Origin of the sequence: Actinopolymorpha pittospori (assembly GCF_014873875.1) — a bacterium.
Taxonomy (GTDB): domain Bacteria; phylum Actinomycetota; class Actinomycetes; order Propionibacteriales; family Actinopolymorphaceae; genus Actinopolymorpha; species Actinopolymorpha pittospori.
On record NZ_JADBEM010000001.1, the window covers coordinates 3,590,474 to 3,647,966 of the forward strand.

Annotated in this window: 49 protein-coding genes and 2 pseudogenes (2 of these 51 cut by a window edge); 35 read left to right on the forward strand and 16 right to left on the reverse strand. The window is 70.8% G+C overall.

Features of this window, described 5'->3' with window-relative positions:
• Together cydB and HEB94_RS17060 are read right to left on the reverse strand one after the other, a co-directional pair.
• Positions 1–744: the 5' portion of a cytochrome d ubiquinol oxidase subunit II gene (gene cydB / locus HEB94_RS17055; protein ID WP_192750812.1), read on the reverse strand. Its footprint begins 270 nt before the window's first position; only the first 744 of its 1,014 coding nucleotides appear in the window; the start codon lies at positions 742–744; the stop codon falls past the left edge of the window.
• Positions 745–827: 83 nt separating this feature from the next.
• On the reverse strand, positions 828–2,222 hold the full coding sequence (locus HEB94_RS17060; protein ID WP_192750813.1) for a cytochrome ubiquinol oxidase subunit I: 1,395 nt from the start codon (positions 2,220–2,222) through the stop codon (positions 828–830).
• Positions 2,223–2,460: 238 nt separating this feature from the next.
• Here HEB94_RS17060 and HEB94_RS17065 point away from each other — a divergent pair, with 238 nt between their 5' ends.
• The 3 genes from HEB94_RS17065 to HEB94_RS17075 all read left to right on the forward strand — a co-directional run bounded on the left by HEB94_RS17065 (position 2,461) and on the right by HEB94_RS17075 (position 6,958).
• Positions 2,461–4,344, forward strand: a complete 1,884-nt coding sequence (locus HEB94_RS17065) for an ATP-binding cassette domain-containing protein (protein WP_192750814.1) — start codon at positions 2,461–2,463, stop codon at positions 4,342–4,344.
• Positions 4,337–6,181 (forward strand): ABC transporter ATP-binding protein, encoded by a 1,845-nt coding sequence (locus HEB94_RS17070; protein WP_192750815.1) that lies wholly within the window; start codon positions 4,337–4,339, stop codon positions 6,179–6,181. Before HEB94_RS17065 ends, HEB94_RS17070 begins: the two co-directional genes overlap by 8 nt.
• A gap of 192 nt (positions 6,182–6,373) precedes the next feature.
• Positions 6,374–6,958: a hypothetical protein gene (locus tag HEB94_RS17075; RefSeq protein ID WP_192750816.1), complete on the forward strand. Its 585-nt coding sequence runs from the start codon at positions 6,374–6,376 to the stop codon at positions 6,956–6,958.
• 59 nt (positions 6,959–7,017) lie between these two features.
• On the opposite strand, the gene HEB94_RS17080 is transcribed toward HEB94_RS17075, so the two are convergent.
• Positions 7,018–8,271: a GNAT family N-acetyltransferase gene (locus tag HEB94_RS17080; RefSeq protein WP_192750817.1), complete on the reverse strand. Its 1,254-nt coding sequence runs from the start codon at positions 8,269–8,271 to the stop codon at positions 7,018–7,020.
• A gap of 66 nt (positions 8,272–8,337) precedes the next feature.
• On the reverse strand, positions 8,338–9,063 hold the full coding sequence (locus HEB94_RS17085; protein ID WP_192750818.1) for an SDR family NAD(P)-dependent oxidoreductase: 726 nt from the start codon (positions 9,061–9,063) through the stop codon (positions 8,338–8,340).
• A gap of 173 nt (positions 9,064–9,236) precedes the next feature.
• On the opposite strand from HEB94_RS17085, the gene HEB94_RS17090 reads away from it, so the two are divergent.
• The 7 genes and pseudogenes from HEB94_RS17090 to HEB94_RS50675 all read left to right on the forward strand — a co-directional run bounded on the left by HEB94_RS17090 (position 9,237) and on the right by HEB94_RS50675 (position 14,729).
• A complete protein-coding gene (locus tag HEB94_RS17090) occupies positions 9,237–9,803 on the forward strand; it encodes a MarR family transcriptional regulator (RefSeq protein ID WP_192750819.1) in 567 nt (188 codons plus the stop codon).
• Between the two features lie 128 nt (positions 9,804–9,931).
• Positions 9,932–10,723 carry a phytanoyl-CoA dioxygenase family protein gene (locus HEB94_RS17095; RefSeq protein ID WP_192750820.1) on the forward strand — a complete coding sequence of 264 codons (792 nt, stop codon included), beginning with the start codon at positions 9,932–9,934 and terminating at the stop codon, positions 10,721–10,723.
• Between the two features lie 307 nt (positions 10,724–11,030).
• Positions 11,031–12,293: an NlpC/P60 family protein gene (locus HEB94_RS53550; RefSeq protein ID WP_192750821.1), complete on the forward strand. Its 1,263-nt coding sequence runs from the start codon at positions 11,031–11,033 to the stop codon at positions 12,291–12,293.
• 22 nt (positions 12,294–12,315) lie between these two features.
• Complete coding sequence (locus tag HEB94_RS17105) at positions 12,316–13,131, forward strand: SAM hydrolase/SAM-dependent halogenase family protein (protein WP_192750822.1); 816 nt, start codon at positions 12,316–12,318, stop codon at positions 13,129–13,131.
• Positions 13,132–13,563: 432 nt separating this feature from the next.
• Positions 13,564–13,707: pseudogene (locus HEB94_RS54595) on the forward strand (DUF222 domain-containing protein); the annotation flags it as partial.
• A 76-nt stretch (positions 13,708–13,783) separates the two neighbouring features.
• Positions 13,784–14,275, forward strand: coding sequence for a DUF222 domain-containing protein (locus HEB94_RS52470; protein ID WP_337917740.1), 492 nt, complete (start codon positions 13,784–13,786; stop codon positions 14,273–14,275).
• 46 nt (positions 14,276–14,321) lie between these two features.
• Positions 14,322–14,729 (forward strand): HNH endonuclease signature motif containing protein, encoded by a 408-nt coding sequence (locus HEB94_RS50675; RefSeq protein ID WP_273375785.1) that lies wholly within the window; start codon positions 14,322–14,324, stop codon positions 14,727–14,729.
• 210 nt (positions 14,730–14,939) lie between these two features.
• On the opposite strand, the gene HEB94_RS17125 is transcribed toward HEB94_RS50675, so the two are convergent.
• Positions 14,940–15,431, reverse strand: coding sequence for an inorganic diphosphatase (locus HEB94_RS17125; RefSeq protein WP_192750824.1), 492 nt, complete (start codon positions 15,429–15,431; stop codon positions 14,940–14,942).
• 63 nt (positions 15,432–15,494) lie between these two features.
• Here HEB94_RS17125 and HEB94_RS17130 point away from each other — a divergent pair, with 63 nt between their 5' ends.
• The 7 genes from HEB94_RS17130 to folE all read left to right on the forward strand — a co-directional run bounded on the left by HEB94_RS17130 (position 15,495) and on the right by folE (position 24,590).
• On the forward strand, positions 15,495–15,686 hold the full coding sequence (locus HEB94_RS17130; RefSeq protein WP_192750825.1) for a hypothetical protein: 192 nt from the start codon (positions 15,495–15,497) through the stop codon (positions 15,684–15,686).
• A gap of 419 nt (positions 15,687–16,105) precedes the next feature.
• Positions 16,106–18,136 (forward strand): D-alanyl-D-alanine carboxypeptidase/D-alanyl-D-alanine endopeptidase, encoded by a 2,031-nt coding sequence (dacB, locus tag HEB94_RS17135; protein ID WP_192750826.1) that lies wholly within the window; start codon positions 16,106–16,108, stop codon positions 18,134–18,136.
• Positions 18,137–18,364: 228 nt separating this feature from the next.
• Positions 18,365–19,585: a zinc-dependent metalloprotease gene (locus HEB94_RS17140; protein WP_238361549.1), complete on the forward strand. Its 1,221-nt coding sequence runs from the start codon at positions 18,365–18,367 to the stop codon at positions 19,583–19,585.
• A 7-nt stretch (positions 19,586–19,592) separates the two neighbouring features.
• Positions 19,593–20,753 (forward strand): tRNA lysidine(34) synthetase TilS, encoded by a 1,161-nt coding sequence (gene tilS, locus HEB94_RS17145; protein ID WP_192750827.1) that lies wholly within the window; start codon positions 19,593–19,595, stop codon positions 20,751–20,753.
• Positions 20,754–20,927: 174 nt separating this feature from the next.
• Positions 20,928–21,488, forward strand: coding sequence for a hypoxanthine phosphoribosyltransferase (hpt, locus tag HEB94_RS17150; protein WP_192750828.1), 561 nt, complete (start codon positions 20,928–20,930; stop codon positions 21,486–21,488).
• 466 nt (positions 21,489–21,954) lie between these two features.
• Positions 21,955–23,985: an ATP-dependent zinc metalloprotease FtsH gene (gene ftsH / locus HEB94_RS17155; RefSeq protein WP_192750829.1), complete on the forward strand. Its 2,031-nt coding sequence runs from the start codon at positions 21,955–21,957 to the stop codon at positions 23,983–23,985.
• 5 nt (positions 23,986–23,990) lie between these two features.
• Entirely contained in the window at positions 23,991–24,590 is a 600-nt protein-coding gene (gene folE, locus HEB94_RS17160; RefSeq protein ID WP_202897227.1) for a GTP cyclohydrolase I FolE, read from the forward strand.
• 150 nt (positions 24,591–24,740) lie between these two features.
• Here the strand turns inward: folE and HEB94_RS17165 are convergent, their stop codons facing one another.
• Together HEB94_RS17165 and HEB94_RS54600 are read right to left on the reverse strand one after the other, a co-directional pair.
• Positions 24,741–25,004, reverse strand: a complete 264-nt coding sequence (locus HEB94_RS17165; protein ID WP_192750831.1) for a DUF2795 domain-containing protein — start codon at positions 25,002–25,004, stop codon at positions 24,741–24,743.
• Positions 25,005–25,077: 73 nt separating this feature from the next.
• A pseudogene (locus HEB94_RS54600) lies at positions 25,078–26,665 on the reverse strand (alpha/beta hydrolase).
• Here HEB94_RS54600 and folP point away from each other — a divergent pair.
• The 5 genes from folP (at position 26,588) to HEB94_RS17195 (ending at position 30,226) form a co-directional block, all read left to right on the forward strand.
• Positions 26,588–27,406 (forward strand): dihydropteroate synthase, encoded by an 819-nt coding sequence (gene folP / locus HEB94_RS17175; protein WP_192756500.1) that lies wholly within the window; start codon positions 26,588–26,590, stop codon positions 27,404–27,406. The pseudogene HEB94_RS54600 and the gene folP overlap by 78 nt on opposite strands.
• 116 nt (positions 27,407–27,522) lie before the next feature.
• Entirely contained in the window at positions 27,523–27,885 is a 363-nt protein-coding gene (folB, locus tag HEB94_RS17180; protein WP_337917742.1) for a dihydroneopterin aldolase, read from the forward strand.
• Positions 27,882–28,448, forward strand: a complete 567-nt coding sequence (folK, locus tag HEB94_RS17185; protein WP_192750833.1) for a 2-amino-4-hydroxy-6-hydroxymethyldihydropteridine diphosphokinase — start codon at positions 27,882–27,884, stop codon at positions 28,446–28,448. The genes folB and folK overlap by 4 nt, the downstream gene beginning before the upstream one ends.
• 5 nt (positions 28,449–28,453) lie before the next feature.
• On the forward strand, positions 28,454–28,942 hold the full coding sequence (locus tag HEB94_RS17190) for a DUF3180 family protein (protein WP_192750834.1): 489 nt from the start codon (positions 28,454–28,456) through the stop codon (positions 28,940–28,942).
• A gap of 174 nt (positions 28,943–29,116) precedes the next feature.
• Complete coding sequence (locus HEB94_RS17195) at positions 29,117–30,226, forward strand: phage holin family protein (protein ID WP_192750835.1); 1,110 nt, start codon at positions 29,117–29,119, stop codon at positions 30,224–30,226.
• A 100-nt stretch (positions 30,227–30,326) separates the two neighbouring features.
• Here HEB94_RS17195 and HEB94_RS17200 read toward each other — a convergent pair whose 3' ends face one another.
• Together HEB94_RS17200 and HEB94_RS17205 are read right to left on the reverse strand one after the other, a co-directional pair.
• Positions 30,327–32,075 (reverse strand): amidohydrolase, encoded by a 1,749-nt coding sequence (locus HEB94_RS17200; protein ID WP_192750836.1) that lies wholly within the window; start codon positions 32,073–32,075, stop codon positions 30,327–30,329.
• 237 nt (positions 32,076–32,312) lie between these two features.
• Positions 32,313–33,521: an NADH-quinone oxidoreductase subunit D gene (locus tag HEB94_RS17205; RefSeq protein ID WP_337917743.1), complete on the reverse strand. Its 1,209-nt coding sequence runs from the start codon at positions 33,519–33,521 to the stop codon at positions 32,313–32,315.
• A gap of 38 nt (positions 33,522–33,559) precedes the next feature.
• On the opposite strand from HEB94_RS17205, the gene HEB94_RS17210 reads away from it, so the two are divergent.
• Together HEB94_RS17210 and HEB94_RS17215 are read left to right on the forward strand one after the other, a co-directional pair.
• A complete protein-coding gene (locus HEB94_RS17210) occupies positions 33,560–34,054 on the forward strand; it encodes a PH domain-containing protein (RefSeq protein ID WP_238361551.1) in 495 nt (164 codons plus the stop codon).
• Positions 34,055–34,059: 5 nt separating this feature from the next.
• Positions 34,060–35,721, forward strand: coding sequence for a PH domain-containing protein (locus HEB94_RS17215; protein WP_192750838.1), 1,662 nt, complete (start codon positions 34,060–34,062; stop codon positions 35,719–35,721).
• On the opposite strand, the gene HEB94_RS17220 is transcribed toward HEB94_RS17215, so the two are convergent.
• Positions 35,652–36,680, reverse strand: a complete 1,029-nt coding sequence (locus HEB94_RS17220; protein ID WP_192750839.1) for an SAM-dependent methyltransferase — start codon at positions 36,678–36,680, stop codon at positions 35,652–35,654. The two genes, HEB94_RS17215 and HEB94_RS17220, sit on opposite strands and share 70 nt — an antisense overlap.
• Before the next feature lie 193 nt (positions 36,681–36,873).
• Between HEB94_RS17220 and HEB94_RS54605 the strand changes: the two genes are divergently transcribed.
• The 5 genes from HEB94_RS54605 to HEB94_RS17245 all read left to right on the forward strand — a co-directional run bounded on the left by HEB94_RS54605 (position 36,874) and on the right by HEB94_RS17245 (position 43,121).
• Entirely contained in the window at positions 36,874–37,527 is a 654-nt protein-coding gene (locus HEB94_RS54605) for a Clp protease N-terminal domain-containing protein (RefSeq protein WP_420481532.1), read from the forward strand.
• A gap of 148 nt (positions 37,528–37,675) precedes the next feature.
• Positions 37,676–38,896, forward strand: a complete 1,221-nt coding sequence (locus tag HEB94_RS53560) for a DUF7134 domain-containing protein (protein WP_202896393.1) — start codon at positions 37,676–37,678, stop codon at positions 38,894–38,896.
• A complete protein-coding gene (locus HEB94_RS17235) occupies positions 38,897–39,568 on the forward strand; it encodes a response regulator transcription factor (RefSeq protein ID WP_337917744.1) in 672 nt (223 codons plus the stop codon).
• Between the two features lie 277 nt (positions 39,569–39,845).
• A complete protein-coding gene (locus tag HEB94_RS17240) occupies positions 39,846–40,598 on the forward strand; it encodes an ABC transporter ATP-binding protein (protein ID WP_192750841.1) in 753 nt (250 codons plus the stop codon).
• Positions 40,599–40,601: 3 nt separating this feature from the next.
• Entirely contained in the window at positions 40,602–43,121 is a 2,520-nt protein-coding gene (locus HEB94_RS17245) for an ABC transporter permease (protein ID WP_192750842.1), read from the forward strand.
• 77 nt (positions 43,122–43,198) lie between these two features.
• On the opposite strand, the gene HEB94_RS17250 is transcribed toward HEB94_RS17245, so the two are convergent.
• Both HEB94_RS17250 and HEB94_RS17255 read right to left on the reverse strand, forming a co-directional pair.
• Positions 43,199–43,807: a DUF1707 and DUF4190 domain-containing protein gene (locus HEB94_RS17250; RefSeq protein ID WP_192750843.1), complete on the reverse strand. Its 609-nt coding sequence runs from the start codon at positions 43,805–43,807 to the stop codon at positions 43,199–43,201.
• Positions 43,808–44,033: 226 nt separating this feature from the next.
• On the reverse strand, positions 44,034–44,531 hold the full coding sequence (locus HEB94_RS17255; protein ID WP_192750844.1) for a DUF1707 and DUF4190 domain-containing protein: 498 nt from the start codon (positions 44,529–44,531) through the stop codon (positions 44,034–44,036).
• A 262-nt stretch (positions 44,532–44,793) separates the two neighbouring features.
• On the opposite strand from HEB94_RS17255, the gene HEB94_RS17260 reads away from it, so the two are divergent.
• The gene (locus tag HEB94_RS17260) at positions 44,794–45,576 is read left to right on the forward strand and encodes a type III pantothenate kinase (RefSeq protein ID WP_192750845.1); all 783 of its coding nucleotides are present in this window, start codon (positions 44,794–44,796) and stop codon (positions 45,574–45,576) included.
• Between the two features lie 21 nt (positions 45,577–45,597).
• Here HEB94_RS17260 and HEB94_RS17265 read toward each other — a convergent pair whose 3' ends face one another.
• Positions 45,598–45,921 (reverse strand): STAS domain-containing protein, encoded by a 324-nt coding sequence (locus tag HEB94_RS17265; protein ID WP_192750846.1) that lies wholly within the window; start codon positions 45,919–45,921, stop codon positions 45,598–45,600.
• Positions 45,922–46,012: 91 nt separating this feature from the next.
• Positions 46,013–46,765 carry a glycerophosphodiester phosphodiesterase family protein gene (locus HEB94_RS17270; RefSeq protein ID WP_192750847.1) on the reverse strand — a complete coding sequence of 251 codons (753 nt, stop codon included), beginning with the start codon at positions 46,763–46,765 and terminating at the stop codon, positions 46,013–46,015.
• Positions 46,766–46,988: 223 nt separating this feature from the next.
• Here HEB94_RS17270 and lysS point away from each other — a divergent pair, with 223 nt between their 5' ends.
• From lysS to HEB94_RS17285, 3 genes are all read left to right on the forward strand, one after another.
• A complete protein-coding gene (gene lysS, locus HEB94_RS17275; RefSeq protein WP_192750848.1) occupies positions 46,989–48,500 on the forward strand; it encodes a lysine--tRNA ligase in 1,512 nt (503 codons plus the stop codon).
• Positions 48,501–48,692: 192 nt separating this feature from the next.
• A complete protein-coding gene (locus tag HEB94_RS17280; RefSeq protein ID WP_192750849.1) occupies positions 48,693–49,031 on the forward strand; it encodes an Lsr2 dimerization domain-containing protein in 339 nt (112 codons plus the stop codon).
• A gap of 502 nt (positions 49,032–49,533) precedes the next feature.
• Entirely contained in the window at positions 49,534–52,038 is a 2,505-nt protein-coding gene (locus tag HEB94_RS17285; protein WP_192750850.1) for an ATP-dependent Clp protease ATP-binding subunit, read from the forward strand.
• A gap of 217 nt (positions 52,039–52,255) precedes the next feature.
• On the opposite strand, the gene HEB94_RS17290 is transcribed toward HEB94_RS17285, so the two are convergent.
• Together HEB94_RS17290 and HEB94_RS17295 are read right to left on the reverse strand one after the other, a co-directional pair.
• Entirely contained in the window at positions 52,256–54,805 is a 2,550-nt protein-coding gene (locus HEB94_RS17290) for a polysaccharide lyase 8 family protein (protein ID WP_192750851.1), read from the reverse strand.
• Positions 54,802–55,704 carry an A/G-specific adenine glycosylase gene (locus tag HEB94_RS17295; RefSeq protein ID WP_192750852.1) on the reverse strand — a complete coding sequence of 301 codons (903 nt, stop codon included), beginning with the start codon at positions 55,702–55,704 and terminating at the stop codon, positions 54,802–54,804. The genes HEB94_RS17290 and HEB94_RS17295 overlap by 4 nt, the downstream gene beginning before the upstream one ends.
• Before the next feature lie 94 nt (positions 55,705–55,798).
• Between HEB94_RS17295 and HEB94_RS17300 the strand changes: the two genes are divergently transcribed.
• Both HEB94_RS17300 and HEB94_RS17305 read left to right on the forward strand, forming a co-directional pair.
• Entirely contained in the window at positions 55,799–56,635 is an 837-nt protein-coding gene (locus HEB94_RS17300; protein ID WP_192750853.1) for a hypothetical protein, read from the forward strand.
• 218 nt (positions 56,636–56,853) lie between these two features.
• Positions 56,854–57,493, forward strand: partial view of a Gfo/Idh/MocA family protein gene (locus HEB94_RS17305; protein WP_192750854.1) — the 5' portion only. Its footprint extends 518 nt past the window's final position; only the first 640 of its 1,158 coding nucleotides appear in the window; it begins with the start codon at positions 56,854–56,856; the stop codon falls past the right edge of the window.

Genomic DNA, 57,493 nt, shown 5'->3' on the forward strand with positions numbered 1-57,493 from the left:
CCATCCTTCCCGTCCGGCCCGGCCGGCGAGCAGTCCCGCGCCGAGGGTCACGACCGACGCGATCGCCGTCACCACCGCGGACCCGTCGAAGGTGGGGCTCAGCGCGGCGAACAGGAACCAGACCAGGAGCGCCGCCGTGACCACGCCGACGATGCCCGCCACCCGACGCGCGCGGTCACGGACCGCCCCGGTGGTCCGCAGCGCGAGGAACACCGCGCCGTGGGTGACCGACAGTGCCAGGACGGTCAGGCCACCCAGCAGAGCGAAGGGGCTGAGGACGTCCACCGGTACGCCGAGGTACTCCCCGTGCTGGTCGATCGGCAGGCCGCGCAGCAGCGCCGCGAAGGTGAGGCCCCACAGCAGCGGTGGCACCAGCGACCCCAGGACGATGGCGCGGTCGCAGGCGACCTGCCAGGTGGCGTCGGAGCGTCGGTCCCGGAACGCCACCGCGACCACCCGCACGACCAGCGTGAGGAGGATGAGCAGGACGGGAACGTAGAACGCCGAGAAGAGGGCGGCGTACCACGGCGGGAACGCCGCGAACGTCGCCGCGACCGCGACGAGCAGCCACACCTCGTTGGCATCGAAGCGGGGACCGACGGTCCGGAGAAGCACCCTGCGGTCGAGCGGGTCGCGACCGAGCACCGGCAGGAGCGCGCCGACTCCGAAGTCGAAGCCCTCGAGCACGAAGTAGCCGGTCCACAACGCGCCGATGAGGGCGAACCACACGGTCTGGAGCTCCATCGCTTCGTGCCTGGCCCCTCAGTCGATCTCGGTCCCGTCTCGGTGGCTCTCGTTCGGTCCAGCCGTGGTGAGCTCGGCCGGGCTCAGTAGACGAGCCCCGCTTCGGGTTCGTCCTCGCCCTCGTCCTGCGGACCCTCCGGAGCCAGGCCGGCTCGGGCGTACCTCACCAACAGGCCGACCGTCACGATGGACAACGCGGCGTACAGCAGGGTGAAGAGGGTCAGCGACAGCGCCACGGTGCTGGTGCCGATGGTCGGCGAGACGCCGGCGGAGGTGGGCATCAGCCCGAAGACGATCCAGGGTTGCCGGCCGACCTCGGTGAAGATCCAGCCGGCGGAGTTCCCGAGCGCGGGCAGGGCCGGCAGGACGATCGCGGCCCAGATCAGCGGACGGGGCGCGGGTCGGTCGACGCGCATCCACCACAGGGCCCACGCCGCGGCCAGGACGGCGAGCCCGCCGAGGCCGATCATCAGCCGGAACGCCCAGTAGGTGACCGGGACCGCCGGCACGTAGGAGCCCGGGCCGTACCGCTGCTCGTACTCGCGCTGCAGGTCGTCGATGCCCCGCACCTCTCCGCCGAGGTCGCCGGTGGCGAACAGCGACAGCACGCCGGGAATCCGGTAGGAGGCGATCTCGTTGGCGTCGGTGAGCGTGCCGAAGGTGACGAGTGAGAAGCCCGCGGGCCGCGCGGTCCAGTAGAGCGCTTCGGCCGCGGCCGTCTTCATCGGCTGGGTGTCGGTCATGGTCTGGGTCGAGACGGCGCCGGTGACGGCCAGCGCGACCCCGCCGACGACGGTCGTCACCGCGCCGACCTTCAGCGCCGACCTGAACGCCGCACGGTCGCGGTCAGGGTGTCGGCACAACTGCCAGAGCGCCACCGCCGCGACCAGCGATCCGGCCGCCAGGAAGCAGGCGGAGGCCACGTGCGGGAAGTTCGCCAGCAACACCTTGTTGGTCAGGACGGCGCCGAGGTCGGTGAGCTCGGCGCGGCCGGTCTCGTCGTCGAAGTGGTACCCGACCGGCCACTGCATCCAGGCGTTCGCGGCCAGGACGAAGTACGCCGAGAACGCGCTGGCCAGGGCCACCACCCACATGCAGCCGAGGTGGAGGTACTTCGGCAGGCGTTCCCAGCCGAAGACCCACAGGCCGAGGAACGTCGACTGCAGGAAGAACGCCAGCAGGCCCTCGAGGGCGAGCGGCACACCGAAGACCTCACCGACGAGCCGGGAGTAGGCGCTCCAGTTCATGCCGAACTGGAACTCCAGCACGATGCCCGTCGCCACGCCCATCGCGAAGGCGACCAGGAACAGCGTGCCGAAGAACTTCGTGAGACCGAGCCAACGGTCGTGGCGGGTCGCCAGCCACGCGGTCTGGAAGCCGGCGACGAGGAACGGCAGCCCGATGGTGAGGGGCACGAAGAGGAAGTGGAAGACGGTCGTGATGCCGAACTGCCACCGCGCGAGGTCCAATGCGACCAAGACCGATCCTTCGCGGCATGGCCGGGGCGCCCGCCGTTCGAACGGCCACCGGGGCAACTACAGATAGTTCTCAATCAGGTACGGAGGGTACCACCGCTGGCAGGCGTCGCCGGGGGCCAGGACACGCGCGGACGGCCCGCACCTCGGAAAAATCCCGTGCGCCGCGACCGGAGTCGTGACTAGCGTCGCCAGCGCCCTGCTCGTCGACGGAGGCAACCCGGTCCCAGGGAGGCACCGCGTGTCGTTTCGATCCTCCCTTCGCCTCCTGCTCCGCACCATCGTCGGCACGGCGCCCGGCCGGGCCTGCGTCCTGCTCGCGCTCGCGGTCTGCGCCGGCCTGCTCGCCCCGGCCGTGCTGGCCGTGACCGGTCTCGCGGTGACTCGCGCGCCCGCGGCCGTCGACGCGGGCCTGACCTCGCCGGCCGGACGTGACCTGCTGTCCGCGCTGGCGCTCATCGGCGTCCTCTTCGCGGTGGGGCAGGCGCTCGCCCCCGTCCGCGACGCCGTCGGGGTCTCGATCGGCTCCACCATCGTCCAGCGGCTACGCGAACGCCTCCTCGGCGCCACCCTGGGCCCGCCCGGCATCGCGCACCTCGAGGACCCGGCAGTGGCCGACGAGATCCAGCGGGGGAGCGGGATCGAGTGGGACGTCGGCCCGATGACCCGGGTGGTCGAGGAACTCGGCAAGACGGTCACCCAGCTCACCGCCGCGATCGGAAGTGCCGTCCTGCTCGCCGGGCTGGAGTGGTGGGCGCCGCTCGTGCTCCTGGTCGCAGTGGCGCTCAGCCACCTGTGGACGGACGACGAGGAGCACCGCATGGTCCAAGCGCAGGAGAAGTACGCCGTCCTCGACCGACGCGCCGACTACCACCGAGACCTCGCCCTGGATCCGCCGGCGGCGAAGGAGGTGCGGCTGTTCGGGTTGGCGGGCTACCTCGCCGGCCGCACGAGGGGGTGGCGACTGGACTACCTCGCCGAGGTCTGGCGGGCGCGCGCCGCGCGACGGGGGCCGGTGCCGCGCACGCTCGCGGCCGTCGTGGTGACGTACGGCCTCGTCCTCGGGACCCTCGCCGCCAGGGTCCTCGCCGCTGACGTGGGCGTGGGCCAACTGGCCGTCTACGTACCCGCCATCGCCACCCTCACGGGGCTCGGCGCGGGGTTCGTCGACCTGTGGTGGGTACGCCAGGGCGCGGCGGCGGTGCCGCACATCCTGGAGCTCGAGCGGGTCACCCTGACCCCGCGGACGCGGCTGTCGGGCACCGGGTCGGCGGCGGGAAAGCCCGAGCGGGAGCTGCGGCTCTCCGGGGTGCGCTTCGGCTATCCGGGTGCCGCGCAACCGGTCCTTGACGGGCTCGACCTCACCATCCCGGCCGGCACGTCGCTCGCGATCGTGGGCGTCAACGGTGCCGGTAAGACCACTCTGCTCAAGCTGCTCGCCCGGCTCTACGACCCCGACGAGGGCGCCATCCTGGTCGACGGCGTGGACCTGCGCGACCTCGACCCGGCGTCCTGGCGGCGGCAGCTGGCGGTGGTCTTCCAGGACTTCGTCCGCTACGAGCTGAGCGCGCGGGACAACATCGCCTTCGGGCGACCCCCGGACGACGCCGACGACGAGGCGGAGGCGCTGCGGACGGCGGCGCGGCGGGCGGGTGCGCTCGACCTGATCGAGGAACTGCCATCGGGATGGGAGACGGTGCTCGCCCGGCAGTACGCGGGCGGCGCCGAACTGTCCGGCGGCCAGTGGCAGCGGATCGCCCTGGCCCGCGCGCTGCGCGCGGCGCAGGGCGGCGCCCGGCTGCTGGTGCTGGACGAGCCGACGGCCAACCTGGACATCCGCGCCGAGGCCGACCTGTTCGAGCGGTTCCTGGAGCTCACCGCCGGGACGACCACGCTGCTGGTGACACACCGGCTGTCGAGCGTCCGGCACGCCGACCGGATCTGTGTGCTCGGCGACGGCCGCGTGAGCGAGCAGGGCACGCACGAGGAGTTGCTCGCCGCTGGCGGCACCTACGCGCGGATGTTCCGCCTGCAGGCCGACCGGTTCGCCGGTGCGGCCGAAACTTCTGGCGCGGCCGATCTCTCCGGTGCCGCCGATCTCTCGGGCACGGTGGCCGATGTCTAGCCCGACGTCGGCCGGGACGCCTGACACCGGCAGGGGGAGCGCCTTGCCGGGACTCGCGCGCACGCTGGTCTACACCGTGCGGGCGGCGTTTCGGACCGACGCCCGGCTCGCGCTGGTGACGCTCACCCTCGCACCCGCGGCCTGGCTGGACGGGACCCTCGCCGCGTTGTTCCTCAAGTTCCTCACCGACGCGGCACTGGCCCACGACGGGGTGGCGGTCGTCGTCGCGGTGAGCACACTCGTTGTGACCCTGGCCGGGGGATGGGTGACCGCGAGCTTTGGCCGTCGACTCCAGCACACCCTGCAGGAGAAGGCCGGGGTCGCCCTCGAGGACGAGCTGATCCAGGTCTCGGCCGGTACGCCGACCCTGCAGCACCTCGAACGCTCCGACTACCTCGACCGGCTGGACCCGCTCCGCAAGGAAGCCTGGATCGTGCACTGGACGCTGGAGTCGCTGGCGCAGACCCTCGGTGCGCTCGCCCAGACGGTGTTGACGATCGCGCTCCTCGCCAGCGTGCAGCCCGTGCTCGCGCTGCTCCCGGTGTTCGGCATCCCCGCCCTGTTGGTCGGTCGGGCCGCCGCGCTCCGCGAGCGCGACGCGCAGGAGGCCACCGGCGAGCTTCGGCGTCGTCAACACCACCTTGTCACGCTCGCGACGAACGCGTCGCCGGGCAAGGAGGTTCGGGTCTTCGGTATCGGCGACCGGTTGCTCCGGCTGAGCCGGGAGACGTGGCGGGTCGAGCATGCCCGGCGTACCCGAGTGGCATGGGTCGGTGCCGGCTGGCAGGTGGTCGCCTCGGCGTTCTTCGCGGTCGGTTTCGTGGGCGCGCTCGTCGTGGTCGGCAACGCCGTGGCCGCCGGCCTGGCCGGCGTCGGCGACCTGGCGCTCGCGCTCGTGCTGGCCGCGACGATGAGCGGCAACGTCGGCATGGTCGTCAGCATGTTCCAGTGGCTCGCCGGGTGTCTCGCCGTCGGCTCACGCTTCCTGTGGCTGGTCGACCATGCCCGCGACGAACACCGTACGGTGGGCGCCTCCCCGGCCACGGCCGCGCGGGTCCCGGACCGGTTGCGCGACGCTATCGAGTTGGCGGAGGTCACCTTCACCTACCCGGGCACGTCGCGTGTCGTCCTCGACAAGGTCTCCTTGCGGCTGCCGGCCGGCAGGGTGGTCGCACTCGTCGGCGCCAACGGCGCCGGCAAGACGACGCTGGTCAAACTGCTGTGCGGGATGTACGCGCCGACGTCGGGAAGCATCCGGGTCGACGGCACGGATCTCACCGAGTTCGACCTCACCCAGTGGCGGGCGCGCTGCACCGGCGCGTTCCAGGACCACGCGCGCTTCGAGGTCACGCTGCGCGAGGCGGTCGCGATCGGCGACCTCGACGGCGGGCCGGGGGAGCGGGCGGTGGCGGACGCGCTCGAGGCCGCCGGGGCCGGCACCCTAGTCGACGTACTCCCCAACGGCCTGTCCACCCAGCTCGGACCCACCTGGCCCGGCGGCACCGACCTGTCCGGGGGCCAGTGGCAGAAGGTCGCCCTCGCCCGCGGCCTGATGCGGCCGGAGCCGCTGCTCACCGTGCTGGACGAACCGACCGCGAGTCTGGACGCGCCGACGGAGGAAGCGTTGTTCGCGGGGTACGCCGCGCAGTCCGGTACGCGAGGAGCGCACGCGGTTACCCTGCTGGTGTCGCATCGCTTCTCGACCGTGCGCACGGCCGACCACATCGTCGTCCTCGCGGGGACGGGCGTAGCCGAACAGGGCAGCCACGAGGAGTTGGTCGCGCGGGGTGGCACGTACGCGCAGTTGTACGAACTCCAGGCGCGAGGCTACCGCTGAGGAAGGCCGCCGAACACCAGACGAACCACAGGCGAGCCCAGCGGCGAGCCCGGGCGAACCCGGCCGTGCCCCCGACGACAAAGATCCCTGGCAGCAAGCGGCCGGGTGCGACGGCGGCCCTTCCGGGCGGGGGCGGCCCGTCACGAGCGTGCGGGCTCGTCATGATCGTGGATCCCCCCGGAGGTACGACTCATGCGCGTCTCGAAAATCGCGGCGATCCTCGCGAGTTCGCTCCTCGTCGTCGGTGTCGCCGCCGGGCCGGCGCTGGCCGTCGGCACCGCGACCCGACCCCCGTCCAGCCACACCGCCTCGAGCCCTCAGACCACCTCGTCCACCGACCGTGGCGCACCCCTCGTGGCGCCGCTCGTCACGAAGATCAGCCACGCCGAGGCCACCAGCCGGCTCCGCGTGGCCGGGGTCACCTGGTCCTCCAGTGGCGGCTGCAGCAACCGCAACAACCCCACCTGTACGTCGTTCGAGCAGGTCAACCTCGCCAGCATCCGAGGCGTCATCACGCTCCGGAACGCCAGCGGCTGCGCCGTCAACGTCACCGGCCGCACGGAGACCGGCCACGCGAGCGGCACCTACAGCCACTGGAACGGCTACAAGCTCGACATCAGCCAGGGCGGTTGCGTGAGCGGCTACATCACCAGCGCGTTCTCCTTCATCGGCGACCGAAGTGACGGAGCCGCGATGTACGAATCAGCCTCCGGCAACATCTACGCCAGGGAGGGCAACCACTGGGACATCACCTACTACAACTGCGGCGGCTGCTGAGTCCCGCGCCCGAGCCGAAGCGGCCCCCGGCGCGTGTGCCGGGGGCCGCCTCGGTGGAGTCAGAACGCCGCGTGGAGGTAGGGCATGGCCGGCGGAAACAACGTCCGCAACGCCGCGGCGGTGTCGGCGTCCACCGTGCCGTAGCCCTGCAGGGACAGCTCCGCCGGGTCGAGTACGCCATAGACGAGCGCGGCGAGTCCATGCGGGGTCAGCGTGGCGGTCGGTGTCCCGCCGGGCTGGACCTCGAGCGCACCACCCACGCCGGTCAGCGTCCACGTTCCGGCGACGAACGGGTCGTCGACCACCTCGACGCTTGCCCGCGCCGGCCCCGCACCGATGCCGGCGAGCCCTTCCACGGAAAGGATCCGGCCCATCGGCGCGCTGTGCAGGGGGCCTGAGACCTTGGTCTCGTCGGCGTAGTCGAGGTCGACATACCACAGGTCAGGCCGCTCGTCCGGTGGCAGTTCGAAGGTGAACGAGGCGTACTGGTCGTGGTGACGGGCGAGCCACTGCAGCAGCAGGCTCCGGCCGACCGCGTTCCGGGCGAGCAGGTGCCGGCCCTGGAGCTCGGCGCCGAAGCCGTTCGTCCGGTAGAGGAGCGTACCGACGATCTCGTCCTCGTGCCGGGCGAAGACGGCCCAGTGCTTGTCCTCCTTCGCCAGGCCCTGCGTGCTCTGCTTGGAGAAGATCGAGAAGCCGTGCCGCTCGGCCAGGATCGCCTCGGTCGCAGCGTAGTAGTCGTCGAAGACCTCGCCGATGCGGTGGAACGTCACCTCGCCGGGCACGTCGGCCCGCAGCATCCGCTCCAGGCCGCGGGCGTGCAGCCGGATGGCGCGGGCCTTCGGGAACCCGACGTACCCGAACCGCTCGTAGAACGACTGGCGGAACGGGTAGAGCGTGCTCACGACGTGTCCCGAGTCGCGCATCTCGCCGTGCAGCTGGGTGAGCACCGCCCGGATGTGGCCGCGACGCCGGGCCATCGGGTGGGTCGCGACACCACTCACACCGAGCATCGGCAGGGTCTTCCCGCGGACGTTCTGACGCAGCGAGATGCCCACCGCGGTCGCCTCGGGCTCCTCGCCGGTGAACGCGACCAGGGTCACGCGGTCGTCCGCGGGGGCGAGGTCGGCCCGCCATCGTTCCACCTGGTCGGTGGGCGGCGGGGTGCTCCCGAACGCGTAGGCGTGCATGGGGTATGTCGAGGTGAGGAGCTCCTCACCGCTGACCCGGCGGATGGTTCGCGGCGCGTCGCCGGCCGCTTCCGCGTGGTGCCCCGCCGGCCGGTCAGTAGTCGTGTCAGGGGTCGCGTTCACAGCTCGCGACCCTAGTGGGAACGCGCCCCTGGCCATCGGCCGACCCGGACGGGGCTGTCGGCTCGCTCAGCGGGTCGTCCGGGCCCCGCCGTTCAGGTGCAGGATCTGTCCGGTGATGTGCCGGGCACCTGCCGAGGCGAGGAAGAAGACGGTCTCGGCGACGTCGGACGGCTGCCCGACGCGGCCGTTCTTCGTCGAGCCGATCAGGTGGGCCCGGCGTTCAGGCGTCAGCTGGTCCCGGAAGAACTCCGTGTCGGCGATGTAACCGGGCGCGACCACGTTGGCGGTGATGCCACGGGCACCGAGGTCGGTCGCGGCCGAGATGTTCCAGGTGGCGAGCGCCGCCTTGGCCGCGCCGTACGCTCCGGCGCCGAACTCCGCCGCGATGGAGCCGATCGAGATCACCGACCCGTGGTCGACCAGTCGGTCGGCGAGCGCCTGGGTGGTGAGGACCGTGGTCAGGACGTTGGCGGTGAAGTTGGCCTGCCACTGCTGGGACAGCGACTCCAGCGAGTCGGGCTCGGCGCGGTCGAAGTCGGTGTTGCCGCCGGCGTTGTTGACCAGGACGTCGACCCTCTCGGGAAGCTGTTCGAGGAGTCGGCGGAGCTGGTCCGGATCGGCTCCGTCGCACTCGAGGGCCCGGATCCGGTCGCCACTCGCCGCGACGGTCTCCTTCAGCGGCGCCGGCCGGCGTCCGGTGACGACGACGGCGTCCCCCGCTTCGGCGAAGCGGAGCGCGACAGCGCGGCCGATGCCGGTGCCGCCGCCGGTGACCACGATGGTGCGGGACATGGGACTCCTTCGAGGGCCTAGATTTAGGTCTAAACGATGTGGCGGGGCAACGATATAACGATTGCCGGGAACGCGGAGAGAGGGAGGTCGTGGTGAGCGCAGGGTCGGCTCGGGGAAAGGCCGGAGCGGAAGGACCGCCCGACCGGCGGGAAGAGCCGCGGAGCGGTCCACCGGTGCGGCCGTCCGAGGGGCTGACCGGAGGCGCCGACGCGCTCGGGTCCGATCTGGCCGCGGAGATCGCCGCGGCCTGGGAGCGGGAGCGCCCGGGTACGCCCGTGACCTCCATCGGCGTCGTGTCCAGGATCTGGGCGCTCGCGAAGGCGTTCGGTGAGAACCGTCGCCGGGTGCTCGCCTCCGCCGGCGTCGACGCCGCGACCCTCGACCTGCTGAGCACCCTGCGCCGGGGTGGTCCGCCGTACTCCCTGACCACCCGCGACATCACCGACCGCACGCTGGTCACCGCGGGCGCGGTCTCCCAACGCGTCGCCCGGGCCGAGCGGCAGGGGCTGGTCCGGCGCCGACCGGCCGGCGACGGCTCGCGCGCGGTGTGGGTCGAGCTGACGACCGAAGGCCACGCCGCGGTGGAACGAACGGTCGACATCGTGCTGGGGCAGGAGGTCGAGTTGTTGACCGCGCTCGATCCGGACCAGCAGGAGCTGCTCGCCGAACTCCTCCGCGTCCTGCTGCACGACGTCCGCACGCGGTTCGGTGAGATCCCACCCACCCACGTGGGGACGTAGGCGTGCCCCGCCCCTGCGCCGCCTCGGTGTCCGTGGCCGAGTGCGGCCCGCTCACCCCGCGGTGGGTTCGTGTGGGCGGGCCGCCGTGCCAGGATCGTTCGGAACGCACCCACGAGGGGACGGCAGCGATGGCGACCAGTGGCGTACTCGAATGGCAGAGCGACGTCGACCGAGCCGGCCGGGTCGCGCCCGAGTTGGTCGAGCGCTACCGCAGCGACGGCTTCGTCCGGGTGCGCGGAGTCCTCGACGACGAGGAGGTCGCACGCTTCCGCACGGCGGCGGCGGGGTTCCTCGAGGCGCACCGGTCCGAGAGCTTCGCGAAGGACAAGGTGTTCACCCAGCTCGTCAACGTCTGGCGGCAGGACGCGACGGTAGGGGAACTCACCCTGCATCCGCGCCTGGCCGCGGTCGCCGAGCAGCTCGCCGGAATTCGGCTGCGGATCTGGCACGACCACATGCTGGTCAAGGAGCCGCACAACGAGGTCGCGACGGAGTTCCACCAGGACCGGCCGTACTGGCCACACACCGAGGACCGGCACTCTCTCTCGGCCTGGGTCGCGCTGGTCGACGTGCCGCCTGAGCGTGGCTGCATGTCGTTCCTGCCGGGTACGCAGACCCTCACCGGGTTCCGGCCGCAGGACCTCCACAACGAGGAGGATCTGTTCACCCTCGACCCGGAGTTGCGCTGGCTGCCGCGGGTGACCGTTCCGCTGCGCGCGGGCGACTGCACGTTCCACTCGAGCTACACGGGCCACATGGCGCTCGCCAACCGCACCGACCAGGCACGGATCGCGCACGTCGCGATCTACATGGACGCCGAGACGGCGTACTCCGGGACCTCCCATCCGGTGACCGACCCGCTCGGTCTGGCGCCCGGCGACCGGCTCGACGGCCCGATGTTTCCCCGGCCGGCGCGCTGAGCGAGATTGGTCTTCCTTCACTCATTGGTCTTCCTTCACGCCGGCAGGCGTGCTCAGGCGTTTCCGGCCTGACATTACCGCCCGTAATTCGGCCGTATTGGTCACCAGATCGGCGAATTCGACGACGCGATTTCGGCGGCACTGAGCCGAGTGACCGAAGTTCATACGAACAACGGCGTTTCGCACCCTCTCGGATGTAGGTACGTTCCGACCGGCAGGAGTCATTTGTTCCTTGGCGGTGGTTTCGGCCCTCGCCGCAGGGAGGCGATCAGCCGTGTCACGAACGCCATCAGGACAAGCAGTCCCCGTGGTGCGAGGGACGCTCGCACTCCTGCTCGGCGCGTCGCTCGCGGTGACAGCGTCCACGCCGGTCCTCGCCGAGCCGGCTCCCGCCCCCGGAACGGTCCCGAGCAAACGGCAGGTCGACGCCGCCCGCGAACGGGCGCGGGACGCGGCCGCGAGCGTCGGCCTGGTGCAGGCGAAACTGGCCGGGGCGGACGAGCGGCTACGCAAACTCGAGGTTGACGCGCAGGCAGCCGTCGAGGTCTACAACACCGCGGTCTACCGACGTACCCGCGCGGAGCAGGCGGCCGGCGAGGCGGCGGCCCGTGCGGAGGCAGCGCGTCGGGAGGCCGAACAGAAGCGACAGGCGGTGGCAGCACTCGCGGCCGCCGACTACCGACTCGACAGCCGGCTCAACGAGATCTCCGCCTACCTCGGGGCCGACGGTCCCCGCACGCTGCTGGATCAGGCGTCGACCGCCATGATGGTCTCCACCTCCGCCGTCGACGCCTACCAGTCCCTGCTGGCGAGCAGGTCCGTGGCACGGGCGCTGGACGCCGAGGCGGCGCAGTACGTCGAGACAGAACGCCGCCGCGCCGACGACGCGGCGAAGGCCAAGCAGCAGGCCGCCACGGCGATGGACGGGCAGTCGAAGGCGGTCATCGCCATCCGGGCGGAGAAGTCCGCCCTGATCACCCGGCTGGCGCAGCTCCAGCGGATCTCCACCCGGTTGGCCGCGAAACGCCAGGCAGGACTGGAGGCGCAGGCTCGCGCCCGCGCCGAGGCCGCGCGCCAGCGGGCCGAACGCGAACGCCAGGACGCCGAGCGGCGCGACCGCGACCGTCAGGGCGATGGTTCCGGCGGAGACGGCGGCGGAGGTGGCGGCTCACCGCGCAACGACGGCGACGGCACCTCCACCCAACAGGGCCGGGAGGTCGTCTCCTATGCGATGGCTCAGTTGGGTGAGCCGTACGTCTTCGGCGCCGACGGACCCGGCTCGTGGGACTGTTCTGGACTCACCATGAAGGCCTGGGCGCGTGCGGGCGTGTCGATGCCGCACTTCGCCCGCGGACAGTACTGGCAGTCCACGCCGATCAGGACGGGCGACCTGCAGCCGGGCGACCTGCTCTTCTGGGCCAACAATCCGCGCGACTCGAACACGATCTACCACGTCGCGCTCTACCTCGGCGACGGCAAGATGGTGCACGCGCCGAGGCCCGGACGGAGCGTCGAGGTGAAGTCGATGTGGTACATGGGAGCACCGACCCACCTCGCTCGGCCACGGTAGAGGGCGGGACAATTCCGGGAACATGCCGGAACTCATCGCCTTCCTCACCGACTACGGCACCCGCGACGGTTTCCCCGCCGTGTGCCACGGTGTCGCCGCCACCCTGGCGCCGTCCGCCCGGATCCTCGACGTCAGCCACGAGGTCCCACCGCACGACGTACGACATGGCGCCGCCGTTCTCGCCCGGGTCGCGGAGCACCTCCCGCCGGCCGTCTACGTCGGCGTCGTCGATCCTGGCGTCGGAACCTCCCGCCGCGGTGTGGCGCTCCGGGCCGGACCGAGCGTCCTCGTCGGCCCCGACAACGGTCTGCTGCTGCCCGCGGCCGACGTCCTCGGAGGTGTGACCGAGGCGCATCAACTGACGAACACCGGGTTGTGGCGCGCGTCGGTCGACCGGACGTTCCATGGCAGGGACGTGTTCATGCCCGTCGCCGCCCACCTCGCGCGCGGTGGACAGCTCGCGGACGTCGGAGACCGCGTCCCGCTGGAGGATCTGGTGCGACTTCCGGCGCCGACCCGCACGCTGCAGGCGGACGGCATGGCGTGCGAGGTCACCTACGTCGACCGGTTCGGCAACGTCCAGTTGGCAGGTGGGCCGAAGGAGCTCGGTCAGCTGCCCGACTGGGCCGTGCAAGGAGAGGTTGACGTCGAGTCCGAACGAGCATGCGGGCGCGCACTGGTCGGCGCGACGTTCGGAGACGTTCCGGTGGGCGGGTTGGTCGTCTACCTGGACTCCGACGACAGGTTGGCGGTAGCGGTCAACACCGGTGATGCCGCGGGTCGGCTGCGGGTGCGTACGGGTGACGTCGTGACGCTCCGCCGCCCACGCGTGGTCTGAGAATCGTCGGCCGTCGTCGCGGCCGCTCAACCTCACCAGAATTCGTTCGCCCGTAACGGCGTCGGTGGGGCTGGAGTGCCCTTGTTTTACAGGGGTTGTTGTCGGTGGTCGGGTCCAGGGTTTGGTCATGGACATCGACACCGGTGCTGGCGGCGGGGGTGCGGGTTTCGCGCATCCGTTGCTGGCTTGGCTTGCCGGTGTCGGTGCGGGTATTGACGCGGCTATCGAGTGCCCAACCCTGTCGTTGCCGCTGGATCAATACGAAGGGGCGTTGCGGCAGATCGCTGTCTCCGAGGCGAGGCTCGCGTCGCTGCGGTTGTCTCTGACGCGGCAGGCGGAGTTGAGCGAGGTCAGGAAGCTGACCGGTGCCGCCAACACGGCGGGCTGGGTGCAGCAGGTGACCCGGATGGGCGGCGTGAGGCGTCGGTGTCAGTGCGGCTCGCGAAAGCGTTGGACCAGACGATCCGCGCTACGGGCGAAGCCCTCTCCGACGGTGAGATTTCGCTGGGGCAGGCGCAGGTGATCGAACGTGCCATCCGACGGTTGCCCAACGACGTCGCTGCGGAGGTGAAGGCGGAGGCGGAAGCTTTTCTGCTGGACAGTGCGCAGGCGCTTGATGTCGATGACTTGGACAAGGCTGGGAAGCATCTGTATGAGGATCGCCCCGGAGGACGCCGAGCGTCGGATCGGGAAGCAGTTGGAGGAGCAGGAACGCCGGGCCCGGGAGAACCGGACGTTGAGCTTCGGGCCGGTGCGCGACGGGATGGGCACCATGTTCGTACGCCTCGACGTGCCCACCCTCGCGGTTCTGCAGGCACTCCTCGACCCGCTCGCCCGGCCGCGTCCCAGCGGTCCTGACGGGCCGGACCTGCGCAGCAGCGAACGACGGCAGGCAGACGCCTTCGCCGAACTCGTCGCCCTGGCCCAGGCCGCAGCCAGCGCACCCACCCGCGGCGGCGCACGACCACGCCTCACCGTGACGATCAGCTGTGACGACCTCGTGGTGAAGCTCGGGTACGGCACCCTCAACTCCGTGCTCACCGACTCCGGCCCTGCGCATCTGAAGGTGAGAACCCAGGCCGGAACTAACTGGAGGAAGAGGCGCCAGAGACGGTGGCGGGTCCAGGAGCGACGCGACCGGTGAACGAAGCAGCGGAGACCTGGTCTGTTACCGGATCACGGGGCCTCCGTTGTCAGCGACGCTGGTGCGGCAGTTGGCGTGTGATGCGGAGATCATCCCCGTGGTGCTGGGTGGTGACGGGGTGGTTCTCGACCTCGGACGGGGCACCAGGCTGTTCACGTCCTCCCAACGACACGCGTTGGCAGAGCGTGACGGCTATTTCTGCCACTTCCCCGAGTGCAGACGGCCGGAGAAGTGGACCGAAGCGCATCACATCAAGCACTGGGTGGACGGAGGAGCGACCGACCTCGACAACGGCGTCCTGCTCTGCCAGCACCACCACACCACAATCCACACGAAGGGCTGGACCGTGCGGATGGGACCCGATGGGCACCCCGAATACGTCCCGCCGCCCTGGGTCGACCCGTACCAGGCCATCATCCGACCCAACGACCGGACGCTGGTACGCCGACCCTGAGCCGGCCGGGCCGCCGACCGCCGCCGGGCGAGCCGGCCCCCACGCTGCCGGGCGAACCGGCGCCTACCCTGCCGGGCGAGCCGGCGCCAACACGCCCCGGACATGCCGACGGGCCGCACACCACGTAGGGGTGCGGCCCGCCCGTCCTCGAGCCCGTGGCGCTCAGCTCAGGCGGCGCGACACAAACGCGCGGCCCGGGCGTTCGCGTCGTCAGTGGTCGGGGTTCTCCTTCAGCCGCTGCTGGGAGGCGAGGATCTCGGCCTCGGCGCCCGCGCGGTCGACCCAGGTCGCGCCCTCGACGGACTTGCCGGGCTCGAGCTCCTTGTAGACCTCGAAGAAGTGCTGGATCTCCAGCCGGTCGAACTCCGGGACGTCGTGGATGTCCTGCAGGTGCGCGAGCCGGGGGTCGTTCGCGGGGACGCAGAGGACCTTGTCGTCGCGCCCCTTCTCGTCCCGCATCCGGAACATCGCGATCGGTCGGGCCAGGATCAGACAGCCCGGGAACGTCGGCTCCTGCAGGAGGACGAGGGCGTCGAGCGGGTCTCCGTCCTGGCCCAGGGTCTCCTCGATGAAGCCGTAGTCCGCGGGGTACTGCGTCGCCGTGAACAGCGTGCGGTCGAGCCGGATCCTTCCGGTTCGGTGATCCATCTCGTACTTGTTGCGCTGCCCCTTGGGGATCTCGATCGTCACGTCGACGTTCACAACGGCTGCCTTTCGTTCGTGCCTGCCCAGTAGTCTCCCGCACAGGACTTCTGATCTCCCGGGGTGCTGCTCGGAGTGCGCGAGCATGCCGTCCCACCCGGGGTGCTCGGGGACCGCCGGTCGGAGACTGCCGGACACCGCGAACGCCGGCACTCGCGATCACCGTCGACAGCGCCGTACGACGGCTGCGGTCCGACGAAGGCGCACAACAAGGCGGTGGAGGCGGACAACGTCACGGTGTGTACGCCGTGGTGACGGTAAGGGACGACCGGTGATCGGAGGACGACCTGGCGTCGTCCTCGCAGGGTTGACACGTAGGGTCCCGGCACCGGGGTAAAGGAGCCTGACGGGGCGGACGGTTCAGGGCTGTGGCAGGGACGAGGACGTCGTACGAGGCGTTGTCGTGCACAGACCCTGACCGCCGTACTCCGCTGCCGTATCGAAGGGGAGGTCGAGAGGGCGTGGCGGGACGACGGCAAGACGGGGGCAGCCCAGGCGACGAGCGCCCGGGAAGGCCCAGCTACTCCGGGGACGCACCGGCGCCCCACGAAGGCGAGTATCGCGGGACACGCCGTCGCGACCTGCGCCCGGACGAACGGCCGGGTGAGGGCCGATCAGCGGATGCCCGGCCGGTCGAGCCGCGCGTGGACTGGCGCCGCGAGCCGCCCCGCCCGGTGAGCGACTCGGACGAGTTCCGACCCCGGACGGGTTCGCGGCGGGAGATGCCACGCGAGACCTGGCGGGACGACGTGCCCCGCGAGACCTGGCCGTCGGACCTCCCTCGTGAGGACCGACCGCCGGGCGCACGCCGGCGGGATCAGCAGCCGGGGACGCGTCGCGGCGAGCGGAGGGCGGCGGACCTGCCCGGCGAGGGCTGGCGGCTCGACATGCCGTTGCCCGACGACGGCCCGGACGACCCGTGGCCCGGCGGCGACGGAAGGCACGCACTCCTCCGCGGTCAGTACGGCGGTCCCGGTCCCTCAGGTGGCCCCGGTCAGCCTGGCGGCCCCGGTCAGCCTGGCGGCCCCGGTCAGCCCGGCGGCCCCGGTCAGCCCGGCGATCCCGGTAACAGCGGCGGTGACAGCGGCGGAGCGGGCGGCGGCCGATCAGGCCCCGCGAACCCGCCTCCTGGACCACCCGGTTCGTCGGACGGTCCGCCCTGGCGGCGGCCGCCGTCGGACCCGCGGCCCGGTCCCGAACCGGAACCCCGACCAGAGCCGCGCCGCGGCGCGCAGCCGGACCCGGACCGGCGAGGTCCGTGGACCCGCGCCCGGGCCGGCGTGGTGGTGCTGGTCGCCTGTGCCCTGATCGCGGTCGGTGTCGCGGGCGTGGTCACCGGGGCGATTCCGTTGGGGTTCACGGACTCGGGCACGGACAAGCCCGTCGCCGGTGCCCCCGAAGGTGAGGCGCCGACTCCGACGCCTACTCCGACCCCGACACGGCCTGCCGCGCCCGCGGTCCTCGCGGCGGCGTCGGCTCCGGCCCTGCCGACCAGCGCCGGGCTGGCCGCCGCCATCAAGTCGGAACTCGCCTCGCCCGAACTCCGGACGCAGCACTCCTCGGTGGCGGTCCGGGACGTCGCCTCAGGTCGTCTTCTCTACGGCTCGGACGCGGCCACCGGCTACATTCCGGCGTCCACGACCAAGCTGCTCACCAGCGCCGCCGCCCTGGCGGTCCTCGGACCCGGCCACCGGTTCACGACGAAGGTGGTCCAGGGAAACACCGCGGGTCAGATCGTGCTCGTCGGCGACGGAGACCCCTCCCTGGCCACGGCGTCCGCGGTGAGCCGGATCGCCAACCCGTCGCGCAACTTCGCACACCAGGCCACGGTCGACAACCTGGCCGCGAAGACCGCGGCCAAGCTGAAGGCCGCGGGGACGACGCAGGTGCGGGTCCTCGTCGACGACACCCTCTTCAACGAGCAGATCAGTCCCAGATGGGAGTCGCAGTACGTCCCCACCGGGGTGGTGGCACCGGTCTCGGCGCTCTGGGTCGACGAGGCGAGGACGTCCTGGCCGGCCAACGTCCCCCGGGCCAAGGACCCCGCGCTGACCGCGGGTGAGGCATTCGTCGACGCCCTGCGGGACAACGGCATCACGGTCGCCGCCGACCCGGTGCACGGCAAGGCGCCCGCGAAGGCGACCACCGTCGCCGCCGTCCAGTCCCCGCCGCTGGAGGACCTCGTCGGCCACGTCCTGCTCGTCAGCGACAACGACGGTGCGGAGATTCTGGCCCGGCACGTGGCCGTGGCGGAGGGCAAGCCCGCGACGTTCGCCGGCGGGGCGGCCGCGATGAAGGAGGTGCTGGCCCGGCTCGGGGTGAAGGGCCTGGACAAGGTGGCGCTGTACGACGGGAGCGGGCTGTCCCGTCACAACCGGATCAGCCCCGACGTTCTCACCCAGGTGCTCGCCATCGCCTCCCGGCCGGACCACCCGGAACTGCGGCCGGTGCTGACCGGACTCCCGATCGCGGGGTTCACCGGCAGCCTGCAGACCCGGTTCTTCGGCGAGGCCGACAGCGGGGTGGGCTTCGTACGGGCCAAGACCGGCACCCTGTCCGGCGTCTCCAGCCTCGCGGGCCTGGCGGCCACCAAAGACGGCGCGGTGCTCGCATTCGCCGTCATGACCGACAAAGCGAGCAAGTACGACGCACGCCCACGGATCGAGGAGGTCGCCGCGATTCTGTCCGGCTGCGGCTGTCGGTAGTCGCGGCCCGAACCGGGCGATGGCAGAACGTGGTCGCCGGCTCCGACCGGCTCTGAGCTGGCACGGATCGCCCCGGCTCCTGGCCGATGATCGACACGGAGGGCGGTCGGCGACGGGATCGCGGACCGTCACCGGTCGCTGTCGGTGACCTCGTTCGGGCCGGTCCGACCGCCCAGACTCTTTCGCATCGGTCGTAGTACTGCGGGTGTGAGCGCGTACGGTGGGGGAATGAGTCAAACCGAGGCTGCTCCCGACGGCACGGACTCGATGGTCGACTGGGACCTCGCCCTCACGACCGCCCGCCGTCTCGTTCGTCCCGGGCCCGACGTCAGCGTCGAGGAGGCTCGCCAGGTCGTCTCCGACCTTCGCGAGTTCGCCCAGAAGGCCGAAGGACACGTACGGGCCTACACCGGCCTGCGGGCGACCGGCGCTCGCGCTCCGGTCGTGGTGGTCGACCGCAACGGCTGGGCCCAGGCAAACGTCGACGCCTTCCGCCAGATCCTCGAACCCCTCTCCGACAAGCTCCGGAGCCGGCGAGGCGGCCCCGACACCTCACCGATGGGAGCGCTGGGCTCCCGGGTGACCGGTGTCGAGACCGGTGCACTGCTCGCCTTCCTGTCCAGCAAGGTGCTCGGACAGTTCGACCCCTTCTGGTCTGACGACGACGCGGGCGCGACCGTCCCCGAGCCGCGCCACAGTGTCGACGAGCCGGTTGACTCCACCCACGACGGCGGGGCCCATCCCGTCCGTCCGGACGGGCGCAGCTCCGAACTCGTGCCGGGCATGGCCCCGGCCGGCCGGTTGCTGCTCGTCGCCCCCAACGTCGCCCACATCGAACGCGAACTCGGCGTCAACCCGCAGGACTTCCGGCTCTGGGTGTGCCTGCACGAGGAGACCCACCGGGTCCAGTTCACCGCCGTGCCGTGGCTCCGCGACCACCTCCGGGGTCAGATCAAGGCCTTCCTGGAGCAGACGGACCTGGACCCGAGTGCGGTGTTCTCCCAGCTCCGGCAGGGCTTGGAGCAGGTCGGCCGGATCGCCCGCGGCGGCGACCAGGGCGTCTCCTTCATCGACCTGGTCCAGACACCGGCCCAGCGGGAGATCCTCGACCGGGTCACCGCCGTGATGTCGTTGCTCGAGGGGCACGCCGACGTCGTAATGGACGGCGTCGGCCCGGAGGTCATCCCAACGGTCGCCACCATCCGCGAGCGGTTCCAGGATCGCCGGGGCAGTGGCAACTGGATCGACCAGTTCCTGAAGCGGTTGCTCGGCCTGGACGCGAAGCTGCGTCAGTACCGCGACGGCGCCGCGTTCGTCCGGGCGGTCGTCGACCAGGTGGGCCAGGAGGGCTTCAACCAGGTCTGGACCACGCCGGAGCACCTGCCGACCAAGGCGGAGATCACCGACCCCGACGCATGGGTACGCCGGGTGCACGGTTCGCCGAGCTGAGGACGCCATGGGACCGCATCCCGCGGTGGCAGCGGTCCGCGTGGCAGTACGCCGGAGCGTCGCTGATCTCGCTCCGGGTTCCTGGATCCTGGTCGCGTGCTCCGGGGGAGCCGACTCCACTGCCCTGGCCGCTGCGACGGCGTTCGAGGCACCCCGTGCCGGGTTCCAGGCCGGCGCGGTGACGGTCGACCACGGCCTGCAGCCCGGATCCGACGAGCGGGCCAGGGCCGTGGCCGACGTCCTGCGCGGCCTCGGTCTCCGTCCGGTGGAGGCGGTCCGGGTCGACGTCACCGGTGGGGGTGGGCCCGAGGCCGCGGCTCGCCGGGCCCGCTACGCCGCGCTGGACGAGGCCGCCGACCGACTGGGAGCGTGCGCCGTCCTGCTCGGCCACACGAGGGACGACCAGGCGGAGACGGTGCTGCTCGGGCTCGCGCGGGGTTCGGGTGCGCGCTCACTCGCGGGGATGCCGCCGCGTTCGGTCCGTGGCGGGCGCTACCGACGTCCGCTGCTCGCGCTGACCCGCTCGACCACCGAGGCCGCGTGCGAGGCCGAAGGCCTGCGTCCGTGGGCCGACCCGCACAACTCTGATCCGTCGTACGCCCGATCGCGGGTTCGCCAACAGGTGCTGCCCCTGCTCGAGCGCGAGCTCGGACCGGGTGTCGCGGCGGCTCTCGCTCGTACCGCCGACCTGTTGCGGGACGACGCTGATGCGTTGGACGCCTGGGCTGACCGGGCCTACGCCGAGTGCGTGCTGGGCCAGGTGCTCGAGGGGCGGGACGACGAGGGGCGGGACGACGAGGGGCGGGACGACGAGGGGCGGGACGACGAGGGCCGGGACAACGAGGGCCGGGAGGCACCGGGCCACGCGGGCCAGGAGGCCGGAGCCGGACATGGTCCGACCGGGCGTGCGGCCACCGACGGAGACGGTGCGTCGCCGGCACTCGGGCTTGCCGTGGACCGGCTCGAGGCGTTGCCGGCCGGCGTACGCCGGAGGGTCCTGCGCCGCGCCGCCCTGGCCGCCGGCTGCCCGGGAACCGACCTGTTCGCGGTCCACGTCGCTGCACTGGAGTCCTTGGTCACGCAGTGGCACGGACAGGCCTGGGTCGACCTGCCGGGAAGTGTGCGGGTCACCCGTCGTGACGGCCAACTTCGGCTGCGTCGTGTCTGAGGTGTCGAAGGCGCCGGCCCCTGGGGCGCGGACCAGGGACCAAGGTTCGTGTGGCACTCTGGCGTCGGGTCGCAGGTCTCCGACCGCCGATCCGCGGATGCCGACACGCGCGGCTCCGGCGACGTCCCGCGTCGTACCCCTCCTGATGCCCGGTTGAGAGTGCGGAGCTGATCGGTGGACCCCGAGCACGTCAGTAAGGACCTGAAGGCCGTCCTCCTCAGTGAGGAGGAGATCCAGGCGAAGGTGCATGAGCTGGCCGCGACCGTCGAACGTGACTACGCCGGACGCGACCTGTTGCTCGTCGGCGTGCTCAAGGGCGCGGTCATGGTGATGGCCGACTTCGCCCGCGCGCTCACCCGGCACGCCGAGATGGACTGGGTGGCCTACTCCTCCTACGGATCGGGCACACAGTCGTCCGGAGTTGTCCGGATCCTGAAGGACCTCGACACCGACATCACCGGTCGGCACGTTCTCATCGTCGAGGACATCATCGACACCGGCCTGACCCTTTCCTGGTTGGTCGCCAACCTGCGGTCGCGTGGCCCGGCGTCGGTGGAGATCTGTACTCTGCTCCGCAAGCCGGAGGCGGTGAAGATGGCCGTGTCGGTGAAGTATGTCGGGTTCGACATCCCAGACGAGTTCGTCGTCGGTTACGGGCTCGACCACGCCGAGGCCTACCGCAACCTCCGTTGTGTCGGCACCCTGGCTCCCCACGTCTATTCCGAGGTGGAATAGAGACAGGTGCGATTCGCAGCAGTGGTCGGGTGGCCCCCGGCGGTCAGGCGCGAAGCTCTGCGTCGCTGGTGTCGACCGAAGTCGGATGTGTCATAGCTAACGCGGCACTTCGGACCCAGGCGCACCGTTGTCGCTTTGGTGGCCCTTCCGATCAGCTGTTTTGTCCCACCCGGACGGCCACTGACGGCATCGATTACAGGGTTTTTGGGGGAGGTGCGGTGGTGTTGCCGCCCCCGGCCGGGAACACTCGGCCTGACCTGCAACGTTGCGGTGTTGAGAAAGGTTAGCCAGAGTACGCCGCTGGTGTGTCGGCCCGAGGGCCGGTGTACGGTCGTACTCTCCTCACCTCGTGGGGCGGGAGCGGTGCGATCACCGTTCGCGGGACTGTTGTTCTGGTGCGCTGCAGCGCCGACCCGGCGATGCGGGGTTGATGAGCAGGAGGGACGGGGCCGCAAGCCCCGGGAGTATGGACGTCAAGCGATTCTTCCGCGGGCCGATCTTCTGGATCGCCGTACTCATTATCGCGATCCTGCTTGTCGGCGACCTCGCGACACGGTCGGGTGGCTTCAAGCCGGAGGACACCTACAAGGTCGTCGACCAGATCCGGGACAACAAGGTCGCCTCGGCTGTGATCGTCGGTGGGACCGACCAGGAGATCCGGATCACCACCAAGGACGGACAGAAGTACAGCGCCGCCTGGGTGAACGGTCAGGACCTCGAGCTCCAGCGGCTGCTGCAGCAGAAGTCCGACGGCAACCAACTGCCCGACGGCTACAACGTGGAGATCGCGCAGCCGAGCCTCTTCGGGTCGCTGATCTCGACTCTGTTGCCGTTCATCCTCATCGCCCTACTGTTCCTCTTCCTTATGAACCAGTTCCAGGGCGGCGGTAGCCGCGTGATGAACTTCGGCAAGTCCAAGGCCAAGCTCATCAGTAAGGACACCCCGAAGTCGACGTTCGCCGACGTCGCCGGATGCGACGAGGCGATCGAGGAACTCGGCGAGATCAAGGAGTTCCTGCAGGAGCCGGCGAAGTTCCAGGCCGTCGGCGCCAAGATCCCGAAGGGTGTCCTGCTCTACGGCCCGCCCGGTACCGGCAAGACCCTGCTCGCGAGGGCGGTGGCCGGTGAGGCCGGTGTGCCCTTCTACTCCATCTCCGGTTCGGACTTCGTCGAGATGTTCGTCGGTGTGGGTGCGTCCCGGGTCCGTGACCTGTTCGAGCAGGCCAAGGCCAACGCCCCGGCGATCGTGTTCATCGACGAGATCGACGCGGTGGGTCGCCACCGCGGTGCCGGTCTCGGTGGTGGTCACGACGAGCGTGAGCAGACCCTGAACCAGCTGCTGGTCGAGATGGACGGCTTCGACGTCCGCGGCGGTGTCATCCTGATCGCCGCGACCAACCGTCCCGACATCCTCGACCCCGCCCTGCTGCGCCCCGGCCGCTTCGACCGCCAGATCAGCGTCGAGGCCCCCGACCTGATCGGCCGGCACAAGATCCTCCAGGTGCACGCCCGGGGCAAGCCGGTCGAGCCGGAGGTCGACCTGCTCGCCGTCGCCCGCCGTACCCCCGGGTTCAGCGGTGCCGACCTGGCCAACGTCCTCAACGAGGCGGCGCTGCTCACCGCGCGACAGAACAAGAAGCTGGTCGACGACGACGCTCTCGACGAGGCGATCGACCGGGTCATCGCCGGTCCGCAGAAGCGCACCCGCCTGATGAGCGACAAGGAAAAGAAGATCACGGCCTACCACGAGGGCGGGCACGCTCTGGTGGCGGCGGCGCTGCCGGGCACCGACCCCGTTCACAAGGTCACGATCCTGCCTCGCGGACGCGCCCTCGGTTACACGATGGTGCTCCCCGACGAGGACAAGTACTCCACCACGCGCTCGGAGATGCTCGACAAGCTCGCCTACATGATGGGTGGCCGCGCCGCCGAGGAACTCGTGTTCCACGACCCGACGACCGGCGCCGCCAACGACATCGAGAAGGCGAGTGGCCTCGCCCGGGCGATGGTCACGCAGTACGGCATGACCGAGCGCCTCGGTGCGATCCGCTTCGGCGAGAACAACGGCGAGCCGTTCCTCGGCCGCGACCTCGGACACCAGCGCAACTACTCCGAAGAGGTCGCCGCGCTGGTCGACGAGGAGGTCCGCCGGCTGGTCGACAACGCCCACCAGGAGGCGTTCGACATCCTGGTCGAGAACCGGGACGTTCTCGACAACCTCGTCCTCGAACTCTTCGAGCACGAGACCCTCGACAAGGAGGGCGTCGAGCGCGTCTTCACCCACATCCGGCGGCGCCCGATTCGGCCGGCCTGGACGGGTTCGCCGACGCGCCGGCCGTCCGACATCCCGCCGGTGGACGCGCCGAAGGTGCTCTCGCCCAACGGCAGCCAGCCCGAGGGCGGCCTGGTGATCGCCCCGGCACCCGAGGGGGAGCCGGACGTCCAGGAAGGGCGCTCCCAGGGAGGCACCACGGAGGGTGGGCCGCAGCCGTCGTGAGTACCTTGGCCGAGTCGCACGACGCAACTGATCTGCCGCCGTTCGACCATGGTCGAGCTGAGCGCGCGATCCGTGAACTCCTGTACGCCGTTGGCGAGGACCCGGACCGGGAGGGTCTGAAGGACACCCCGGCTCGGGTGGCTCGCGCCTACGCCGAGATGTTCGCCGGGCTGCGGATGACGCCGGAGTCGGTGCTCACCACGACCTTCGACCTCGGTCACGACGAGATGGTGCTGGTCAAGGACATCGAGGTCTGGTCGGTCTGCGAACACCACCTCGTACCGTTCACGGGCAGCGCGCACATCGGCTACATCCCCAACGACGAAGGACAGATCACCGGGCTTTCGAAGCTCGCCCGACTGGTCGACGTCTTCGCCAAGCGCCCCCAGGTGCAGGAGCGCCTCACCAGCCAGATCGCGGACTCGATGGTGGAGATCCTCAAGCCGCGCGGCGTGATCGTCGTGATCGAGTGCGAGCACCTCTGCATGACCATGCGAGGTGTCCGCAAGCCGGGTGCGAAGACCGTGACGTCCGCGGTGCGGGGTCAGCTTCGCGACTCCCCGACTACCCGCGCCGAGGCCATGTCCCTCATCATCGGCGGGTAGTAGCGACGCACCCGCACCACGTCGCCCCCAGCATTCGTGCTGGGGGCTTTGTTGTCGCCATACCTGGGACAGCGCTTCCCCGGTGGACACAGCGTCTCGGCGGCGCCCCGAGGTGGGACGCCGCCGAAACGTCGTACGGGAGGATTCCGGTCAGAGACCGACCGGGACGTGTGGCATGTGCACCCAGAGCTGACGCTGGTGAATGTAGTGCCGGTCCGGCAGCTGCTCCAGCAGGGAGACGAGCTCGAGTCGAGCCCCCTGTGCTTGCGCGGCCTTCACGAGTTCCCCACGGGAGGCGGGGCCGACGGCGAAGGCGTCGTCGAGGACTTCGAGGATTTCGACTCTGGTGACGGGCTCAGGCGACGCGACAACGACCGCAGGGGCAACGGCGATGTCGGCGATGGCGGGGCTCATGACGCTCCTTTCGAAGAACCGGCGGACTGTCCGCCGGCCTGTCCGAGCTGTGTGACCCATCCCTCACCCACGGTCAACGTACCAAACCTCCGGACGCTACGGGCAGATCCAGCGAAATCAGTGCAATGCGTCGAGCAACATGGGGAGTGAACGGTGGAGTTCGCGTTGCCAGTAAGGCCAGCTGTGTGTTCCGGGGCCGTAGAAGTGGATCTCCAGGTGCCGGGCGCCGGCGGCGCGCAACCGGTCCGCGAGAAGCCGATTCTCCGACTCCAGCAGGGTTTCCAGCTCGCTCGTGCTTCCCGCCGGGTTGGTCCAGCGGCCCGGTCTGTCCGTTGCCGCTGGAGAGGTAGAGGGGCGTGTGGCGCAGCGCGCGGGCCAGGTCGACGGGGTTGTGCGCGGCCCAGATGGAGGCCTGGCCGGTCGGATCGCCCCACAGGGCAAGCGGGTCAGGCACGTATCCCTGGACCAGCCCGAGCACGAAGTCGGTCGCGCCCGGTGTGTGGAGGGTGGCGACCACACCGCTGTACGACGCGGCGGCCCGGAAGAGGCCCGGATGCCTTCCGGCGTAGGACAAAGCGCCGAATCCGCCCATCGACAGACCGGCGACCACGCGGCGCGCCGGCGCCGTAGTCGCGTTCGAGGATCCGGCGGACCTCGGTGAGGTGAAACTCCTCCCAGGCAGGCGATCCACCCGTCCCGGCGTTCCACCAGTCGCTGTAGAAGCCGACGTCGCCCGCCTCCGGCATGACCACGAGGACGTCCCGGAGTTCGGTGATCGAGGCGACGTCGGTGAGGCTCGTCCAACTGGTGTAGTCGCCACAACATCCGTGCAGCAGGAAGAGGACCGGCCAGTGCTGGCCGGGACGTCGCTGCTCCCAGCCGTCGGGGGTCAGGAGCCGGACCTTCGCGGGCCCGCCCAGTGCCGGCGAGGCGATCGTGAGATCCAACTGGCGTGGGGCGATCCACTCCTCCTCGATCACCCGGGCGCCCCCGCTCACCGGGCGGTGCGCGTCGAGAGCGACCGCCGGGCCGGATATCGGCCCGGTCCCGGTCGCCGCGCCCGTCGTCGCCCGCGCCGGTTGGGCACCGGCTGACAGCAGCGCGAGGACGAGGAGGAAGGTGGACAGAACTACGGCGATGAAAGGCTTGTCGGTGCGAGGCTCTACGATCGCCGGGCGGGCGAGACCGGGCGGAGTCGCGGGTCTGGTGGCGACGGTGATGGCGCGAGAGAAGGCCATGGCTGAACTCCCGATCGACGGCGTGGCTGGTGTCGCGCTGAAGGTCGTGGTGCGGCGAGGGCGCGTCAAGGCCCGGCACCGACGTTGGCCACCACGCGACCACCGGGTGGGTGACGGTCCGGCGAACGCCGGCGAGACGACAGGCGGCCGAGAAAACGCCGCACGGACAACAGCGGCTGGACGACCGCCAGCCAGACCAACGGAAGCGGGCCAACTGGTGGCCGACACGAACGACGGATGGACGGACGGGGGACGGATGGACGCGAAGCGAGGGGGGCCCTGCGGGTGAGCGGCGTGCCCACGAAGTACGTCGCGGGCCTGCCCCAACCCGGCCGCGCGCTGGTGATGGGCGTGCTCAACGTCACCCCCGACTCCTTCTCCGACGGCGGCCAGTGGCTCGAACCCGACCGGGCGATCTCCCATGGACTCGAGCTCCTCGCCGAAGGCGCCGACCTCCTCGACGTCGGCGGGGAGTCCACCCGCCCGGGGGCGGCGCGCCCTTCGGAGGAAGAGGAACTCCGGCGCGTCCTGCCGGTCGTCCGCGCCCTGGCCGGTGCCGGCGCCCTGGTCTCCGTCGACACGATGCGCTCGCGGGTCGCCCGGGAGGCGCTCGACGCTGGAGCGGTCATGGTCAACGACGTGTCCGGCGGGCTTGCCGATCCGGCGATGCTGCCGTTCGTCGGCGCGGCCGAGGTGCCCTACATCTGCATGCACTGGCGCGGCCATTCCCAGCAGATGCAGGGACGCGCGGTCTACGACGACGTGGTGGCCGCCGTGGTCGCCGAGCTCGGCCAGCGGATCGAGGCCGCCCACGCCGCCGGGATCAGCCCGGACCGGTTGGTGATCGATCCGGGGCTCGGGTTCGCGAAGACCGGTGAGCACAACTGGGATCTGCTCAGCGCTCTCGACCAGCTGACCGAGCTCGGCCAGCCGGTCCTGGTCGCCGCGTCCCGCAAGAGCTTCCTCGGCAGGCTGCTCGCCGACCCCGACACCGGGGAGCAACGGCGCACGGTCGACCGGGACGACGCCAGTGCCGCGGTCGCCGTGCTGGCCGCCAGCGCGGGCGCCTGGTGCGTCCGGGCGCACGCCGTCCGGCCAACCCTGGACGGTGTCAAGGTCGCGGCGGCATGGGGGGCGGCGGCAGATGCGCGGGCCCGAGGGTGATTTCCCTCACCGGAGCAGGCGGAGGGGTCGAAACAAACCGGGACCTCGGGTTGTCGTTATGGCAGGGACCGCCGGTACTGTCAGGCGAGGGATATTTCGACCGGGAGGAGGACATAGTGTCTGATCTGATCGCCCTTCGGGGGCTCCGGGTATTCGGTCACCACGGTGTCCACCCGGAAGAGCGTGCCAACGGGCAGACCTTCGTGGTCGACGTCGTCCTCGGTGTCGACACCAGGGAGGCCGCGCGTTCGGACGACCTTTCGCAGACGGTTGACTACTCGCTGCTCGCGGCGCAGGTCACCGACGCGGTAAGCAAAGAACCAGCTGATCTCATCGAGACGGTGGCCGAGCGTGTCGCCGACCTGTGCCTCGATCATCCTCGCGTCGAACAGGTCGAGGTCACTCTTCACAAGCCCGAGGCGCCGGTCGGGCTTCCGCTCGATGACGTCGCCGTGACCATTCACCGGAGCCGTACGTGAACGAGACACCCAACCCGCACATCATCGACGCTGACACGTTGACCGGCGGTCTCCGACCGATCCGGCGGGTCGTGGTGGCGCTCGGTAGCAACCTTGGTGACCGGATGGCCAACCTGCAGGGCGCTCTGAACGCGGTGGCGGACACTCCTGACGTGGAGATCGTTGGTGTCTCGCCGGTCTATGAGAGCGCGCCCGTCGGTGCGCCGGAAGGCTCTCCCGACTTCCTGAACGCGGTCGTCGTGGTCGACTCGACGCTGCACGCGCGCACCCTGCTCGAGCGCGCGCTCGCGATCGAGGACGCGTTCGGCCGGGTCCGGACCGAGCCGGGCGGTCCCCGCACCCTTGACGTCGACCTGGTTGTCGTCGGTGACAAGGTGATCGACGAGGAGGACTTCGTGCTTCCGCACCCGCGCGCGCACGAGCGTGTCTTCGTGGTCGTGCCCTGGGCATCGGTCGACGCCGACGGCGAGATCCCCGGCCTGGGTCGGGTCGGCGACCTGGCCCACAGTCTCGACACCACCACGATCACACGCGTGGACGGTCTCGAACTCAGGCTCGAGTGAGCCCGGTGCGCACGACCCGACCCGGCGTCCTCGTCGTTCTCCTCGTCCTCGGCGGGGCCCTCGGCTGGAGCGGTGTGGCAGTGCTCCAGGCGATGGGACGCTCGGTGGGGCGAGCGCCCTGGTCGGCCGCGGGCGGGTTGGCGTTCTTCGCCGCGCTGCTGCTGCTCGGCGCGTGGTACATGTACGACCGGATCCACCGCAAGCACCGTCCGGTCGACGGGCTGACCGCCGTACGCCTGCTCGCCCTGGCCAAGGCCAGCGCGCTCGTCGGAGCCCTGGTGGCGGGTGTCTACGTCGGCCTCACGATCCGCTACCTCCCAGACGCCGGCATCCCCGACATCCGCGAGCGGGTCATCCGGGCGGCGGTGACGGTGCTGGCCGCGGTCGCCGTCACCGTGGGCGCGCTGTTGTTGGAGCGTGCCTGCAAGGTGCCGCGCGGACCCGACGACGAGCACGAGAACGACGCCTCCCGCGACAACGGCGAGCGGCGCTGAGACCAGCCGCGCGCACCCCACGTGTGCCATTGAACGCGGAACGTGACCACCGTCTCGCGGTGATGCGTACCTTCAGTGGCCACTTCGTGTCGATCACGCGACCGAACGTGTGCGACACTCTGGAAAGTTGGGGATGTCTGGCGCAATTGCGGAAACCCACCGTAGCCTCTGCGCATGACACGTAGCGGGGACCACCGAATCCGTCATCTGGCCCGATGGGTGGCGACACCCGTCCTGCTTCTGGCCACGGCACTGGTGGTGTTCGCCGTCTATCACGCGACCGTGAGCGTCCTGACCGGTGCGGCCATCGCCGCCCTCGTCGCGGGCATCATCGCGGTCGTTGTCTTCGACATCGAGCTCATCCGGAGCCGCCGCGCCCATGGCGCCGACCGGGTGGCGCAGGCGCGTTCGTACGCGGCGATGTACGCCGCCCACGTCCGCGTGATGGCGGAGGGCTTCGCCCTCGCCCAGAACCGCGCCCGGCAGGCCGAGGAGGAGCAGGCCAGGGAGCGCGCGGCCGAGCCCGTCAGCGAGGCCGCGGTCGTAGCGGTCCCGGCGCTGGTCGCGGCAGGGGTGCCGGCAGCGCGCGACGGCGAGAGCCAGCGCGATGCCAACTCCCACCAGGTCGAGTGGGACTCCCTGAGCTCGGCGGCCGAGCAGCTCTCGCTCGACGAGCCTGGCGACGGGGCCGAGACCACCGTCGAGGCGACGGAGGAGAAGGTCGACCAGAAGGCCGCGGAGGTGGCCTCCGACCAGACGTCTGAGGACGCGAAGGCCGCAGAGACCGAGCAGCGCCCCGAGGAGGGGCGGCACGCGGCGGTGGTCGCCGAGGACAGCGAGAAGCAGCCGGTCGCGGCGCACGCCGAAGCCGCTGAGGAGAAGGTCACCGACGCGAAGCCGGCAGAGGTGGAGTCGTCCGACGTCACGATCGACGCGGAGGCCACCACCGAGTCCGCCGCCGACGCCGAGTCCGACACCGAGTCCGACACCGCGAAGGTGTCCGCCGAGGTCGCGGAGCCCGCCGAGGTCGTGGCGGAGCGGGCCGACGCTGAGCAGCGTGAGACGGCGGAGACGGCCGTACCGCTGCTGGCTGCGCGGGCGACCACCGAGGCCGGCAAGGAGACGCCGGAGCTCTGGGACAGCCTGCGCGACGCGCCCACGGTCGTGAACATGATGGCCTGGGAGGTACGCGCCCGACTGGCCGCCGACGAGGAGCGCGACGCCGAGCAGGCCTCGGAGTCCAAGCAGGGCAAGGGCGACGAGGAGGCCTCGGCCACCGCGTAAGGGGTGGCCTCTCCGCCAGCCCCTCCGGGGGTGGCGCGTGGAACCTGGAGACCGACGGCCGGACCGGCAGCAACGCCGGTCCGGCCCTTTCGCGTCCCGGTCAGGTCTGCGGGGCGAGCTCGGGCCCGAGCGAGGAGAACTTCTCCTGCGAGACCATCCGCCTGGGTGGCCAGGTGATGTTGGCCGGTGGCCAACTCTGCCGGGTCTGCCGCAGGAACCACGTCGGCGGCTCGTACATCGGCGGCTCGAAGTTCTTCGGCAGCGAGGTCTGCCACTGGACGCCCTTGGTGCGTTCGGCGAACTCCTCCTTGAGTTCGGCGAGCCGCTCGGGCTGGGTGAGGAGGTCCAGCGCGGTCGCGGCCAGGTAGCGGGACGCCATCAGCAGCGCGCTGTGACCCATCGGCGCCGACGCACTCGCGGCCACCGCCCAGTTGTGGGACTTGCAACCGATCGGGGAGACGGCGGTGCCGAGGCTCACCGTCGGCACCTGCCAGCTGATGTCGGCCACGTCGGTGGAGCCACCGCCGAGGAACATCCGCTCAGGGGCACGCAGGTCGGAGATCGTGGTCGCCTGGCCCACCTCGGGCAGGCCGAGCGAGCGCTGGATCTGCTTGGCGAGCTTCTGGTCGTCGTCGGTGAAGACGGGCGGACCGATCTGGACCATGTTCTCGTGCAGCAGTTCGGCGGCCGACCGCGACGGGAGCCGGTTCCAGCAGGCCGCGGTGATCCGGTACCGCATCGTGGTCTGGCTGGCCGTGGCGGCGGCCTGTGCGCAGGCGACCACCTTGTCGAAGAGCGCCTTGACGCGGGCTGGACTGCCCTCGCGGACGTAATAGGAGATCTCCGCGATCTCGGGGGTCACGTTGGGGGCGTCGCCGCCGTTATTGATGACGTAGTGCAGCCGGCCGGACGGCGCGATGTTCTCCTCGCGAAGGAACTCGGTCATGGTGGCGAGCATGATGACGCCGTCGAGGGCGCTCTTGTTGCCGAGCGGGGTGCCGCCGTGCCCGGAGACGCCGAGGAAGGTGAACGTCACGGCGGTCAGCGCGGAGTTGGTTCCCCAGCTCGTGGAGTTGCCCATGCCGGGGTGCCAGTCGATCATCGCGTCCAGCCCGTCGTAGACGCCCTGCGCGACGGCGTAGGCCTTGCCGATGAGCTGTTCCTCCGCCGTCGAGCCGTAGAACTTCACCGTTCCGTCCAGCCCACCCTGGCGCAGGGCGGTCGAGACGGCGACGGCGGCGCCAGCGGCCGCGGAGCCGAGCGCACAGTGGCCGCACCCGTGTCCGGGGCCGTAGCTCGGCGCGAACGGGTCGTTGACGTACTCCAGCGGGTCGTGGACGCCGACGCCGCGCTTCTGGGAGAGGCCGGGGAGGGCGTCGTACTCACCGCTGAACCCGATCACCGGTTTGCCGTTGCCGTGGCTCGCGGTTGCCACGAAGGCGGTCGGGAAGCCCGCGGCGCCCCACTCGACGTGGAATCCGTTCCGGCGTAGGAACTCCGCCTCGGCGATGGAGGAGTGCCACTCCCGCAGGGAGAGTTCGGCGTGTTCCCAGATCTCGTCGTTCAGGGCGGTGATCTGCCGCTCGTGGCCGTCGATCCAGTCCAGCGCGGTGTCCTTGGCCGCCGAGTCCTTCGCCAGGCCGGTGCGCGGCTGGTAGCCCTCGGGTACGGCGGCGTGCGGCGTGGTCGCGGCCGCGTGGGCGGGATCGGCGGCGAGCCCCGGCACCGTCGCACCGCCGGCACCGGCCGCGCCGAGCAGCGCCATCACCTGCCGGCGGCTGAGGTCCGGGGCGTTCCCGGCGAGCAGGTCGGCATGGTCGTGATCGTGGGTGTGGTCGAGGTCGCACATGCGGCGGCACCTCCGGCGGGAGCGGGACAAACGGCCCGCAGGCGCGGGCCGCGTGACCCGACGCTAGGCACGAGCACGCGAGAGGGTCAACGGATTGTCATCGGCCGGGTTCGGACAGTGAGGCGACGGTAATGTCGCCGTGACACCGGGCGGTCGGACTGCACAGCGACGTCACGACGAGGCGACGCCGAGATCTCCCGACCCGCTACTCGTCGAGGTCGCTCCCTGCAGAGGTCGCTACTTGTCGATGTCGCCGACGACGAAGAACAGCGATCCGAGGATCGCCACCAGATCGGCGACCACGCAGCCGGGCACGAGTTCGGGGAGCACCGCGATGTTGTTGAACGACGCCGACCGCAGCTTCAGCCGCCACGGCGTCTTCTCGCCGCGAGAGACGAGGTAGTAGCCGTTGAGGCCGAGCGGGCTCTCCGTCCAGGCGTAGGTCTGGCCCTCCGGCGCCTTCAGGATCTTCGGCAACCGGACGTTGATCGGGCCGGCTGGCAGCGACCGGAGGCGCTCCAGGCAGGCTTCGGCCAGGTCGAGGGAGACGTGGACCTGCTCCCGGAGTACGTCGAAGCGGGCGAAACTGTCGCCCTCGGTCCGGGTCACCACCCGGCCGGGACCGCCCGGACCGAAGAGTTCGCCGTAGCCGAGGTATGGCTCGTCCCGGCGCAAGTCGAGGTTGACGCCGCTGGCGCGCGCGATCGGGCCGGAGATGCCGTACGCGTGTACGAGTTCGGGGGAGAGGACACCGACCCCGCGGGTCCGGGCCCGGAAGATCTCGTTGCCGAAGATGAGGTCCTCGAGTTCGGGCAGCCGGCGGCGGACGGCGTCGATGGCCGCGCTGACCCGGTCGAGCCATCCCGCCGGGAGGTCCTCCTTCAACCCGCCCACCCGGTTGAACATGTAGTGCATGCGGCCGCCGGAGACCTCCTCCATCACCTGCTGCAGCGTCTCGCGCTCGCGGAAGGCGTAGAAGATCGGCGTGATCGCGCCGACCTCGAGGGGATAGCTGCCGAGGAACATCAGGTGGTTGAGGACGCGGTTGAGTTCGGCGAGGAGCGTCCGCGCCCACACCGCTCGGACCGGTACCTCGATCCCGGTCATCCGCTCGACCGCGAGGACGACGCCGAGTTCGTTGGCGAACGCCGACAGCCAGTCGTGCCGGTTGGCGAGCATGATGATCTGGCGGTAGTCGCGGACCTCGAACAGCTTCTCCGCGCCTCGGTGCATGTAACCGACGACCGGCTCACAGGTGATGATCCGCTCGCCGTCCAGGGTGATCCGCAGCCGCAGGACGCCGTGCGTGGCGGGATGCTGCGGGCCGATGTTGAGGATCATGTCCTCGGTGGCGAGTTCCCCGCCGCCGCCGCGCTCGTAGGATCCCGGACTCCCGGCCAGGCCCGCGGCGCCGGCGCCGAGGCTCACGATCCGTTCCGTCGTCACATTGACCATGCTTGCACGGACTGGTGCGGATAACCTCCATGGCTATGGACAGGCTGTTCGCGCCACCTGCTGAGCGTTGGCAAGCGGTGTCCCCCCGACTGTGCTCGCTGCGGCGCGCACTCCTCACCTTCTGGCTCGGTCTGCTCGGCCTGGGTGGTGCGATCGTGGCCGGTGTCGTCGGCATGTGGTGGCTCGGCGCGGTGATCATCGTGGTCGCGGCGGCGGTCTACGCGTTCGGCTGGTGGCTGATCGGCCGCAACTGGCGTTCGTGGGGCTACGCCGAGCGCGGCGACGACCTGCTCGTGACCCACGGCGTGCTGTTCCGCACGCTGGTCGTCGTGCCCTACGGCCGGATGCAGTTCGTGGACGTGACCGCCGGTCCGGCCGAGCGGAAGTTCGGGATCGCGAAGGTTCAGCTGCACACGGCCACCCCGGCGACCGACGCCGAGATCCCCGGCCTGACCCCTGACGAGGCCGAGAGTCTGCGGGACCGGCTGGCAGCGCTCGGCGAGGCCAGGGCCGCGGGGCTGTGACCGGGATGGCGGAGCCTCCGTCGGCCGCGGCGTTCGGTCCCGACCCCGCGGCCGATGCCGGTCGGCCGATGGAGGCCGCGAACGCCGTCAGCCCGACGCACGCCGTCGAAGGTAGCGGGATGGACGGCCCTGAGGACCCGGACGGCGTTACGGGCAGGGATCGCGCCGCGGGCGATGGCGTCGCCGGCGTGAACGGTGTCGATGACGCCGACGGCACCGAGCTGCGCCGGCTGCATCCGGCGACCCCGGTCCTCAACGGCTGGAAGTACTTCGCCCTCGCGGTCGCGGTGGTCGGCCAGGACGCCGTACGCGATCTGGACTTTCGTCTCTTCGGCCTGCAGGTGCTGGCCGCGGTGATCCTCGGCGTCGTGTTCGGCTCCTTCTCCTGGTGGTTCACGAAGTACCGCATCGAGGGGGAGGAGCTGCGGATCGAGAGCGGCTTCCTCTTCCGCCGTTCGCGCCGGATCCGGATCGACCGGCTGCAGGCCGTCGACATCGTCCGGCCGGTGCTGGCGCGCTTCCTCGGGGTGGCCGAGCTGCGGCTGGAGGTCGCCGGCGGTGGCAGGACCGAGGCGCCGCTCGCCTACCTCAACGAACCAGGCGCGCAGCGACTGCGGGCGGAGTTGCTGGCCCGCGCCGCCGGGCTCGCCGCGGACACGCCGGAAGCTCCCGAACGCCGGCTGGTCGCCGTCCCTCCTGGTGTGCTCCTCGCGTCGACCGTGGTGAGTGCGCCGTTCCTCACCGCCGTACTCGGCTTCGCGGTCGTGGGAGTGGCCGCGATCATCGCGCGGGAGATCGTCGGCCTGGCGTTCCTGCTCCCCTGGGCGGTGGGTGGCCTCAGCGTGGTCTGGCGGCAGTTCATCGGCGAGTTCGGTTTCACCGTCAGCGAGTCGCCCGACGGTCTCCGGATCCGTAAAGGTCTCCTTGACACCTGGTCGCAGACCGTGCCGCCCGGCCGGGTGCAGGGCGTCGAGATCGAACAGCAGTTCCTCTGGCGGCCCAAGGGCTGGGTGAAGCTCTCCGTCGACGTCGCGGGATACGGCGCCAAGGGTGCGGAGGGCCAGACCTCCTCGACGCTGTTGCCGGTCGCGCCCTGGCCGGTGGCCCGGGCCCTGCTCGAACGCGTGCTCCCCGGCGTCGACGTCGACGGCGTGGTCCGGGTACCGGCACCGCGCCAGGCCCGCTGGCTTCGCCCGATCGGCTGGCGCTTCCTCCGGCACGGCGTCGACGAGCAGGTGTTCGTGACCGACGCCGGCTGGCTGACCCGGCGTACCTCCGTCGTCCCCCACGTCAAGATGCAGAGCATCCGGGTCACGCAGGGGCCACTGCAACGCCGGCTCGACCTCGCCACGGTGCATGTCGACACCCCGGTCGGCCCGGTGAACGCCGTCGCCATGCACCGCGACCCCGCTGTCGCGCGGGAACTGTCGGAGTCGCAGCCGGAGCGCTCCCGGCAGGCCCGTCTGGTGGCCGCCCCGGAGCGCTGGATGCAGGTACGCGCGCGCGAACGGTCCGACGTGCCAGCTCAGCTAGGTCAGCCGGCGGATCAGCCAGATCGGCCCGCGGACCAGCCGGATCCGCCGGCGGATCGGCCGGCTCAGCCCGGCGGGACCGCCGGCGGCGTCGACGGTGCGCACGCGGGGGAGCCGGGCCTACCCAACACCTGACGTACGTCGACCCCCCTGCCCTGCGCGAGCCACCAGAAGTCGCCGAGCCCACCACGGGCGACGAGTTCGGAGGTCTCGCCGGCCTGGGACAACGCGCTGAGGTAGGCCGCCGGATCCGAACTGGCCAGCGTCAGTGGGGGCCGGGCGGGGTTCAGGCCGAGTTCCATCAGCGCCTCGCGCTGGGTGGTGAGCAGGCTCGAGTCGGCGCCGGCGGTCGCGCCCGCCCGGTCCACCGCGTCGATCGCGACGTGGGCCGTGATGTCGCAGGACCGGTCGGGCAGCGGCGCGACGAGCCGGCCCGAGCGGTAGCCGGTCAGGGTGCCCAGCGCCGGCCGCTCGGCGCTCAGGTGGCCGTAGTCGATGGCGAGGGCGATGCCGTGCCGCAACCGGCGTACGACGGCCGCCCAGGCCCGGTCACGGGGCAGGCCGATCTCGGCGCGGCTACCAGGCGGGGACCCGCGCAGCGGCCACCAGCGGTCCAGCCAGTCCGCGTCGGAGCCGCTCACCCGCTCGCCGAGGCGCTCCTGGCCGGTCGTCACGTCGACCTCGACCAGCCGTGGAACCCGGTCGGCGTCGACCTCGGCAACGTCGAGCGGTACGTCGTCCAGCCACTCGTTCGCGATCACCAGGGCGGTGATCTCCTCCGGCAGCGTGTGGGTCCAGCCCACGGACGCGGGGAGGTCCGGTGGCCGGTCGGCCACCTCGACCCCGACCAGGGCGAGTGAGGGATCGAGATCGTGCAGCGCGTGGAGGAGTTCGCCGCGACCGGCGCCCACGTCGACGATGGTGTCGAGCCGCGCGGCCCGGGCGAGCCGCTGGAGCGCACCGGAGAACGCGCGGGAGACGTGCACGGAGGTACGGAAGTGTGCCGAGGGTGCCTGGGTCCGGAAGAAGCCCTCGACGCCGTACAGCGCGTCCTCCGTGGCCACCCGCCAGGTACGCCAGTTCCGGTCCCCCATGCGGGTGACCCTATGTGGCCGGGCCGGCGGGCAGCCCGGCAATGGTGCGATCCGCTTGCACTCGCGCACCGGTCACCCGCACCCTGGACGCCTGGGGGCCGGCTGTCTGCTCGGCACCAGGTCTCGACAAACCCCGCGCACCGGACACTCGTCCAGGCTCGAGCGGGTCAGGCCGACGACGGTCCAGGAGGCGGTGGCGTTGTTCGAACGGTTCACGGACGGGGCCCGGCGAGTGGTGGTGCTCGCCCAGGAGGAGGCCCGACAGCTCGGCCACAACTACATCGGCACCGAGCACCTGCTGCTCGGCCTGATGCACGAGGGGAGTGGCGAGGCCGCCCGGGCGCTGGCCGGCGCGGGTCTCACCCTCGACGGCGTACGCGAGCAGGTTCTGGCGTTGGCTCCCGTCCCCGAGAGGCCCAAGCCATCCGGCCACATCCCCTTCACCCCGCCGGCCAAGACGGTGATGGAGCTCGCGCTCCGGGAGGCGCTCCGGCTCCGGCACCGCTACCTCGGCACCGAGCATCTGCTGCTCGGTCTCCTGCAGGAGGGCGACGGCGTCGCCGTCGTGGCGTTGCGTGAGCTTGGCGTCGATCCCGTCGAGCTTCGGCGCGCGGTCCTCGCCGAGCTGGGGGAGCGACCTGGACAGACCCCTCCAGCAGGGGAACATCCGGGCGAACATACCCCGGCCGAATCTCGCACCCAGGTGCTGGCCGAGATGCGGGCGACGTTCGACGACAACGAGCGGTTGCGCGGCGAGGTGGCCCGGCTGCGCGCGCTGCTCCTGCGGCACGACATCGATCCGGACGAGGACGCGGAGCAGGGCCAGAGCGGTTCCGGGCCCGCCTGAGCCCTGTCCGAGGCTTGCCTGAGCCTGCCTGACTGCTCGAGCGGCGGGTCCGGCGGCGCTCGCTGCTCCGCCCAGGGTCGCGCCCGGACGGTCGCGGTCCTACCTACGGTGGACGTCGGCTACCGGGGCGGCACGTACTCTCGGCTTCGTGCTCGGCTCGATCTACGACTGGCCGCGCCGTCGGCCGTACGTCGTGGACGGCATCCTGACGGCGTTCCTCGGCCTGTCCACCGTCCCCACCGGGTTCGCCACCGACGGCGTGGTCGGCGGCCTGCTCAGTGTGGGGATGATCGCGCCGCTGTTCTGGCGTCGGAGCAGACCTGCCCGCACCTACGCCGTGGTCGCGCTGTCGTGTTTCGCCGAGGTGCTCTTCCTCGAGAAGCCGATGACGGCGAACGTCGGGTACCTCTTCATCCTCTACTCGGTCAGCGCCTACGCCCGCCAGAACTCCGTGCGCTACACCGCGCTCGGTGTGGGGGTGATCGGCTCCTTCCTCGGCCCGCTGGACTGGGGCATTCTCCAGACCTCGGACGACGCGGCGGACGTGCTGCTGCCCGGCACCGCACTCGCCATCCTGGTGGCGTTCATCTGGACGTTCGGTGACCTGATGCGCACCCGCCGGGCCTACGTCGGTCAGCTCGAGGAGCGGGCCCGTCGGCTCGAGTTCGAGCGTGATCAGCAGGCCCGGCTGGCGAGGTCGGCCGAGCGCGCCCGGATCGCCCGCGAGCTGCACGACGTCATCGCCCACTCGCTCTCGGTGGTGGTCGCCCAGGCCGACGGGGGCCTGTACGCGGGGGAGAAGAACGCCGACGCGGCCCGAACCGCGCTCGCCACCATCGGCCAGACCAGCCGGCAGGCGCTCTCGGAGATGCGCCGCCTGCTCGGCGTCCTGCGCACGGAGGGCGAACCCGACCCCGGTCCACCCGAGGGTGCGGCTCCCGACCGCGCGCCGCAGCCGAGCCTGGCCCAGCTCCCGGACCTGATCGCCCAGGTACGCGCGAGCGGGCTGCCCATCGACGTGCGGGTCACCGGCGACGAGCGGCCGCTCGCGGGCGGCACCGAACTCGCGGCGTACCGCATCGTCCAGGAGGCGTTGACGAACACGCTCAAGCACGGTGGGCCACAGGCCGCCGCGGCGGTGCGGCTGGACTACGCCCGGGACACGCTGAACATCCACGTCCTCGACAATGGGCGCGGGCTGTCCGCGCACAGCGACGGCCAGGGACACGGGATCCACGGCATGCAGGAACGCATCGCTGTCTACGGTGGTGTCCTGCGGGCCGGTCCCCGCAACGGCGGCGGGTTCGAAGTGGTGGCGCAGCTGCCGCTCAGCGCCGAGGAGCGCCGACGTGGCGCGAAGAGGGAGTGAGTGCGGGTGAAGATCCGGGTCTTCCTGGTCGACGACCAGGTCCTCGTCCGAGCGGGTTTCACGATGGTGGTCGACTCCCAGCCCGACATGGAGGTCGTGGGCGAGGCCGGCAACGGTGGGGAGGCCCTCGAGAAGCTCGCCGCGGTCAAGACCGACGTCGTCCTCATGGACGTCCGGATGCCACGGCTGGACGGCGTTGAGGCGACCCGTCAGCTGCGCGCCCGCGGTGGGGACTCACCGCGCGTCATCGTCCTCACGACCTTCGACCTCGACGAGTACGCCTTCTCCGCGCTCAAGGCAGGAGCATCCGGCTTCCTGCTCAAGGACGCACCCCCGACCGACCTGCTCTCCGCCATCCGCGCGGTTCACTCCGGCGATGCCGTGGTCGCGCCCAGCACCACCCGCCGGCTGCTCGAACGCTTCGGGCCCCACCTCCCCGACGGCCAGGCCGCCGACGACAAGCGGGTGGCCGGGCTCACCGACCGCGAGCGGGAGGTCCTGCTCGAGGTGGCACGCGGGTTGTCGAACATCGAGATCGGCGCCCGGCTGTTCCTCGCCGAGGCGACCGTGAAGACCCACGTCGGCCGGATCCTCGCCAAGCTCGGTCTGCGCGACCGGGTGCAGCTGGTGGTCTTCGCCTACGAGAACGGCCTGGTCCGCGCCGGTCGCTGAGCGCTGCCCACGAAGCGCTGCCCACTGAGCGGGTCCCCACTGAGCGGGTCCCCACTGAGCGGGTCCCCACTGAGCGGGTCCTCCGCGTACCGCATCCCCTCCGGCATCTCCCCTACGCCTGAGGTCGCACTCCTCCTCCTCACGCCGTACACCAGATCACGCCTTCGCGGTGGACGCCCACGAGGCACCCCGAAACCTAGGCTCGGTCCCGCGCTTCGACACCGAGCCGCCCCGCGTGTCCGTGGCAGTCGCGGACCACCCTTCGGAGGAGTTCACCATGCAAGCCGCAGATTCCGCGGTTGGCGTCCAACCAGCCGTCAGCGCCGTCGACCTGGTCAAGGTCTACGGCAGCGGGCAGACCGCAGTCCGCGCCCTGGACGGCGTCACGATCGGGCTGGACGCCGGTCGCTTCACGGCGATCATGGGCCCGTCCGGCTCGGGGAAGTCGACTCTCATGCACTGCCTCGCCGGGCTCGACACCGCGACCTCGGGGACGGTCTCCATCGGCGGCACCGACCTGACCAAGCTGTCCGACCGGCAGCTCACCGTGCTGCGTCGGGAGCGGGTGGGCTTCGTGTTCCAGGCGTTCAACCTGATGCCCACCCTCACCGCCGAACAGAACATCCTGCTGCCGTTGGAACTCGCCGGCACCACACCCGACCGGGCATGGGTGAAGTCGCTCGTCGACGTCCTCGGGTTGGCCGACCGGCTCCGGCACCGGCCCTCGGAGCTCTCCGGTGGCCAGCAGCAGCGGGTCGCGGTCGCGCGTGCCCTGGTCTCCCGCCCGGACGTGGTCTTCGCCGACGAGCCGACCGGAAACCTCGACTCCCGTACCGGTGCCGAGGTGCTGTCGTTCCTCCGGCAGTCGGTACGCGAGCTGGGCCAGACCATCGTGATGGTCACCCACGACCCGGTGGCCGCGTCGTACGCCGACCGGGTGGTCCTGGTCGCCGACGGCCGGTTGGTGAGCGAGCTCGAGGATCCGACGCCGGACACCGTGATCGACGCGATGCGCAAGCTGGGGGCCTGACCGATGCGTCGGATGATTCTCGCGGCGCTCCGCGGCCACGCCGGGCGCTACGTCGCGGGCGGGCTCGCGATCATGCTCGGCGTCGCCTTCGTCGCCACCGCCCTGATGGTCACGAACTCCGCCAGTGCGGCGATGCAGGAGTCCGTCGCCGCGCAGTACTCGCGGGCCGACCTCGTCCTCACCGGTCAGGATGAGCCTCTGACTCCGGCGTTCCTCGGCAAGGTGTCCGACATCGACGGGGTGGGCTCCGCCGCCGGCGTGGTTCTGGGCACCCTCAGGGCGACCTACCCCGGCGCCGCGCACCAGTCGAACGTGCAGATGACGGGCCTGCCCGCCGACCCCGCGCTGCGGTGGCAGCAGGTGTCCGAAGGTCGGCTGCCGGAGCGGGTGAACGAGGTCGCCGTCCCGGAGAGCCTCGCCGCCGACAAGCACCTGCGGCTGGGCTCGGTCCTGACGCTGCACCTGACCCAGGACCAGGGCCGGGACCAGAACCGGGACCAGCCCCGAGACCAGCCCCTCCGCGTCGTCGGCACCGTCACCGGCGGTTCGTTCGTCGACGGCATGTCGGTGGTCGTCACCGACCAGGCCATGCGGACCTGGTACACCGACCTCACCTACTCCGAACTGCTCGTCAAGGCGGCGTCCGGCGTCGATCCGACCGAACTACGGGGGCGGGTCGCCACGGACGTGGCCGGGGCGGCGAAGGTCTACACGCGCGACGAGCGGGTCAAGGAGGCGGTGACGTCCCTGACCGGCGGCGTCGACGTGTACGGCGCCTTCCTGCTCGGATTCGCGGCGATCGCGGTGTTCGTCGCCACCCTGGTCGTGGCCAACACGTTCACGATCCTGCTGGCGCAGCGCACCAGGGAGCTGGCGCTGTTGCGCTGCATCGGTGCGGTCCGCGGCCAGGTGTTCGGGTCGGTGATCGTGGAGTCCCTGCTGCTCGGTCTCGTCGCGTCGCTGGCCGGGATCGGTGTCGGAGTGGGCCTGGCCACGATCGCGATGGAGTTGCTCAGCCGGTCCTCGCTCGGGCTGCCGCCGGGCGGCCTGCGGCTGACGCCGACGGGGGTCGCGGTGCCGCTCGCGGTCGGCGTCCTCACCACCGTGGTGGCGGCGCTCGTACCGGCCCGACGGGCGACGAGGGTGTCCCCGTTGGCCGCGCTGCGTCCAGACCTCGCGCCGGCGCCCCGGTCCCGGGCCGGGGTGCTTCGCGCGGTGCTGGCCGCGGTGTGCTTCCTGGGCGGCGTGGCGGCACTGGTGGCCGCCCCGCGGGCGGGAGACCTCATGCCGGCGCTGCTGGTCGGCGTGGGCGGGGGGCTGTTGTCGTTCCTGGGCATCCTGTTCGGCGCGCCGATCCTGGTGCCCGCGTTGGTCCGCCTGCTCGGCGGCATCTCCGGTCGGCTGGGCGGAGTGCCGGGCCGGCTCGCGGTCGGGAACGCCGTTCGCAACCCTCGGCGTACGGCGGCGACGTCCGCGGCCCTGCTGGTCGGCGTCACGCTGATCTCGATGATGACCGTCGGCGCGGCCTCGGTTCAGGGAACGCTCCACCAGACCCTGGACACGCAGTACCCGCTCGACCTGGCCGTCGACGGCGGCAGCACGGCGCTCCCGGACGGGCTGGTCAGCGACGTCGAGAAGATCGACGGGCTCGAGGGCTCCCTGACCGTCACCAGCGCCGGTGTTCGGGCCGGCAGCTCGGGCGAGGGGTCTGAGACCTACGCCTCGGCGGTCGATCCGGCGGCGGTGCGGAAGGTGTTCCGCGATCCGGCCGGCATCGACGGACTCGCGCCCGGCACGGCGATCCTCGGCCCGTCGACAGCGGGCCAGCTGGGTGTCCAGGACGGTGGCAGCCTGCGCCTACGCGGCGCGGACGGGCCCGGCATCGACGTGCACGTACGCGTCGTCTCCAACCCCAACACCCCGCAGCTGCTCCTGGCGAGCGCCGATCTCGCCCGGATCGCTCCGAAGGCACCGGTGACCGGCGTCTGGGCGAAGGTCGCTGAGGGAGCCGACGGCACCAGGGTCGCGGTGGCGGCCCAGGAGCTCGTCGGGGACAACGACCAGGTGTCACTGCAGGGGGCCGCCGTTGAGCGGGAGCTCTACGACCGGGTGCTGGACATCCTGCTGCTGATCGCCACCGCCCTGCTCGCGGTCGCCGTACTGATCGCGCTCGTCGGCGTGGGCAACACGCTCAGCCTGTCGGTGATCGAACGGACGCGGGAGCAGGCGCTGTTGCGCGCGCTCGGACTGACCCGCGGGCAACTGCGGGCCATGCTCGCCAGCGAGGCCGTACTGATCGCGGCGGCGGCGGTGGTCGCGGGCGCGGCGCTGGGGATCGGGTACGGCTGGGCGGGCGCCCAGATCCTGCTGGGCACGGTGGCGGGCGACGTGAGCCTCGCCATCCCCTGGGACCGGCTGGTCCTGGTCGCCGTGATCGCGGTCGCGGCCGGACTCGCGGCATCGGTCCTCCCGGCCCGCCGCGCGGTGAAGGTGGCGCCGGCGGCGGCGCTCGGCGACCAGTGAGCTCTGCCTGAAGCGGCGCGGGCCCGGAGAGACATCCCGGGCCCGCGCCGCTTCAGTCTCGAACGCGGGGCGCCGCGCTACCGGCCGAAGCCGAAGAGAACGGCGAGGACGAACCAGAGGGCGACGAAGGCGAGCTCGAGGTAGCCCAGGACCAGGCCGGTGACCGCCAGACCGATGCCGTCACCGTTGGTACGCCGGATCCGGGCGAGGGCGAGGTGTCCGGTCACCACAGCCGGAACGGCGCTCATGCCCGACGTGCACAGACCCAGAACGGCGCAGGCGATCGAGACCTTGGCGAGCGGCTCGGTGGCCCGGACCGGAGCGGGCGCGTAGTTGGCCCACGGGTTGGCGAGGGGCGCCGGCGGCGGGGGCGGAACCCGACTTCCGCCGGGGAGTGAGGGATGTCGCGGTGTGGAGGAGATCCCGGGAACGGGCATGGTCGGCGGGATCACCTGGGTCGGCCCCTGCGGCTGCCCGTTGCCGACGGGGAACGGCGTGGGGCCCACCGGGAGGTCGGAGATCAGCTCCTGGAGTTCGCCGTAAGTGCGGGCTTCCATCACGGCGTCGACACGCTCGTGGTGTTCGTTCCAGTCCAGCCGGCCTTCGGCCAGGGCCGCCTTGAGCACATCGGCCGCACGTTCGCGGTCGGCATCGGACGCCCGCATCGAGTGCCAGTCGGTGCTCATGTCACCCCCAGCCGTCGGGGACCAGGTCGCCTGGAGACGTCCCGGCGTAGGTTTCCCTCCAGCTATTGTGCCGCCGGATTCCAAGAATGACCGCACTCTCATGCAGACGGTCTGTGAGGTCGCCCTCAACCGGGGCAATTCGGGCCGCGGCTCGGTGCCCCGCCAGGGTCGTAGGGCCCTGACCCCTCCCCGCGGTGGGCCGGGACTTCACGGCAACCGAGGGGGTCTAACCCCTCAGGACGGCGAGGATCATGAAGAGGGCCGTCCCGAGGACGGGCAGGTAGCCGAGCACCAGGCCGGCGATCGCCATGCCGCGGCCCTCGGCTCCGGTCTGGTTGATCCGGGACAGCGCCAGGTGGCCGGTGATGATGGCACCGACACCGCTGATGCCGCAGGTGAGTGGCGTGATCGCGCCAAGAATCAGCGACGCCTTCGCCAGGGGCTCGCTGGGCCGGATCGGGACCGGCGCGTACTGCGCCCACGGATTGACCTGTTGGGCGGGATAGGCGGGGTTGGCCGAGGCCGTGGGGAACGGCGACGGTCCGGCGGGCAGGTCGGCGATATGGCGCTGGATCTCGCCGTAGGTCTGGGACTTCATCAGGGCGTCGAGGCGGGCGTGGTGCTCGGTGGGCGTGAGCCGGCCTTCGGCGTAAGCGGCCTTGAGGATGTCGGCTGCCCGCTCCCGATCAGCGTCCGATGCCCGCATCGAGTGCCAGTTGCTCATCTGCTGCGCCCCCTTGGCCGGCTCGCGAGACCTGTCGGACAGATTACGTCCTTTTACTCTCTCTCCCATTGTGACGGCTGGCGGGACTCCGGAGTGCCCCGCGGTCCGGAACCCGTGGTGCCTGTGGACAAACGCGGGGGCGCCGGTAAGTACGCTGGCCGGGCCCGCGGGAATGCGCCGTTTCGCCGGCGGCCGGCCATGGTGGCGGCCTTTTCCCGGCGTTCTGCCATAACGACGAGTACGTCACGAAAGGCGACAGCCCATGCTGCTCGCGATCGATGTGGGCAACACCCACACCGTTCTCGGTCTCTTCGCCGACGCCCGGCTGGTCGAGCACTGGCGGGTCGCGACCGAGGACCGGCGTACGGCGGACGAGCTCGCCGTGCTCGTCGCCGGCCTGCTCGCCGGTCACCTCGGTCCGGAAGGGGTCAGCGGAGTCGCCGTCTGCTCGACCGTTCCCACGGTGCTGCACGAACTCCGGGAGATGCTGAGCCGGTACTACGGCGATGTGCTCGGCGTCGTGGTCGAACCCGGCGTCCGGACCGGCGTACCGGTGCTGATGGACAACCCGCGCGAGGTCGGCGCCGACCGGATCGTCAACGCTCTCGCGGTTTCCGAGCGCTATCGCGGTGCGTGCATCGTGGTCGACTTCGGTACGGCCACCACCTTCGACGTGGTGAGCGCTCGCGGCGAATACATCGGAGGGGCGATCGCGCCCGGTATCGAGATCTCGCTCGAGGCACTCGGTCGACGCGGCGCCCAGCTCCGTCGGGTCGAGCTGCTCCGGCCACGCACGGTCATCGCGAAGAACACCGTGGAGGCGCTCCAGTCCGGGGCGGTCTACGGTTTCGCCGGCCAGGTCGACGGTCTGGTGACGCGGATGATCGCCGAACTCGGTCTCACCGCCGAGGAGGTCACCGTCGTGGCGACCGGCGGTCTCGCGCCGGTGGTGATCGAGGAGTGCCACACCATCGACGCGCACGAACCGTGGCTCACCCTGCACGGACTGCGACTGGTCTACGCAAGGAACCAGCCGGAGAACTGATTTCCCCTCTGGTTCCTCTGGTCAGGCGCCCGACTGCATTGGCAGGTGTGGCCAGTGGGCCGATTCGAGCGCGCGCAGCGCCGGCTTGCTGACCATGGACAAAGCGACCTCGAACCCGGTCCGGCGACCCAGGCGTTCGAGTTCGACCAGGAACTTCACGCCCGGCTCCGTCATGGCCGTGACGTCGCGAAGGTCCACGAGCACCCGCTGGATGTCGACATCCTCCAGTGCCGCCACCTCGCCGAGTGCGACGTCCAGGTCCTCCGCCAGCGATTCGTCGATGTCACCGCGCAGGAAAGCGACGAATTCCCGGCTTCCTCGGTCGACCACTTCGATGTCGCCCATTGCGTACCTCCCCGGCTCGCGTGGCGAATGTGCCGCTCTCGCCCGCGCCCGCCTCCGGCGCTGGTCGACGTGAGTCGGCACTTCCCCCACGCTACGGGGTGGCCTGCCCCGGACGGTGATGCTCGGTGTCGGGACGAGCCGCCAGAAGAGTGGTCACTTCGGGAATGTCCCGGATCGATTCCCGGAGCAGGCCGGGGAAGTCGGACGTCACACCGGCGGTTCCGATCCGCAGGGCGTGCAGGAGTTGGTCAGGGTCGTTGGCGGGCCACCCAATCACCTCCAGACCCTCCCGGCGACACAGGTCGACGAATTCCTCGTCGAGGGAGGCGAGGCCGAGGCAGAGCACGTCGATACCCATCGCGCGGGCCTGGTCGACGGATTCTCGCGGCGCCCGCGAGGAGATCAGCCCGGCACGTATGCCGGGAAAGTAGTCGAGGGTCTCCCGGAGGATCTCGGCCGAGAATGAGGTCACGGTAATCCGGTCGACGAGATTTCGGTCGCGAATTGTGTCGACGGCAGCACGCGCCGCATCGAACGCCTTGATCTCGGCCTGGATCGGAAGGTCGATGGCGTCGAGGACCTCATCGAACGTCGGGATCGACTCGCCCTGTCCGGCATCGAGGCCGCGGATCTCCGCCAACGTCATCTCCGCGACGTTGCCTTTTCCGTCGGTTGTCCGGCTCACATCTGCGTCGTGGAGGATCACCAGGTGCCCGTCGAGGCTCACCCGCAGGTCGAGTTCGATGGCGCCCGCGCCCTCAGTGACCGCGCGGCGAAAGGACCGAAGGGTGTTCTCGGGTTCGAGGCCCAGGGCCCCGCGATGTCCGACGAGGGTGAACGTCACGTCAACCTACCTGTCCGATTCGGCGTTGGAGGACTGGATGTTGGAGGACTACTCGAGGCGCATGCGCGGGTTCTCCCCGCGAGTGTCGACCCTCTCACGGTGCGTCGGTGAGAGGAGGTGAGGGGCGCGGGGCCGCAGCCACGGCACAGTCCCTCGGCGCGCGACTCTTCCCCCGCCACCCCAATAAGGCGGAGAAGGCTCCCACCGCATAATCTTGTGAACTATGACCGAGACACCGCAAGGTAACCCCGGCGAGGAAGACGATCTTCCTGAGCAGATGCGGATTAGGCGTGAGAAGCGCGAGCGGCTGATCGGTCGTGGAGTCGATCCCTATCCCGTCTCGGTAACCCGCACTCACACACTCGCCGACCTGCGCGCCATCTACACCGACCTGCCGTCCGACCACTCCACCGGCGACTCGGTGACGATCGTCGGCCGGGTCATCTTCTCCAGGATTGCCGGCAAGCTCTGCTTCGCACGGCTGCGCGACGGGGATGGCACCGAGGTGCAGGCGATGATCTCCCTCGACCGGGTGGGAGAGGAGTCCCTCGCCGACTGGAAGTCCACCGTCGATATCGGTGACCACGTCGGCGTCGAGGGCGAAGTGGTGACGAGCAAGCGCGGTGAACTTTCCGTCGCCGCCACTCGTTGGTTCATGGTCGCGAAGGCCCTCCGGCCGCTACCGGTCGAGCACAAGGCACTTTCGGACGAGTCGCGCGTACGCCAGCGTTACCTCGATCTCATCCAGCGACCACAGGCGCGCGAGCTGCTGCTCGCGCGGTCCGTCGTCGTGGGGTCGATTCGGCAGACCCTGATGAGCCGTGGCTATCTCGAAGTTGAAACCCCGGTTCTGCAGGCGATCCACGGCGGCGCCGCCGCCCGGCCGTTCGGCACCCATTTCAACGCCTTCGACCGCGAGTACTACCTTCGTATCGCCATCGAGCTCTACCTCAAGCGGCTCGTGGTCGGCGGGGTGCACAAGGTCTTCGAGATCGGCCGCAATTTCCGTAACGAGGGGCTGGACTCGACCCACTCGCCGGAGTTCACGATGCTGGAGGCCTACGAGGCCTACGGCGATTACCACACGATGGCCGAACTCATCCACGCGCTGGTTCTCGACGCGGCGCGCGCGCTCGGATCCACCGTCGTCCCCGACGGCCGGGGCGGCGAGATCGACCTCGAAGCACAATGGCGCTGGCTCCCGATCCACGAGGCTGTTTCCTCGGCGGTCGGTGCGGAGGTGACTCCCGACACCGACGAAGCCGAGTTGCGCCGATACGCCGAGCGCTTCGACATCGCTCTCGAACCCGGCTGGGGTGCCGGTGAGATCGTGCTCGAACTCTTCGAGAAGTTGGTCGAGCACACCCTGGTCCAGCCAACATTTGTCTGTGACTATCCGGCCGAGGTCCGGCCACTCGCCCGACCGCACCGCAAGGACCCGCGGCTCGCCGAGGCCTTCGACCTGGTGGCGGCGGGAGTGGAGTTGTCCCCGGCATATTCGGAGCTGGTCGACCCGGTCGAACAACGCGATCGGCTGGTCCAACAGTCGATCCGGGCGGCCGGGGGAGACGTCGACGCGATGCAGCTCGATGAGGATTTCCTCCGCGCCCTCGAATACGGCATGCCGCCGACTGGCGGCATGGGCATGGGAATCGACCGGCTGGTCATGCTGCTGACGGGTGTCCGTTCCATTCGCGACACCATCCTGTTCCCGCTGGTGAAGCCTGAGCTGTGACCGCCGGACCGCGGTGGGGCGGAGCGCAACCTCGGGTTGGCAGCGCATTGGGCGACGCCGCACGCGATTGCCGCGTGGCACGGTGTGAGCAAACAGCGATAGTTGGCAGTGGGTGATATTCGATGTTTGCCCAAAGCTGCTGTTTGCCTCTATTGTTGTAGCAGCCCCCGTTTATTCGAGAAGGGAACAGCAGTGGCGACGAAGACCAACGTCGTTCTCATCGATGACCTCGATGGTTCCGAGGCCGAGGAGAGCGTGAAGTTTGCGCTGGACGGTGTCTCCTACGAAATCGACCTGTCCGCCAAGAATGCCACGAAGTTGCGCAACGCCTTTGCGTCCTACGTCGGATCCGCTCGCCGGGTGGGTGGCCGCGCGACCCGCGGTCGCGCCGCAAAGCCGGCCGGGGGTTCGGCTCGTAAGCCCGAAACGGCCGAGATCCGGGCCTGGGCGCGCGAGCAGGGCTGGGACGTCAGTGACCGTGGTCGGATCCCCGCCGAGATCATCGAGGCCTACCAGAAGGGCCGCCGGTAAGACTCTCGGCACCTCGTCCGGTCCGGGCAGGTTCTGAGGCAGGAGCGCCAGCCACCGGCGATCAAGTCGCCATGGTCGCCGAGCGTCGCGAAGGGGCGGCGCTTTGGGCTCGGTGCCGCACGTCCCAGGTCTGACCGGTCCAACCGCGTAAGACCCCCGAGGATGCGTCCTCGGGGGTCTTGTCGTACTGTCACATGCTGCGGGTGAGCGTTCGCACAGGGTGACGATTGGCCCCAAATGCGGCACTGGCCGCACCATCGGGCCGCAACCGACCCCCTTCCGGCGTTCGCTTGCGGCGTAACGTCTCGTCAGAGGCGGCACCCATGGAACAGAGTAGGGGTGCCACCAGTTACAGCGTTACCTAGTGTTCACGGCTCGCTCCTAGTTGATCCCCACTCGCAACATGGTGGGAGGAGGCTGGGCGGCGACCGGGGACTAGCATGAAATGCAGGGGCCGGGCGGATCCGGACCCCCGCGCCGTCTCCAGCCCGGGGAGCGAAAGATGTTCGAGAGGTTCACCGACCGCGCGAGGCGGGTTGTCGTCCTGGCCCAAGAAGAGGCCCGGATGCTCAGCCACAACTACATCGGCACCGAGCACATCCTGCTAGGCCTCATCCACGAGGGCGAGGGTGTGGCCGCCAAGGCGCTCGAGAGCCTCGGCATCTCGCTGGAAGCTGTCCGCGCCCAGGTCGAGGAGATCATCGGCCAGGGTCAGCAGGCGCCCAGCGGACACATCCCGTTCACGCCGAGGGCCAAGAAGGTCCTCGAGCTTTCGTTGCGGGAAGCTCTGCAGCTCGGTCACAACTACATCGGCACCGAACACATCCTCCTCGGTCTTATCCGCGAGGGTGAGGGCGTGGCTGCCCAGGTGCTGGTCAAGTTGGGTGCCGATCTCGGCCGCGTACGCCAGCAGGTCATCCAGCTGCTGTCGGGTTACCAGGGCAAGGAGACCGCGGGTGCGGCCGCCGGTGCCAGCGGCGAGGGCTCGCCGCAGGGCTCGCTGGTGCTCGACCAGTTCGGTCGCAACCTGACGCAGGGTGCGCGCGAGGGCAAGCTCGACCCCGTCATCGGACGCGAGAAGGAAATCGAGCGGGTCATGCAGGTGCTGTCCCGCCGCACCAAGAACAACCCGGTCCTCATCGGTGAGCCCGGCGTCGGTAAGACCGCGATCGTCGAGGGCCTCGCCCAGGCGATCGTCCGGGGCGACGTGCCCGAGACGCTCAAGGACAAGCAGATCTACACGCTGGACCTGGGCGCCCTGGTCGCCGGTTCGCGCTACCGCGGTGACTTCGAGGAACGGCTGAAGAAGGTCCTGAAGGAGATCCGCACCCGCGGGGACATCGTCCTCTTCATCGACGAGCTGCACACCCTGGTGGGTGCCGGCGCGGCCGAGGGTGCGATCGACGCGGCGAGCATCCTGAAGCCGATGCTGGCTCGTGGCGAGCTGCAGACCGTCGGCGCGACCACTCTCGACGAGTACCGCAAGTACCTCGAGAAGGACGCCGCGCTCGAACGCCGCTTCCAGCCCATCCACGTGCAGGAGCCCTCGATGGCCCTCACGATCGAGATGCTGAAGGGCCAGCGCGACCGCTACGAGGCGCACCACCGCGTCACCATCACCGACGCGGCGATCGTGGCGGCAGCCCAGCTGTCCGACCGCTACATCTCCGACCGGTTCCTGCCCGACAAAGCCATCGACCTGATCGACGAGGCCGGCTCGCGGCTGCGGATCCGCCGGATGACGGCTCCGCCGGACCTGCGGGAGTTCGACGAGCGGATCGCCAACGTCCGCCGCGACAAGGAAGCCGCGATCGACGCGCAGGACTTCGAGCGCGCCGCCTCCCTGCGCGATGAGGAGAAGAAGCTCATCGCCCAGAAGGCCGAGCGGGAGAAGCAGTGGAAGGCCGGCGACATGGATGTCGTCGCCGAGGTCGACGAGGAACTGATCGCGGAGGTCCTCTCCACCGCGACCGGCATCCCGGTCTTCAAGTTGACCGAGGAGGAGTCGCAGCGACTGCTCCGCATGGAGGAGGAGCTGCACAAGCGCTACGTCGGTCAGGAGGACGCGGTCCGGGCGCTGGCCAAGGCCATCCGCCGTACCCGCGCCGGCCTGAAGGACCCGAAGCGTCCTGGTGGCTCGTTCATCTTCGCCGGCCCGTCCGGTGTCGGTAAGACCGAGCTGTCCAAGGCACTGACGGAGTTCCTGTTCGGCGACGAGGACGCGCTCATCCAGCTGGACATGAGCGAGTACTCCGAGAAGCACACCGTCTCGCGGCTGTTCGGCTCGCCGCCCGGCTACGTCGGGTACGACGAGGGTGGCCAGCTCACCGAGAAGGTGCGGCGCAAGCCGTTCTCGGTCGTCCTCTTCGACGAGGTGGAGAAGGCCCACCCGGAGATCTTCAACTCGCTGTTGCAGATCCTCGAGGAAGGCCGGCTCACCGACGCGCAGGGTCGGGTGATCGACTTCAAGAACACCGTCATCATCATGACCACCAACCTCGGCACCCGTGACATCGCCAAGGGCGTCAACCTCGGGTTCACGCAGTCGCGGGACAGTGGTGGGTCCTACGAGCGGATGAAGGCGAAGGTCCAGGAGGAGCTCAAGCAGCACTTCCGGCCGGAGTTCCTCAACCGTGTCGACGACATCATCGTCTTCCCGCCGCTGAGCGAGGAGCAGCTCGTCGACATCGTGGACCTGTTGATCGCCAAGGTCGAGGACCGGCTGCGCGACAAGGACATGGGCATCGAGCTGACCGCGCCGGCCAAGGCGCTGCTCGCCAAGCGCGGCTACGACCCGGTGCTCGGCGCCCGGCCGCTGCGCCGGACGCTGCAGCGCGAGATCGAGGACACGCTCGCGGAGAAGCTCCTGTACGGCGAGCTGACGCCGGGGCAGATCGTCCTGGTCGACGTCCAGGGCGAAGGCAAGGAAGCGACGTTCACCTTCACCGGCACGACCAAGGCGCCTGTGCCCGATCTGCCGACGATCGAGGCCACGTCCCAGGAGTAGGCACCACCGACTCCCCGGAGCGAAGGGGCGACCGCACCAGCGGTCGCCCCTTCGCCGTCCCTGCCGTCCCTGTCCGCCCCTGTCGTCCACGTTGTCCGAGCGCCCAGGCGTCCGGGTCGTCCCCTCCGAGTGGTCGGGGTGGGTTCGTCACCGCCCGCGGTGAACGTCGCGCGGGCTCGACACGTCCGACGGGTCAGTCCGCGGCGGCGGGCGTCGGTCAACCTCGGCGGCGGGCGAACAGTCGCTGCACGCCGTCGTCGAGGACGTCCACGGCCGACGCGGCGAGCCGATCGTCGCGGCGGAGGTCCGCGAGGCTCCGGCGCAGCGCCCACAGCGCCTCCCAGGCCGCCTCTGTGCCCTCTGTCGCCTCCGCGACGTCCGCGCCGTCCAGCGGCCCGGCGAGCCGGTCGAGCCCGTCCAGCCGCTCGGCGAGGCGCTCCCGGGCGGCCGGGGCCACCTCGCCGGCTCCGGCCAGGTCGGCCAGGCACGCCCGGACGTCCGGGAGTGCCCACGGCCGGTGTGCCACCCGCAGCGACCGGCTCTGCCCGCGGGCGCCGGCCAGGTCGACCTCGACGGTGAGCGGGTCGAGCGCGACGACCCGCACGCCCGGGTCGGCGGCCAGCACCTTCGTCGCCCGGACCTTCATCGTGAACCGCACCTTCTCCGCGAGGCGGGTCGGATCCGACATGGCGACCGCCACCTCCTCGGCACCCTCACGCAGGACGACGCAGCCGGGCGCGTCGGCGCTGACGATCGACGCGGAGGCGCCCGCGGTCCACAGGTTGACTCCCAGGACGCCCGTGGCGAGGGCGCGCACCGCCTGGACCGCTCCGGTGTTGGCGACGACGGCGACCCCCGGCCGGGCGGCGTACCGCCTGGTGGTCTCAGCGTCCGCGGTCGGCAGCAGGACGTAGGCGTATCCCGCCCGGTCGGGGTCCACCCCGTGGTCGAGCCAGATCGTGAGGAAGTCGCGCACCAGGGCGGTGTCGTCGGTCCAGGACGGATGCCGGGTGAGGTCGGACCAGCGGCCGGTCCGGCGATCCCGCGTCAGCGTGAGGTCGGCGCCGCCGGGGAAGACGTACCCGCCGGTCCCGGCGAGGTGGACCCAGCCCGCGTTCGTGGCGGTCTCCAGATCGCCCGGCCGGGCCACCGCGGGACGGCCGTCGACCAGCACAGTCTCGGCCGCGGAGGTGCGGAGCCGGCGGTTCTCGACGACGGTCTCCACCCTCCGGCCGTCATGAGCGGTGATGCCGGCGCCCAGGGCGACCACCTCGTCGTCGAAGCAGAACCATGACTTCTGGGACACGAGTGAGCAGCCCTGCGAGGACAGCCGCATTCCGGCGGCGGTGTAGCGGCGTTCGAGGGTGGTCCCGCCCACCCAGTCCGCTGGATTGAGGTGGCCGCGCCCCTCTCCCGGCCCACGCTCGCGTACGTCCACCGTCGTGCCGGGAATGCGGTACGGGTCGACCGTCGGCCAGAACCCGTCGTTGTAGTGGTCGAGCCGGTCGTCGTACAGGTAGGTCGCGCCATCGGCGCTCAGCCAGCCGCGCAGGTTCTCCTCGTTGATCGACTCGAACGACGCGATTCGACGCGACCTCATCGAGACGCCGTACGCCCAGGCCGCCTTCCGGTGCACCACCCGGTCCATGCCGGCGAAGACGTGACTCACCTCTAGCGGGCCGCGGCGGGCCAGCGAGTCGTCGGTGAGCAGGGCGCGGGCCGCGAGCACCGTCGGGATGCCGCGTCCCCGCAGCCCGTCGTCGAGGGTGTCGGCTTCGAGCCACTCCCGGACCAGTGGGGCGAGCCAGGACCGCACCTCCTCCGACGCGGCCACGAGCAACCCCAGGGCGGCGTCGAGCGCGGTGTGCCCGGCATGGTGGTCCTGTTCGTCGTGGCGCGCGATGACGCGTCCGCTCGCGAGGTCCATCAGGCCGCCGCGCCAGATCAGCGGGTCGAACGCCGTACGGATCCACTCCAGGACGATCCCGTCCTCCAGCGCGAACGGGGTACCCGCCACCCGCGCGAAGATGGCCGGCAGGGTGCCGAGCAGTTGGACCCCGTACGACCCGTTGTAGGGGTAGTGGTTGTGCTGCAGGAACGAGCCGTCGCGGTGGAAGCCGTCGCCCTCCTCGACGTAGGCGAGGACCGGCGCCAGTCCGTCGACACCGAGCCGAACGGTCGTCGCGTCGCCGGCGAGGGCACCACGCCCGACCACGACGTCCGCGGTGAGCGCCCGGTTGGCGGCGGTGCCGATGGGTTCGGGCGTGTAGTGGGCGACCGCGCTGGTGTAGGCGGAAAGCCGCGCGGGTGTCAGGTGGTCGAACACCAACATCGCCGCGAGGTTGAGTGCTCGCGGCCCGGAGATCATCCACTCGAACCAGTTGCCGAGGATCTCGCCGTCCGCGCGGTAGTAGCGGGCCACCATCCAGTCGAGGCCGTCGATCAGGTCGGCGAGGAGCTTCGGATCCTGGTGGGTGTCGCTTCCCCGCGTCGCCCAGCCCAGTGCCATCCGGAACAGCCGGTCGAAGGAGCGCGAGATCGCGAACGACCGATGGACGTCGAGCCGGGCGTCCTCCCACAGGGCGCGACGGTTCGCTTCGGTGGCCATCGTTGACCACCACCGCCTCGCGTCCGTCCCGATCCGCGCCAGCGCGGACGCGAGTGCCGGATCCGTGGGCTCGTAGTCGGCTGCCACCCAGCCCGCCCGCCACTGGGCCCGCATCCGGGCAAGGTCCGCGACCGTTTCCGCCGACTCCGACGCGCTCATCCGGACGGGACCACCGCCGCGACTCCCGTCGGCAGGCGGTAGCGCCCGCGGGCGAGGGGTTCGACCAGCCCGTCGGCGACCAGGGTGTCGAGCGCGCGTTCCCGCTGGACCGGGTCCGGCCAGACCGCGTCGAGCCTGGCCTTCGGGACGGCGCCGTCGGACTCGCGCAGCACCCGCAGGAGCCGTCCACGACACTGCCGGTCGGTGCCCTCGTAGCTCTGTCGCCGCCTCGGCGGGCCGTCGTGGTCGGGTCGGCCGGCCTGCCGCCAGGCGCACTCGCGGTACAGCGGGCAGGAGTCGCAGCGCGGTGCGGCCGCCGTGCACACCAGGGCGCCGACCTCCATCACCGCGACGGCCCAGCGCGCGGCGGTCGCGGGGGCGTCGGGGAGCAGGTCCTGCGCAGTGCGGCGTTCGCGGGCGGTCGTCGCCGTCGGCGGATATCGCACGCCGTCCACGACGCGGGTGAGCACCCGGCGGACGTTCGTGTCGAGCACCGCATGGCGCTGGCCGTAGGCGAACGACGCGACCGCCGCAGCGGTGTAGTCGCCGATGCCAGGGAGCGCGCGGAGGTCGTCGTAGCTCGCCGGCACCGCACCGTCGTGTCGCTCGGTGATCGTATGCGCGGCGGCGTAGAGGCGCAGTGCCCGCCGCGGATAGCCGAGGCGGCCCCACTGGCGGACCGCCTCCCCCGGTGTGTCGGCGGCGAGCGCGGAGGGCGTGGGCCAGCGCTCGAGCCACTCGGCATAGGCCGGCAGCACCCGGTTGACCGGGGTCTGCTGCAGCATCACCTCGCTGACGAGGACGCCCCACGGTGTGGCGTCGGGACGTCGCCAGGGAAGGTCGCGGGCGTGCTCGGCGTACCACGCGAGCACCGGCGCGTGCAGGGGCGAGATCGGCATGGCAGGTCCGATCCTCGCACGCGGCGCGGATCTCGCCCACCCGACGCGGCGTGGATACGCGGCGAGGTGCCGCCGCACGGCTACCCTCCGCCGTATGATGCGCCCTCTCTTACGACCGGTCGGGCCGTTGCCCGCCTCGGCGTACTGGATCCGGCGTTCGATCGTGCTCGTCGCGCTCGGCCTGTTCATCTGGTGGGTGGTCGCGCTCCTCGTGCCCGACGGTCCGGACCGGAGCGCCGCGGCCGGACTGCCCACGCCGACACCGACACCGACCGCGCCGGCGGTCATCGCGGATCCCGACGGCGGCGCGGGTGCCATGCAGCGCCCGGGGGCGGGCCAGGCCGATGGCTCCGGTCAGGGGAGCGGCTCCGGGGACAGCTCCGGCCAAGAAGAGGACCCGCAGCGCGGCGGTACGGGCGGCCAGGGCGGCTCAGTGCGCACCTCGCCGCCCGCGACCGGTACCAACTCAGGCCGCACGGAGCGGCCCACCGCGACAGCCACTCCGAAGGTGCGGACGCCGCGGACCCCGAGTCCGCCGGCCCGTCCCGTCGCCTGTGATCCCGGACGGCTCGGGCTGGAAGCCGAGATCGCCAAGAGCCCCGTCCCGGCCGGCCAGCCGGTGACCGTGACGCTGCGGTTGCGCAACGGAGCCTCCGCCGCCTGCCAGCTGGCGATCAGCGCCAAGACGCTGCAGGTCGAGGTGACCTCCGGCAACGACCAGATCTGGGACACCTCGGACTGTTCGGCCGTCCCGGACGCTCCGCTGGTACTCGGCCCCCGCGAGCAGCGCGAGCTGACGATCCGCTGGCCGGGCGTCCGCTCCCGGGAGGGCTGCCCCGGCGGTCAGCCGGCCGCTCTGCCCGGCTACTACGCCGCGACGGCGAGCGTCGGCGGCGTCACCGCGTCGCCCGCGAGGTTCCGGCTCGCCTGACCTGACCGGCCGCCCCGACCGGCGCTCTGACCGGCTGCTCTGACCGGGTGCTGAGATACGCCACGGCCTGATCGTGACAGCGACCCTCCAGAGTACTAGCGTGCCCTAAGCATGCTTTGCGCAAAGTCGCCTGCCCTGCGTAGCTTCCAAGCATCAATGCGCAGAAGTGCGGGCGTACGTCAGGACATCGATGGCACGGCCGAACGGAGTGGCACAGGATGACGGATCTGGCGATCGGCGTGATCGGCTACGGGTTGCGAGGCAACCTCGCCGCACACGCGCACCGTCCCGGCGAGGGTTCGCGACTGGTCGCGTTGTACGACCCGGACGCGGCGGCTCATGACCGGTTCCGCGACAGGTTCGGATCAGACGTCACGACCACCGCGGATCTCGACGCCTTCCTCGGGCTGGGTCTGGACGCCGCGTTCGTGCTGAGCCCCGACTACCTGCACGAGGAGCACGCGCTCGCGCTGCTCGACGCCGGGATCGCGGTCTACCTCGAGAAGCCGATGGCGATCACCACCGAGGGTTGCGACCGACTGCTGGAGGCCGCGCAGAAGAGCGGTGGCCGGCTCTACCTCGGCCACAACATGCGGCACATGCCCTTCGTCCGGGAGATGAAGCGGCTGATCGACTCCGGCGCGATCGGTGAGCCGAAGGTCGCGTGGTGCCGCCACTTCGTGGGCAACGGCGGCGACTTCTACTTCGCCGACTGGCACGCCGAGCGTCGCTACGGCACCAGCCTGCTGCTGCAGAAGGGCGCGCACGACATCGACGTCCTGCACTGGCTGTGTGGTTCCTACTCCCGCGACGTCACGGCGATGGGTGACCGCATGGTCTACGACCCCTCGCAGGGCG

Coding starts and splice junctions, on each gene's coding strand:
- HEB94_RS17070 (WP_192750815.1), top strand. CDS start 4,337: ATGTCTAGCCCGACGTCGGCCGGGACGCCTGACACCGGCAGGGGGAGC.
- HEB94_RS17075 (WP_192750816.1), top strand. CDS start 6,374: ATGCGCGTCTCGAAAATCGCGGCGATCCTCGCGAGTTCGCTCCTCGTC.
- HEB94_RS17085 (WP_192750818.1), bottom strand. CDS start 9,063: ATGTCCCGCACCATCGTGGTCACCGGCGGCGGCACCGGCATCGGCCGC.
- HEB94_RS17095 (WP_192750820.1), top strand. CDS start 9,932: ATGGCGACCAGTGGCGTACTCGAATGGCAGAGCGACGTCGACCGAGCC.
- HEB94_RS17105 (WP_192750822.1), top strand. CDS start 12,316: ATGCCGGAACTCATCGCCTTCCTCACCGACTACGGCACCCGCGACGGT.
- HEB94_RS52470 (WP_337917740.1), top strand. CDS start 13,784: ATGAGGATCGCCCCGGAGGACGCCGAGCGTCGGATCGGGAAGCAGTTG.
- HEB94_RS17140 (WP_238361549.1), top strand. CDS start 18,365: ATGAGTCAAACCGAGGCTGCTCCCGACGGCACGGACTCGATGGTCGAC.
- tilS (WP_192750827.1), top strand. CDS start 19,593: ATGGGACCGCATCCCGCGGTGGCAGCGGTCCGCGTGGCAGTACGCCGG.
- ftsH (WP_192750829.1), top strand. CDS start 21,955: ATGGACGTCAAGCGATTCTTCCGCGGGCCGATCTTCTGGATCGCCGTA.
- HEB94_RS17165 (WP_192750831.1), bottom strand. CDS start 25,004: ATGAGCCCCGCCATCGCCGACATCGCCGTTGCCCCTGCGGTCGTTGTC.
- folP (WP_192756500.1), top strand. CDS start 26,588: ATGGGCGTGCTCAACGTCACCCCCGACTCCTTCTCCGACGGCGGCCAG.
- HEB94_RS17195 (WP_192750835.1), top strand. CDS start 29,117: ATGACACGTAGCGGGGACCACCGAATCCGTCATCTGGCCCGATGGGTG.
- HEB94_RS17200 (WP_192750836.1), bottom strand. CDS start 32,075: ATGTGCGACCTCGACCACACCCACGATCACGACCATGCCGACCTGCTC.
- HEB94_RS17210 (WP_238361551.1), top strand. CDS start 33,560: ATGGCTATGGACAGGCTGTTCGCGCCACCTGCTGAGCGTTGGCAAGCG.
- HEB94_RS17215 (WP_192750838.1), top strand. CDS start 34,060: ATGGCGGAGCCTCCGTCGGCCGCGGCGTTCGGTCCCGACCCCGCGGCC.
- HEB94_RS17220 (WP_192750839.1), bottom strand. CDS start 36,680: ATGGGGGACCGGAACTGGCGTACCTGGCGGGTGGCCACGGAGGACGCG.
- HEB94_RS17240 (WP_192750841.1), top strand. CDS start 39,846: ATGCAAGCCGCAGATTCCGCGGTTGGCGTCCAACCAGCCGTCAGCGCC.
- HEB94_RS17245 (WP_192750842.1), top strand. CDS start 40,602: ATGCGTCGGATGATTCTCGCGGCGCTCCGCGGCCACGCCGGGCGCTAC.
- HEB94_RS17250 (WP_192750843.1), bottom strand. CDS start 43,807: ATGAGCACCGACTGGCACTCGATGCGGGCGTCCGATGCCGACCGCGAA.
- HEB94_RS17255 (WP_192750844.1), bottom strand. CDS start 44,531: ATGAGCAACTGGCACTCGATGCGGGCATCGGACGCTGATCGGGAGCGG.
- HEB94_RS17260 (WP_192750845.1), top strand. CDS start 44,794: ATGCTGCTCGCGATCGATGTGGGCAACACCCACACCGTTCTCGGTCTC.
- HEB94_RS17265 (WP_192750846.1), bottom strand. CDS start 45,921: ATGGGCGACATCGAAGTGGTCGACCGAGGAAGCCGGGAATTCGTCGCT.
- lysS (WP_192750848.1), top strand. CDS start 46,989: ATGACCGAGACACCGCAAGGTAACCCCGGCGAGGAAGACGATCTTCCT.
- HEB94_RS17285 (WP_192750850.1), top strand. CDS start 49,534: ATGTTCGAGAGGTTCACCGACCGCGCGAGGCGGGTTGTCGTCCTGGCC.
- HEB94_RS17290 (WP_192750851.1), bottom strand. CDS start 54,805: ATGAGCGCGTCGGAGTCGGCGGAAACGGTCGCGGACCTTGCCCGGATG.
- HEB94_RS17295 (WP_192750852.1), bottom strand. CDS start 55,704: ATGCCGATCTCGCCCCTGCACGCGCCGGTGCTCGCGTGGTACGCCGAG.
- HEB94_RS17300 (WP_192750853.1), top strand. CDS start 55,799: ATGATGCGCCCTCTCTTACGACCGGTCGGGCCGTTGCCCGCCTCGGCG.